At 67.4% G+C, this 54,450-nt stretch carries 58 protein-coding genes and 14 pseudogenes (2 of these 72 cut by a window edge); 51 read left to right on the top strand and 21 right to left on the bottom strand.

Annotated features, from left to right (window positions below):
* The 11 genes from ACHMWU_RS22810 to ACHMWU_RS22760 form a co-directional block, all read left to right on the top strand.
* Positions 1-110 carry the final stretch of a metallopeptidase family protein gene (locus ACHMWU_RS22810; RefSeq protein ID WP_396047449.1) on the top strand. 241 nt of this gene lie to the left of the window's left edge, so the window shows 110 of its 351 coding nt (coding positions 242-351); its start codon lies beyond the left edge, outside the window; it ends in the stop codon at positions 108-110.
* Positions 103-783, top strand: a complete 681-nt coding sequence (locus ACHMWU_RS22805; RefSeq protein WP_396047447.1) for a pirin family protein — start codon at positions 103-105, stop codon at positions 781-783. The genes ACHMWU_RS22810 and ACHMWU_RS22805 overlap by 8 nt, the downstream gene beginning before the upstream one ends.
* On the top strand, positions 780-1,205 hold the full coding sequence (aroQ, locus tag ACHMWU_RS22800; RefSeq protein ID WP_396047445.1) for a type II 3-dehydroquinate dehydratase: 426 nt from the start codon (positions 780-782) through the stop codon (positions 1,203-1,205). The genes ACHMWU_RS22805 and aroQ overlap by 4 nt, the downstream gene beginning before the upstream one ends.
* A 123-nt stretch (positions 1,206-1,328) precedes the next feature.
* Positions 1,329-1,916, top strand: a complete 588-nt coding sequence (locus ACHMWU_RS22795; RefSeq protein WP_396047443.1) for a Uma2 family endonuclease — start codon at positions 1,329-1,331, stop codon at positions 1,914-1,916.
* A gap of 82 nt (positions 1,917-1,998) precedes the next feature.
* Positions 1,999-2,406 (top strand): hypothetical protein, encoded by a 408-nt coding sequence (locus tag ACHMWU_RS22790; RefSeq protein ID WP_396047441.1) that lies wholly within the window; start codon positions 1,999-2,001, stop codon positions 2,404-2,406.
* Positions 2,381-2,668 (top strand): hypothetical protein, encoded by a 288-nt coding sequence (locus ACHMWU_RS22785; protein ID WP_396047439.1) that lies wholly within the window; start codon positions 2,381-2,383, stop codon positions 2,666-2,668. The genes ACHMWU_RS22790 and ACHMWU_RS22785 overlap by 26 nt, the downstream gene beginning before the upstream one ends.
* A gap of 101 nt (positions 2,669-2,769) precedes the next feature.
* Positions 2,770-3,312: a hypothetical protein gene (locus tag ACHMWU_RS22780; protein WP_396047437.1), complete on the top strand. Its 543-nt coding sequence runs from the start codon at positions 2,770-2,772 to the stop codon at positions 3,310-3,312.
* Positions 3,313-3,360: 48 nt separating this feature from the next.
* On the top strand, positions 3,361-4,650 hold the full coding sequence (locus tag ACHMWU_RS22775) for a class I SAM-dependent methyltransferase (RefSeq protein ID WP_396047435.1): 1,290 nt from the start codon (positions 3,361-3,363) through the stop codon (positions 4,648-4,650).
* Positions 4,651-5,578: 928 nt separating this feature from the next.
* Entirely contained in the window at positions 5,579-6,040 is a 462-nt protein-coding gene (locus ACHMWU_RS22770) for a hypothetical protein (RefSeq protein ID WP_396047433.1), read from the top strand.
* A gap of 17 nt (positions 6,041-6,057) precedes the next feature.
* A complete protein-coding gene (locus ACHMWU_RS22765; protein ID WP_396047431.1) occupies positions 6,058-6,375 on the top strand; it encodes a hypothetical protein in 318 nt (105 codons plus the stop codon).
* Between the two features lie 270 nt (positions 6,376-6,645).
* Positions 6,646-6,933, top strand: coding sequence for a hypothetical protein (locus ACHMWU_RS22760; RefSeq protein WP_396047429.1), 288 nt, complete (start codon positions 6,646-6,648; stop codon positions 6,931-6,933).
* Between the two features lie 98 nt (positions 6,934-7,031).
* Here the strand turns inward: ACHMWU_RS22760 and ACHMWU_RS22755 are convergent, their stop codons facing one another.
* Positions 7,032-7,682, bottom strand: a complete 651-nt coding sequence (locus tag ACHMWU_RS22755) for a hypothetical protein (protein ID WP_396047427.1) — start codon at positions 7,680-7,682, stop codon at positions 7,032-7,034.
* 330 nt (positions 7,683-8,012) lie between these two features.
* On the bottom strand, positions 8,013-9,272 hold the full coding sequence (locus tag ACHMWU_RS22750; RefSeq protein ID WP_396047425.1) for a nucleotide sugar dehydrogenase: 1,260 nt from the start codon (positions 9,270-9,272) through the stop codon (positions 8,013-8,015).
* Positions 9,273-9,530: 258 nt separating this feature from the next.
* On the opposite strand from ACHMWU_RS22750, the gene ACHMWU_RS22745 reads away from it, so the two are divergent.
* The 3 genes from ACHMWU_RS22745 (at position 9,531) to ACHMWU_RS22735 (ending at position 13,083) form a co-directional block, all read left to right on the top strand.
* Positions 9,531-10,241, top strand: a complete 711-nt coding sequence (locus ACHMWU_RS22745; RefSeq protein ID WP_396047423.1) for an acyltransferase family protein — start codon at positions 9,531-9,533, stop codon at positions 10,239-10,241.
* Positions 10,174-11,550 carry an acyltransferase family protein gene (locus ACHMWU_RS22740; RefSeq protein WP_396047421.1) on the top strand — a complete coding sequence of 459 codons (1,377 nt, stop codon included), beginning with the start codon at positions 10,174-10,176 and terminating at the stop codon, positions 11,548-11,550. The genes ACHMWU_RS22745 and ACHMWU_RS22740 overlap by 68 nt, the downstream gene beginning before the upstream one ends.
* Positions 11,551-11,856: 306 nt before the next feature.
* Positions 11,857-13,083 carry a DUF222 domain-containing protein gene (locus tag ACHMWU_RS22735; protein WP_396047419.1) on the top strand — a complete coding sequence of 409 codons (1,227 nt, stop codon included), beginning with the start codon at positions 11,857-11,859 and terminating at the stop codon, positions 13,081-13,083.
* A 31-nt stretch (positions 13,084-13,114) separates the two neighbouring features.
* On the opposite strand, the gene ACHMWU_RS22730 is transcribed toward ACHMWU_RS22735, so the two are convergent.
* The 5 genes from ACHMWU_RS22730 to ACHMWU_RS22710 form a co-directional block, all read right to left on the bottom strand.
* A complete protein-coding gene (locus ACHMWU_RS22730) occupies positions 13,115-15,199 on the bottom strand; it encodes a CDP-glycerol glycerophosphotransferase family protein (protein ID WP_396047417.1) in 2,085 nt (694 codons plus the stop codon).
* Positions 15,199-15,426, bottom strand: coding sequence for a hypothetical protein (locus ACHMWU_RS22725; RefSeq protein WP_396047415.1), 228 nt, complete (start codon positions 15,424-15,426; stop codon positions 15,199-15,201). The genes ACHMWU_RS22730 and ACHMWU_RS22725 overlap by 1 nt, the downstream gene beginning before the upstream one ends.
* A gap of 86 nt (positions 15,427-15,512) precedes the next feature.
* Positions 15,513-17,945 carry a glycosyltransferase gene (locus ACHMWU_RS22720; protein ID WP_396047413.1) on the bottom strand — a complete coding sequence of 811 codons (2,433 nt, stop codon included), beginning with the start codon at positions 17,943-17,945 and terminating at the stop codon, positions 15,513-15,515.
* A gap of 3 nt (positions 17,946-17,948) precedes the next feature.
* Positions 17,949-18,593, bottom strand: a complete 645-nt coding sequence (locus ACHMWU_RS22715) for an exodeoxyribonuclease III (protein ID WP_396047411.1) — start codon at positions 18,591-18,593, stop codon at positions 17,949-17,951.
* The gene (locus ACHMWU_RS22710) at positions 18,475-18,741 is read right to left on the bottom strand and encodes an endonuclease/exonuclease/phosphatase family protein (protein WP_396047409.1); all 267 of its coding nucleotides are present in this window, start codon (positions 18,739-18,741) and stop codon (positions 18,475-18,477) included. Before ACHMWU_RS22710 ends, ACHMWU_RS22715 begins: the two co-directional genes overlap by 119 nt.
* 110 nt (positions 18,742-18,851) lie before the next feature.
* Between ACHMWU_RS22710 and ACHMWU_RS22705 the strand changes: the two genes are divergently transcribed.
* Together ACHMWU_RS22705 and ACHMWU_RS22700 are read left to right on the top strand one after the other, a co-directional pair.
* On the top strand, positions 18,852-19,979 hold the full coding sequence (locus tag ACHMWU_RS22705; RefSeq protein ID WP_396047406.1) for a peptidoglycan-binding protein: 1,128 nt from the start codon (positions 18,852-18,854) through the stop codon (positions 19,977-19,979).
* A 37-nt stretch (positions 19,980-20,016) separates the two neighbouring features.
* Positions 20,017-20,631: a hypothetical protein gene (locus ACHMWU_RS22700; protein WP_396047404.1), complete on the top strand. Its 615-nt coding sequence runs from the start codon at positions 20,017-20,019 to the stop codon at positions 20,629-20,631.
* On the opposite strand, the gene ACHMWU_RS22695 is transcribed toward ACHMWU_RS22700, so the two are convergent.
* The gene (locus ACHMWU_RS22695) at positions 20,623-20,931 is read right to left on the bottom strand and encodes an antibiotic biosynthesis monooxygenase family protein (protein ID WP_396047402.1); all 309 of its coding nucleotides are present in this window, start codon (positions 20,929-20,931) and stop codon (positions 20,623-20,625) included. The genes ACHMWU_RS22700 and ACHMWU_RS22695 overlap by 9 nt on opposite strands.
* A gap of 83 nt (positions 20,932-21,014) precedes the next feature.
* Here ACHMWU_RS22695 and ACHMWU_RS22690 point away from each other — a divergent pair, with 83 nt between their 5' ends.
* From ACHMWU_RS22690 to ACHMWU_RS22645, 10 genes and pseudogenes are all read left to right on the top strand, one after another.
* Entirely contained in the window at positions 21,015-22,241 is a 1,227-nt protein-coding gene (locus tag ACHMWU_RS22690; protein WP_396047400.1) for an efflux RND transporter periplasmic adaptor subunit, read from the top strand.
* A pseudogene (locus tag ACHMWU_RS22685) lies at positions 22,238-22,922 on the top strand (ABC transporter ATP-binding protein). The gene ACHMWU_RS22690 and the pseudogene ACHMWU_RS22685 overlap by 4 nt, the downstream one beginning before the upstream one ends.
* Complete coding sequence (locus ACHMWU_RS22680; RefSeq protein WP_396047398.1) at positions 22,919-24,142, top strand: ABC transporter permease; 1,224 nt, start codon at positions 22,919-22,921, stop codon at positions 24,140-24,142. Before ACHMWU_RS22685 ends, ACHMWU_RS22680 begins: the two are co-directional and overlap by 4 nt.
* Positions 24,143-24,358: 216 nt before the next feature.
* Entirely contained in the window at positions 24,359-25,021 is a 663-nt protein-coding gene (locus tag ACHMWU_RS22675) for a hypothetical protein (protein ID WP_396047396.1), read from the top strand.
* On the top strand, positions 25,018-26,721 hold the full coding sequence (locus ACHMWU_RS22670) for an HlyD family efflux transporter periplasmic adaptor subunit (protein ID WP_396047394.1): 1,704 nt from the start codon (positions 25,018-25,020) through the stop codon (positions 26,719-26,721). The genes ACHMWU_RS22675 and ACHMWU_RS22670 overlap by 4 nt, the downstream gene beginning before the upstream one ends.
* A gap of 92 nt (positions 26,722-26,813) precedes the next feature.
* Positions 26,814-27,566, top strand: a complete 753-nt coding sequence (locus tag ACHMWU_RS22665; protein WP_396047392.1) for a hypothetical protein — start codon at positions 26,814-26,816, stop codon at positions 27,564-27,566.
* The gene (locus ACHMWU_RS22660; protein WP_396047390.1) at positions 27,563-28,246 is read left to right on the top strand and encodes a GGDEF domain-containing protein; all 684 of its coding nucleotides are present in this window, start codon (positions 27,563-27,565) and stop codon (positions 28,244-28,246) included. Before ACHMWU_RS22665 ends, ACHMWU_RS22660 begins: the two co-directional genes overlap by 4 nt.
* A 115-nt stretch (positions 28,247-28,361) precedes the next feature.
* Positions 28,362-29,150, top strand: coding sequence for a hypothetical protein (locus ACHMWU_RS22655; RefSeq protein WP_396047388.1), 789 nt, complete (start codon positions 28,362-28,364; stop codon positions 29,148-29,150).
* A 47-nt stretch (positions 29,151-29,197) separates the two neighbouring features.
* Complete coding sequence (locus tag ACHMWU_RS22650; RefSeq protein ID WP_396047386.1) at positions 29,198-29,602, top strand: MerR family transcriptional regulator; 405 nt, start codon at positions 29,198-29,200, stop codon at positions 29,600-29,602.
* Positions 29,599-30,585 (top strand): aldo/keto reductase, encoded by a 987-nt coding sequence (locus ACHMWU_RS22645; RefSeq protein WP_396047384.1) that lies wholly within the window; start codon positions 29,599-29,601, stop codon positions 30,583-30,585. The genes ACHMWU_RS22650 and ACHMWU_RS22645 overlap by 4 nt, the downstream gene beginning before the upstream one ends.
* Here the strand turns inward: ACHMWU_RS22645 and ACHMWU_RS22640 are convergent.
* Together ACHMWU_RS22640 and ACHMWU_RS22635 are read right to left on the bottom strand one after the other, a co-directional pair.
* Positions 30,549-31,232 (bottom strand): DUF2461 domain-containing protein, encoded by a 684-nt coding sequence (locus ACHMWU_RS22640; protein WP_396047382.1) that lies wholly within the window; start codon positions 31,230-31,232, stop codon positions 30,549-30,551. The genes ACHMWU_RS22645 and ACHMWU_RS22640 overlap by 37 nt on opposite strands.
* A gap of 32 nt (positions 31,233-31,264) precedes the next feature.
* Entirely contained in the window at positions 31,265-32,224 is a 960-nt protein-coding gene (locus ACHMWU_RS22635; RefSeq protein ID WP_396047380.1) for an NADPH:quinone oxidoreductase family protein, read from the bottom strand.
* Between the two features lie 143 nt (positions 32,225-32,367).
* On the opposite strand from ACHMWU_RS22635, the gene ACHMWU_RS22630 reads away from it, so the two are divergent.
* The 8 genes and pseudogenes from ACHMWU_RS22630 (at position 32,368) to ACHMWU_RS22595 (ending at position 36,957) form a co-directional block, all read left to right on the top strand.
* Complete coding sequence (locus ACHMWU_RS22630; RefSeq protein ID WP_396047377.1) at positions 32,368-32,682, top strand: universal stress protein; 315 nt, start codon at positions 32,368-32,370, stop codon at positions 32,680-32,682.
* The gene (locus ACHMWU_RS22625; RefSeq protein ID WP_396047375.1) at positions 32,615-32,812 is read left to right on the top strand and encodes a universal stress protein; all 198 of its coding nucleotides are present in this window, start codon (positions 32,615-32,617) and stop codon (positions 32,810-32,812) included. The genes ACHMWU_RS22630 and ACHMWU_RS22625 overlap by 68 nt, the downstream gene beginning before the upstream one ends.
* 53 nt (positions 32,813-32,865) lie before the next feature.
* Complete coding sequence (locus ACHMWU_RS22620) at positions 32,866-33,618, top strand: DEAD/DEAH box helicase (protein WP_396047372.1); 753 nt, start codon at positions 32,866-32,868, stop codon at positions 33,616-33,618.
* Positions 33,564-34,754 (top strand): DUF3516 domain-containing protein, encoded by a 1,191-nt coding sequence (locus ACHMWU_RS22615; protein ID WP_396047370.1) that lies wholly within the window; start codon positions 33,564-33,566, stop codon positions 34,752-34,754. The genes ACHMWU_RS22620 and ACHMWU_RS22615 overlap by 55 nt, the downstream gene beginning before the upstream one ends.
* Positions 34,736-34,972 (top strand): annotated as a pseudogene (locus ACHMWU_RS22610) (DUF3516 domain-containing protein); the annotation flags it as partial. The gene ACHMWU_RS22615 and the pseudogene ACHMWU_RS22610, both read left to right, overlap by 19 nt.
* Before the next feature lie 58 nt (positions 34,973-35,030).
* The gene (locus ACHMWU_RS22605; RefSeq protein ID WP_396047368.1) at positions 35,031-35,390 is read left to right on the top strand and encodes a DUF3516 domain-containing protein; all 360 of its coding nucleotides are present in this window, start codon (positions 35,031-35,033) and stop codon (positions 35,388-35,390) included.
* A gap of 92 nt (positions 35,391-35,482) precedes the next feature.
* Complete coding sequence (locus tag ACHMWU_RS22600; RefSeq protein WP_396047366.1) at positions 35,483-35,734, top strand: helix-turn-helix transcriptional regulator; 252 nt, start codon at positions 35,483-35,485, stop codon at positions 35,732-35,734.
* Complete coding sequence (locus ACHMWU_RS22595) at positions 35,731-36,957, top strand: HipA domain-containing protein (RefSeq protein ID WP_396047364.1); 1,227 nt, start codon at positions 35,731-35,733, stop codon at positions 36,955-36,957. The genes ACHMWU_RS22600 and ACHMWU_RS22595 overlap by 4 nt, the downstream gene beginning before the upstream one ends.
* 2 nt (positions 36,958-36,959) lie before the next feature.
* On the opposite strand, the gene ACHMWU_RS22590 is transcribed toward ACHMWU_RS22595, so the two are convergent.
* The 4 genes and pseudogenes from ACHMWU_RS22590 to ACHMWU_RS22575 form a co-directional block, all read right to left on the bottom strand.
* Complete coding sequence (locus ACHMWU_RS22590; RefSeq protein WP_396049182.1) at positions 36,960-37,349, bottom strand: cytochrome P450; 390 nt, start codon at positions 37,347-37,349, stop codon at positions 36,960-36,962.
* Complete coding sequence (locus ACHMWU_RS22585) at positions 37,256-38,287, bottom strand: cytochrome P450 (protein ID WP_396049181.1); 1,032 nt, start codon at positions 38,285-38,287, stop codon at positions 37,256-37,258. Before ACHMWU_RS22585 ends, ACHMWU_RS22590 begins: the two co-directional genes overlap by 94 nt.
* Positions 38,287-39,504: a flavin-containing monooxygenase gene (locus ACHMWU_RS22580; protein ID WP_396047362.1), complete on the bottom strand. Its 1,218-nt coding sequence runs from the start codon at positions 39,502-39,504 to the stop codon at positions 38,287-38,289. Before ACHMWU_RS22580 ends, ACHMWU_RS22585 begins: the two co-directional genes overlap by 1 nt.
* Before the next feature lie 85 nt (positions 39,505-39,589).
* Positions 39,590-39,694 (bottom strand): annotated as a pseudogene (locus ACHMWU_RS22575) (hypothetical protein); the annotation flags it as partial.
* Between the two features lie 214 nt (positions 39,695-39,908).
* On the opposite strand from ACHMWU_RS22575, the pseudogene ACHMWU_RS22570 reads away from it, so the two are divergent.
* Positions 39,909-39,959 (top strand): annotated as a pseudogene (locus ACHMWU_RS22570) (hypothetical protein); the annotation flags it as partial.
* A 56-nt stretch (positions 39,960-40,015) separates the two neighbouring features.
* On the top strand, positions 40,016-40,435 hold the full coding sequence (locus ACHMWU_RS22565) for a TetR family transcriptional regulator C-terminal domain-containing protein (RefSeq protein ID WP_396049180.1): 420 nt from the start codon (positions 40,016-40,018) through the stop codon (positions 40,433-40,435).
* A gap of 280 nt (positions 40,436-40,715) precedes the next feature.
* On the opposite strand, the gene ACHMWU_RS22560 is transcribed toward ACHMWU_RS22565, so the two are convergent.
* From ACHMWU_RS22560 to ACHMWU_RS22550, 3 genes and pseudogenes are all read right to left on the bottom strand, one after another.
* Positions 40,716-41,153, bottom strand: coding sequence for a hypothetical protein (locus ACHMWU_RS22560; protein WP_396047360.1), 438 nt, complete (start codon positions 41,151-41,153; stop codon positions 40,716-40,718).
* A complete protein-coding gene (locus ACHMWU_RS22555; protein WP_396047358.1) occupies positions 41,147-41,914 on the bottom strand; it encodes a glycosyltransferase family 2 protein in 768 nt (255 codons plus the stop codon). Before ACHMWU_RS22555 ends, ACHMWU_RS22560 begins: the two co-directional genes overlap by 7 nt.
* Before the next feature lie 77 nt (positions 41,915-41,991).
* A pseudogene (locus ACHMWU_RS22550) lies at positions 41,992-42,484 on the bottom strand (inorganic diphosphatase).
* Positions 42,485-42,587: 103 nt separating this feature from the next.
* Between ACHMWU_RS22550 and ACHMWU_RS22545 the strand changes: the two are divergent.
* The 15 genes and pseudogenes from ACHMWU_RS22545 to ACHMWU_RS22475 all read left to right on the top strand — a co-directional run bounded on the left by ACHMWU_RS22545 (position 42,588) and on the right by ACHMWU_RS22475 (position 52,124).
* Positions 42,588-42,833, top strand: coding sequence for a hypothetical protein (locus tag ACHMWU_RS22545; protein WP_396047356.1), 246 nt, complete (start codon positions 42,588-42,590; stop codon positions 42,831-42,833).
* 46 nt (positions 42,834-42,879) lie between these two features.
* On the top strand, positions 42,880-43,971 hold the full coding sequence (gene dacB, locus ACHMWU_RS22540; protein ID WP_396049179.1) for a D-alanyl-D-alanine carboxypeptidase/D-alanyl-D-alanine-endopeptidase: 1,092 nt from the start codon (positions 42,880-42,882) through the stop codon (positions 43,969-43,971).
* 198 nt (positions 43,972-44,169) lie between these two features.
* Positions 44,170-44,450, top strand: a pseudogene (locus ACHMWU_RS22535) (zinc-dependent metalloprotease); the annotation flags it as partial.
* Between the two features lie 109 nt (positions 44,451-44,559).
* A pseudogene (locus tag ACHMWU_RS22530) lies at positions 44,560-44,808 on the top strand (zinc-dependent metalloprotease); the annotation flags it as partial.
* Between the two features lie 104 nt (positions 44,809-44,912).
* Positions 44,913-44,969 (top strand): annotated as a pseudogene (locus ACHMWU_RS22525) (hypothetical protein); the annotation flags it as partial.
* Entirely contained in the window at positions 44,947-46,029 is a 1,083-nt protein-coding gene (gene tilS, locus ACHMWU_RS22520; RefSeq protein WP_396049178.1) for a tRNA lysidine(34) synthetase TilS, read from the top strand. The pseudogene ACHMWU_RS22525 and the gene tilS, both read left to right, overlap by 23 nt.
* 4 nt (positions 46,030-46,033) lie before the next feature.
* The gene (gene hpt / locus ACHMWU_RS22515; RefSeq protein ID WP_396047354.1) at positions 46,034-46,591 is read left to right on the top strand and encodes a hypoxanthine phosphoribosyltransferase; all 558 of its coding nucleotides are present in this window, start codon (positions 46,034-46,036) and stop codon (positions 46,589-46,591) included.
* Between the two features lie 258 nt (positions 46,592-46,849).
* A pseudogene (gene ftsH, locus ACHMWU_RS22510) lies at positions 46,850-48,865 on the top strand (ATP-dependent zinc metalloprotease FtsH).
* Positions 48,862-49,116, top strand: a pseudogene (locus ACHMWU_RS22505) (GTP cyclohydrolase I); the annotation flags it as partial. The pseudogenes ftsH and ACHMWU_RS22505, both read left to right, overlap by 4 nt.
* A 100-nt stretch (positions 49,117-49,216) precedes the next feature.
* The gene (locus ACHMWU_RS22500; protein ID WP_396047352.1) at positions 49,217-49,429 is read left to right on the top strand and encodes a GTP cyclohydrolase I; all 213 of its coding nucleotides are present in this window, start codon (positions 49,217-49,219) and stop codon (positions 49,427-49,429) included.
* A 39-nt stretch (positions 49,430-49,468) separates the two neighbouring features.
* Positions 49,469-50,247: pseudogene (gene folP, locus ACHMWU_RS22495) on the top strand (dihydropteroate synthase); the annotation flags it as partial.
* Between the two features lie 12 nt (positions 50,248-50,259).
* Positions 50,260-50,703 (top strand): nuclear transport factor 2 family protein, encoded by a 444-nt coding sequence (locus tag ACHMWU_RS22490; protein ID WP_396049177.1) that lies wholly within the window; start codon positions 50,260-50,262, stop codon positions 50,701-50,703.
* A 1-nt stretch (position 50,704) separates the two neighbouring features.
* On the top strand, positions 50,705-51,082 hold the full coding sequence (gene folB, locus ACHMWU_RS22485; RefSeq protein WP_396047350.1) for a dihydroneopterin aldolase: 378 nt from the start codon (positions 50,705-50,707) through the stop codon (positions 51,080-51,082).
* Entirely contained in the window at positions 51,079-51,642 is a 564-nt protein-coding gene (folK, locus tag ACHMWU_RS22480; RefSeq protein ID WP_396047348.1) for a 2-amino-4-hydroxy-6-hydroxymethyldihydropteridine diphosphokinase, read from the top strand. The genes folB and folK overlap by 4 nt, the downstream gene beginning before the upstream one ends.
* On the top strand, positions 51,639-52,124 hold the full coding sequence (locus tag ACHMWU_RS22475) for a DUF3180 domain-containing protein (RefSeq protein WP_396047346.1): 486 nt from the start codon (positions 51,639-51,641) through the stop codon (positions 52,122-52,124). The genes folK and ACHMWU_RS22475 overlap by 4 nt, the downstream gene beginning before the upstream one ends.
* Positions 52,125-52,350: 226 nt before the next feature.
* Here ACHMWU_RS22475 and ACHMWU_RS22470 read toward each other — a convergent pair.
* The 4 genes and pseudogenes from ACHMWU_RS22470 to ACHMWU_RS22455 all read right to left on the bottom strand — a co-directional run.
* Positions 52,351-52,878 (bottom strand): annotated as a pseudogene (locus ACHMWU_RS22470) (DUF885 domain-containing protein); the annotation flags it as partial.
* Positions 52,859-53,161, bottom strand: a complete 303-nt coding sequence (locus ACHMWU_RS22465; protein ID WP_396047344.1) for a DUF885 family protein — start codon at positions 53,159-53,161, stop codon at positions 52,859-52,861. The gene ACHMWU_RS22465 and the pseudogene ACHMWU_RS22470, both read right to left, overlap by 20 nt.
* 70 nt (positions 53,162-53,231) lie before the next feature.
* Positions 53,232-53,912 (bottom strand): annotated as a pseudogene (locus ACHMWU_RS22460) (DUF885 family protein); the annotation flags it as partial.
* Positions 53,913-54,072: 160 nt separating this feature from the next.
* Positions 54,073-54,450, bottom strand: a pseudogene (locus ACHMWU_RS22455) (hypothetical protein); it runs 314 nt beyond the window's last position.

Raw genomic sequence — 54,450 nt, 5'->3', positions numbered from 1 at the left:
GTGACACCGAGGCCGATGTCATCGAGGAGGTCGGCATCACCGTCGTGCACGAGATCGCCCATCACTTCGGCATCGAGGACGACCGTCTGCACGAGCTGGGCTATGCCTGACGTCCGCCGCGCCGCCGACCGGTTCCACACGGTCGGTGACGGCGTCGAGACGTGGCACAGCTTCTCGTACGGCGTGCACTACGACCCCGATCGGATCGGCTTCGGACCGATCATGGCGATCAACGCCGAGCACGTCGCACCAGGCGGGGGCTATGACGTCCACGACCATGCCGATGTCGAGATCGTGACCTGGGTCCTCGACGGCGTGCTGCGTCATGAGGACTCCACGGGACAGGCTGGTGAGATCCGGCCCGGCACGGCACAGCGACTGAGCGCCGGCACAGGAGTCCGGCACTCCGAGCGCAACGCGTCGCCCGACGAGCCGCTGGTGTTCGTGCAGATGATGCTGCGCACCGACTACGACGAGGCTCCCGAGTATCGCCAGGTCGACGTGGACCACGTGCCCGGTGTGCTCACCCCGACGGTGGCCGTGCACGCTCCGGCCGAGCTGCTGGCGGTGACGTTCGATGCGGGGCAGGTCGTGACGGTCCCCGCAGCGCCGCGCAGCCTGGTGATCGTCACGTCAGGTGAGGTGGACGTCGCCGGTACGCGGCTCGCGGCGGGCGACGAGATCAGGTTCACCGGCGAGGGTGAGTACGATCTGAGTGCGTCCAGCGCCGCTTCCGCGCTGATCTGGCAACTTGGTCTGGCAACTGCAGAGGTGACCCGATGACCGTCCTCGTCCTCAACGGCCCCAACCTGGGCCGTCTCGGCGTGCGCGAGCCCGATGTCTACGGCACCGCGACGTACGCCGATCTGGTGGGGCGCTGCGAGCAGGTCGCGACCGACGTCGGCGTCGAGATCGAGGTCCGCCAGACCGACGCGGAGGCCGAGATGATCGGCTGGCTGCACGCCGCAGCCGACGCGGGGTCAGCGGTGATCCTCAACGCCGGAGCGTGGACGCACACGTCGATCGCCGTGCGTGACGCCGCGAGCCAGCTCAACGGTCCGCTCGTCGAGGTCCACCTGAGCAACGTGCACGCACGCGAGGCCTTCCGTCATACGTCCTACCTCAGCGACATCGCTTCGGCGGTCGTCGTGGGCATGGGCATCGAGGGCTACGCCGCAGCGATCCGGTACGTCGCACAGGGCTGAGCTTGCAGGGACGAGTGCACAGGCCGAGCTCTGGACGAGGTTTTCCACAGATGTCCTGGACGGGGTAGCAAGTGGTGGAGCAGCAGATTTGACTGGTGGTCATGCCAGAAGGAGCCGCCTACCATGACTGCTATGACCGATGCGTCGACCACGGTGCCCGCCGGGCTTCCTCATCGCCCGCTAAATCGCGCAGATCTCGACGCGATGCCCGATGACGGCCACTGCTACGAGCTCATCGACGGGGTGCTCGTCGTGAGCCCGGCACCGCGCATCCGACACCAAGACGCAGTGGCGGGCATGTATCGGTTGCTGTTCGCGGCATGCCCGGCCGATCTCAAGGTGTTGTTCGCGCCGGTCGACGTCGCGCTGTCCGATGACACGGTGATGCAACCCGATCTCGTGGTCGCCCGTCGTGAAGACTTCACCGAACATGATCTGCCGACGACACCGGTGCTGGCCGTCGAGGTGCTCTCGCGCAGCACGCGGGCGTTCGACCTGCTGCTCAAGAGAGATCGCCTGCAACGACCGGGCTGTGCCCACTACTGGGTCGTCGATCCGGATGTCCCGACCATCTGGGCGTGGAAGCTCGTCGACGATGTCTACGTCGAGGTAGGACATGCTGACGGCGACGATCTGCTCACCGTCTCCGAGCCGTTCCCCCTCGAGGTCGCGCCGTCGTCGCTCGCGGACGGACCACAGCGATCGCAGTAATTCGTTTCCTCGCGCAACCTTCTTAGGTTGCCCTGCACTTCCCAGTTCACGCTCGCGGGAATAACCTGACGTTCGTGAATGGTTGGCACAGTTCGTGAGGGGTCTGCACGAGCACGCACGAGCAGTTGACCGGTTGCTGGAGTCCTATCGAGGTATCCCGCCGGGGGCTCGGGTGCGTCTGGCGAAGAAGACGTCCAACCTCTTCCGGCCTCGTGCCACGAACGACACCCCAGGTCTCGACGTCAGCGGCCTCGACGGCGTCATCTCGATCGACACAGACGCCTGGACCGCAGATGTCCAGGGCATCTGCACCTACGAAGATCTCGTCGCGGCCACGCTGCCGCACGGCTTCATCCCCTACGTCATCCCGCAGCCGGACCATCACCCTGGGTGGCGCGGTCACGGGCCTCGGCATCGAGTCGACATCGTTCCGCAACGGACTTCCGCACGAGTCGGTGCTCGAGATGGACATCCTCACCGGATCCGGTGAGATCGTCACGGCCAGCCCCGACGGCGATCACGCTGACCTGTTCGAGGCATTCCCCAACTCCTACGGCAGCCTCGGCTACGCGACCCGGCTGAAGATCAAGCTCGAGAAGGTCCCGCCGTTCGTGGCCCTTCGGCACCTGCACTTCAGCGACGCCAGCTCGCGATCGAGGCGATCGAGACCATCGCCGAGTCAGGGCAGTGGCACGGCGAACGGGTCGACGGGCTCGACGGCACCGCCTTCACGCCGACCGAGATCTACCTGACCCTCGCGACGTTCACCGACACGCCGCAGCGGGTCAGCGACTACACCGGCCAGCAGATCTACTACAAGTCGATCCAGGCCCGTGAGACCGACGCCCTGACGATGAACGACTACATCTGGCGCTGGGACACCGACTGGTTCTGGTGCTCAGGGGCCTTCGGGGCCCAGAACAAGTGGATCCGGCGCATCTGGCCGGCCAGGTACCGCCGCAGCGATGTCTTCCACAAGATCGTCGGCCTCGACGAACGGTTCGGCATCATCCGCACGCTCGACAAGATCAAGAAGATCCCCGGACGAGAGCGGGTCATCCAAGACATCGAGGTGCCGCTCGACAAGGTGCCCGAGTTCCTCGACTGGTTCGACGCCGAGGTCGGCATGCGTCCCGTGTGGCTGTGCCCCCTGCGGACGACCCGCAGCTGGCCCGCCTACCCCTTGGAGCCCGCGAAGACCTACGTCAACGCCGGCTTCTGGGGCACGGTCGAGGTGCCGGCCGGTTCACCCGAAGGCATGGTGAACCGCAAGATCGAGCAGGCCGTGCACGAGATGGGCGGCCACAAGTCGCTGTACTCCGAGGCGTTCTACGACCAAGACATTCGACCAGATGTACGGCGGCGAGGTGCTCGCCGCAGCGCGCCGGAGATATGACCCCGACGGCAGATTGAGCACCCTGTACGAGAAAGCAGTGAGGAACTCATGACCACAGACGTATCGGTGAAGCTGACGATCGCAGACGCCCTCGGCAAGCTCATGAAGGACGGCATCCCGTTCCGGTTCGAGGCCTTCGACGGCAGCTCGGCTGGGCCCGTCGACGCGTCGTTCACGCTGCGGCTGCTCAACGAACGAGGACTGTCGTACCTGATGACAGCACCCGGCGACCTGGGCTTCGCGCGAGCGTACGTGGCCGGCGACCTTGCGCTCGAAGGAATCCACCCGGGCAACCCGTACGACGCCATGGTGCTGCTGATGAGCCAGCTGAAGTTCAAGGTGCCGACGGCTCCCGAGATGGTGCAGATCGTGCGCAGCCTCGGCTTCGGCAACCTCAAGCCGCCGACCCCGCCGGCCGAGGAGCACCTGCCCAAGTGGCGTCGTGCGCTCGAAGGGCTTCGGCACAGCCGCAAGCGGGACGCCGAGGTCATCCACCACCACTACGACGTGTCGAACCGGTTCTACGAGCTGGTGCTGGGCGAGTCGATGACCTACACCTGCGCGGTCTACCCGACGCTGGAGTCGACCCTCGAAGAGGCTCAGTTCGCCAAGTACGACCTCATCGCGCGCAAGCTCGACCTGCAGCCCGGCCAGCGTCTGCTCGACATCGGCTGCGGCTGGGGCGGCATGGTCAGGCACGCGGCCAAGCACTACGGCGTCAAGGCGCTGGGTGTCACGCTCTCGCGTGAGCAAGCCGCATGGGCTCAAGAAGAGATCAAGCGACAGGGGCTCGACCACCTGGCCGAAGTGCGATTCCTCGACTACCGCGACGTCACCGAGACAGACTTCGACGCGGTCAGCTCGATCGGACTGACCGAGCACATCGGCGTCAAGCAGTACGACGAGTACTTCGGCTTCCTGCACGACAAGCTCAAGGTCGGCGGGCGTCTGCTGAACCACTGCATCACCCGTCCGAGCAACAAGACGACGACGACCGGTGCCTTCATCGACCGTTACGTGTTCCCCGACGGCGAGCTCACCGGTGTCGGCCGCATCCAGGTCGCGGTGCAGGACGCAGGCCTGGAGGTACGCCATGTCGAGAACCTGCGCGAGCACTACGCCATGACGCTCAAGGGCTGGTGCGACAACCTCGTCGAGAACTGGGACGAGTGCCTCGAAGAAGTCACCCTCGGCCGCGCCAAGGTGTGGGGCATCTACATGGCCCGGATCGCGGCTCGCCTTCGAGCGCAACGAGATGAGCTGCACCACGTCCTGGCCGTCAAGGCCGACGAGCACGGCGATGCCAGCTGGCCGCTGCGTCCCACCTGGGGCAGCTGAGCGCCAGGCTGGCTGTCAGGTTGGCCCGGGTCGAGGCCCGACCCGCTAGATTGGGGCGGTGCGCACAGAGACCTGGGACGCCAGCTGATGGCTGATTTCGTGAAGGGTCTGCGTCGGCGGAGAACATCGACCGGCGCCGAGCTGGTCAGCTCAGGGTTGCTCGTGCCTGCCTACTATCAGGCGCAGGCTCGCGAGGACTTGAGACCGAGGTCGCTGCGGCGGACCACTACCTCGACGAAGGGTGGAGCCGGGGGCTGCTTCCCAACCCAGTGCACGACTTCACTGGGCGTGATCTCCCGGGACGGGACTCGATCGAGTCCTCCGACGGCTTGAGCATGTTGGCGGATCTACCCGTGCGGACGTATGTCGACCTGGCTGCCTACGAGCGCATCGTGCCGGGCGCTTCCAGCCACGTCGGCGGGCCAGCCTTACATCTTCTCGAAACGATTGCCGGCTCCGAGATCGACTTCCTGATGACCGAGCGCGATGGTAGATCGTTCAGCTGGTCCGAGCTGATGGATGTCTCGAAAGCTCGCAGCAAGTCCCTTGCCAGGATCATTGCCAGCGGGGTGTTCGATCAGGAGCTGTGCAGAAGCCCAAGCCGGCCCGGACGTTTGCCAGCGATGGTGCGGCGGTCTGGCACTACCTGGAAGTGGGCGAGGCTGCGGGCTGGTCACCCCATGTGGCGTTCAGCCCGCGGCTCGACCCAGCGAGGTCGGACAATCCACGCTCCAGCCCCTTCGCGCGAGCCATCGCGAAGGGGCGCTTGGAAGCGGGCCTACCGCAGACGCAGGATCGGCGGACGACCGTCCTCGAGCTGGCCAGGCGTGGCCGGGAGGCAATTGATCTTGGTCGGTCTGCGGACGCTGCGATTCCGCGAGGCTTCGGCGAGATAGCTTCCGGTCCCACCCGTCACTCGGATCAGACCGTGACGATTGTCGTGGATGCCTCAGCCCTCGAGGGGATGAGCGACCGGCACGTGCTGACTGTCGTCGCGCAGACCCACACTGCGTGGGAGATGCTGGTGGCGGTCGAACCGGGGATCCGCGGTCGTCGAAGTGGGTATGTGAAGAGACTGATCGCTGTCGACGCCCGCATACGCACCATCGAGACGAGTGAACTGCCGATTCAGGTCGACACTCTGATCAGGGCGGCGGACGGCGACGTCGTGGCTTTCTGGGACGGCCGTGAGCACTGGGCTCCGCGGTTCCTCGAGCTGGGGCTGCCCGCTCTGGACGACCATGGTGTCGTGGCCGCTGCCGTCGCCGAGGGTGCCTCGTTCGATCAGCTGATCAGCACGGGCATGTCGACCTGGACGTCGGCACGCTGGAGCGCCTCACGTGGTCGGGTCCGCGCAGCCTGCGAGGTGTCCTGGCGCAGCGGGGCGTGATGGGGCCGGGGCTCGCCGTGCCCCACGGCCTCCTGGAGCAGTGGGAGTGGCTGCTGCACCTGCGACAGCAGGGCGAGATCGGCTTTCTTCCCATGCTCGGGGTGGTGGGCCCGCCGCCCGTGGATGTTGATCCCGGCGACGTGGCGCAGGTCCGTGCCCGCTGGCTGCCGTTGGAGCGCCGCACCAGGTCTGCCGGGTCGACGGCGGCGCTGATGCCGGTTGTCGACGATGTAGACGGTGCGATCACGACCATGGAGCTGGTCATGGAGGCGGGTCTCGACGTGGTGGCCGTCGTCAGCGACCGCGGGATGCGGTGGAGATCGGGTCGGTGCTGACCGACGTCTCTCGCCTCACGGTTGTCTTCCTCCCCGACCGCACCACGTGGGGCCACGCCGCCTCGATCGCGGTGGCAGCAACGACGGCCGAGACCTCGGTGTTGGTGTCAGCTGGGACGAAATTTCGTCCCGAGCAGATCGTGCTCCTGACGGAGTCCCTGAGCGCTGGCGTGGTCGCCGTCTGCCCGCTCGTCATCTCGACGGATTCCACGATTCGATCGGCAGGCCTGGTGTTTCCAGGTCGCCGGCACCTGCCGTACCGCCTGATCCATGGTCATCCGGCAGAGGACGCGCGCGGCTGCCTGGTGGACCGAGTTCTTCGCAGCCGAAGGCGAGGGCCTCACGATGCGGACTGCCATGCTCGACGAGCTGGGATTCAGCCCTCGACTCGACGAGGCCTGGGCCGCGCCGGAGCTGACCAGTCGTGCGGCGGACACCGGCCCGACGATCCGTACGGTCACCGACGTCCGGTTCGAAGCTGGGACGGGCAGATCCTGTCCTGCTGACCCCGGGGACGGCGCGGAGGACATCCGACGGACAGCCGCTGCCCGGACGTGAACCGCGTGCTGGCCTCGGTCGGGATGGAGCTGCGAGGCGTGCGTACGGACGCGGACCGTCGGACCATGCCGACCCTCATCCGTCCGGTACGACTGGTGTCAGGTGGGCCGGCGGACGGCCTCCCGGCGCTGCGCTGGGCGTTCAAGGTTCCGATGAAGTCGAACGCCCGCGGCGACTCGGCTGGAGATGTGTTCTTCGCCAACGACTTGGCGGCGGCCTTGAGGCGCCTGGGTCAAGAGGTTGTGCAGGATCGACGCGATTCTCATCATCGGTTGACTTCGTCGCATCTCGATGACGTCGTTCTCGGACTTCGGGGCCTGATCCCGTACCAGGCCCAGCCAGAGGTCACCAGCGCCCTCTGGATCATCAGCCACCCAGATGAGATCGGTCCCGGGGAGGTCGACGCCGGCTCTGTCGACCTGGTCTATGCTGCCAGCCATGTCTGGGCCGAGATGGCGAGTCGTCGGTTCGGTCGCGAGGTCCGGCCCCTGCTGCAGGCCACCGACCCGACACGCTTCCATCCGGGAGTGCCATCGGTGCCTCACAGCATCCTGTTCGTCGGACGGCCTCGCGGAGAAACCGGCCGGCCCATCGTGCGCGACGCGCTGCTGGCCGGCCAGCAGGCAGATGTCTACGGTCCGCGATGGAGTACCTTCATCGATGCCGAGCACATCAGAGCAGACTTTCTCCCCAACGACGATCTGCCTGCCGCCTACGCGGGTGCCCGCATCGTCCTCAACGACCACCATGAAGACATGGCTGCCAACGGCTTCTGGTCGAACCGGGTCTTCGACGCCATCAGCAGTGGAGCTTGGTCGTCAGCGACGAAGTCGCAGGCGGCCCGGACATGTTCGGTGGGCTTGTCCGGACCTACAGTTGCGTCGACGAGCTCAGACTGCTGCTTGATTCAGACGCAGAAGGATGGCCTGACCACGAGTCGAGGCTCCTGCTGGCCGATCGGGTTCGTCGTCAGCACAGTTTCGACGTCCGGGCGCGGACCTTGCTTGGTGACGTACTTGCCGTTCGAAACGTCGACCATGACCTGGCGAGCGGCGAGTACTGACGTTTCGTCTCGATGCCTACAGTCGACTGACGTAGGGATCGTCAGTCGCACCCTTGGTGTCGAACAGTTTTCGCGCCGTCGAGGCGATGGCCTCGAGGTCGTACTGTCGGTGGTTCTGGAGCAAGACCGAGATGTCTGCCGTGCGTAGTGCCTCGTCGAGGTCGTCGGCTCGTCTGACCGGCACGCCGTCGGGTGTCCACGTCTCGACGTGGGGATCGTGGAAGATCAGGTCGACGCCTTTGCTGATCAGCAGCTGGGCCAGTGGTGTGGCTGGTGACTCGCGCTGGTCGGCGATGTTGGGCTTGTACGTCACGCCGAGCAGCAGGACCGTCGATCCGCGCAATGCCTTCCCCTCGTCGTTGAGCAGGTCCGCGACCCGTTCGACGACGTACGCGGGCATCTGCAGGTTGATCGACTGGGCCAGCTCGACGAACTGGAACGCCCGTCCGAGCGTCGCGCGCACTTTGTAGGAGAGGTAGTTGGGGTCGATCGGGATGCAGTGGCCGCCGACACCAGGCCCAGGGTAGAACGCCTGGAAGCCAAATGGCTTGGTCGCTGCATTGCGGATGACCTCCCACAGGTCGATGTCCATCTCGTGGCAGAACTGGGCCATCTCGTTGACCAAAGCGATATTGATGTGCCGGTAGGTGTTCTCCAGCAGCTTGGTCATCTCAGCTTCGCGGGTGCCCTTTGACGGCACGACGGTCTCGATGAACCGGCCGTAGAATGCCGTCGCGACCTTCGTGCACTCGGGGGTGTGGCCGCCGACGACCTTCGGGGTGTTGGCAATGCCGTACGTCGGGTTGCCCGGATCGACGCGTTCGGGGCTGAACGCGAGGTGGAAGTCGCGACCAGCAACGAGCCCGCCCTGCTCGAGAAGCGGGCGCACGACCTCGTCAGTCGTCCCGGGATAGGTCGTCGACTCCAAGACCACGAGCTGCCCGGGACGCAGGTGGCGGGCGATCGTCGTCGTCGCGCCGGTGACCGCTCCCAGATCGGGTTCGCCATCGATCGACAGCGGCGTCGGGACGCAGATCACGATCGTGTCAGCAGCCGCGAGGACGTTCTCGTCGGTCGAGGCAGTGAAGTTGTGCGAAAGCATCTCGACAATGTCATCGTCGGACAGGTCGTCGATATGGCTGCGGCCCCCGTTGAGCGAGGAGACCATCGCCTCGTTGACATCGAAACCGACTACCGAGACGCCCGACTGTGCGGCCTGCTGTGCCAGGGGTAGTCCGACGTAACCGAGACCGATGATGGCCAGGTCGACTGACAAGGCGGGCTCCTCGTGTGGTGGCCTTATGTGGTGAACCTGCTGCCCGGGAAGACTACCTCAGGGGCCAGCACTCCTCTGGTGACAGGACAGTTCTGGTGCATCGGCTAACCTGTGCGAGGCGTCTTTCCGGGTGGGGCAGACCGTTACACGAGCTTGAGGACACGTTTTCGCATGTCGACTGCAGCGCATCGTTTGGATCGTCGTGAGACGACGACGAAGTCGGATCATGGGCGTTCGATCAGGCTTGACATCGAGGGCATGCGGACGATCGCGGTGGGTTCGGTGCTGGCGGGGCATGCGGGGATCCCGTTCATGGCCGGTGGGTTTGTTGGCGTCGACGTGTTCTTCGTGCTGTCAGGGTTCTTGATCACGGGTCTGCTGGCGCGTGAGGTGTCGCGGTCGGGTCGGGTCAATCTGGCCAACTTCTGGGGCCGCCGGTTGAAGCGTCTGCTCCCGGCATCGGCGACGGTGCTGCTGTTCAGCGCACTGGTGACGTACGTGTACCTGCCGATCACGCAGCGTGAGGCGTTCGGCGGCGACATCGTGTCGGCCGCGTTGTACGTCGTGAACTGGCGCCTGGCTGACCGCGGGGTCGACTACCTGGCCGAGGACATCGGTCAGTCGCCGGTGCAGCACTACTGGTCACTGGCCGTTGAAGAGCAGTTCTACCTGATCTGGCCGATCCTGATGCTGCTGATCGGTGTGTTGGCGGTCAAGCGGTGGAAGCCCAGTGCGTTTGCGGTGCTGGGTGCGGTGACCGCCGCATCGTTCGTCTATTCGGTGCAGCAGACTGCTGACAGTCCCGCGACGGCGTACTTCGTGTCGACGACCCGGATCTGGGAGGCTGGGAATCGGTGCGCTGCTGGCGCTGGCTGCGACGCGGGTCGCGCAGATCCCGTCGGTGCTGCGAGCAGTAGGCGGCTGGGTCGGTATCGGTCTGATCGCGTACGCCGTCTTCTTCTTCGATGAGTCCACGACGTGGCCCGGGGCTCATGCCCTGGTGCCGACCGTCGGTGCGGCTCTGATGATCGCCAGCGGCTTGACGCTGACGCCCGGATCGCCGCAGCGCTTGCTGAGCATCGCGCCCATGGTGTGGATCGGTGGGTTGTCGTACTCGATCTATCTGTGGCACTGGCCGATCTTGGTCGCGGCGCAGGGTGACAACCCAGACCTGCGCATCCGGTGGGCGGTGTTGCTGATGGTCGCCTCGATCATTCCGGCATGGTTGTGCCACAAGTTCATCGAGAACCCGATCCGGTTCGGGACGGGCTTCAAGCCCACGGGTCGGGCGTTGGGTCTGGGCGCGGCGTTGACCGCACTAGGCGTGGCCGTGGGCATGGGGTTGAGCGCTTCTGCCACCATCGGGTCGGTCAAGGAAGGCACCTCGACTGGCAGCGTGGGCGCAGCGGCCTTGTTGGATCCGGCGAACAAGGACGTGGTCTGGTCCGACATCAAGAAGGTCGACTCGATTCGTCCACTGCCCGTCAACGCCCCCGACGATCGTCCGCCGTTCTACGACGACAAGCCCGAGTGCCAGGTACGCAACGGCGACTCCGAGCCGTTCGTCTGCGAGTTCGGCGACACGTCCGCCGACCGGTCGGTGCTGATCGTCGGCGACTCCAAGATGGGCCAGTGGGAGACCACCTTCTCGACGATCGGCAAGCGCGAAGGCTTCAAGCCGATCCAGATCACCAAGTCCGCCTGCCCGTTCACCGATGCGCTGATCGCTCGAGGCAACGAGGACGACTGCCGTGCCTTCGGCATCAAGGCGGTCCAGAAGATCCTCGAGCTCAAGCCTGACCTGGTCATCACCTCGCACCGTCGCAACGACGCGCTGCCCGAAGGCAAGACCGGGCGCGAGAACGTCACGCAAGACGCCATGGTCGACGGCATGGTCAAGCACTGGAAGAAGATCACGGGTGCGGGCATCCCGATGGTCGCGCTGCTCGACAACCCCGATCCGGGAGAAGATCCGGTCTACGAGTGCGTCGCGCAGAACCCGGACGACCTGACCAAGTGCGCCTTCGACAAGGCCGATGCCATCAAGCGTTCCGGTGCGCCGGCCGCGCTGGCCGCCGTCAAGCGCATGCCCGAGGTCAAGGTCATGGGCCTGACACAGACGCTCTGCCCCGACGACAAGCTGTGCGCCGCAGTCGTCGGCAACGTGCTGATCAACCGTCAGGGCAGCCATGTCACGAGGGCGTACGTCGACAGCGCAATCACTCGGCTCGAAGAGGCGTTGTTCGAGGCGACCGACGGGAAGTTCGGCAAGAAGTAGCGCGCTGTCGAACCTTGAACAACGCGAAGTCGCCGTCGTTCAGGGTTCGGCGAGCAACGTTGTGGACAACTTTGCTCGCTGGAGATGGAGTGTCTGACCCGTGGTGCAGAGTGGTTTGTGAGCCGGAATCGCAGTGATTCGGTCCCGAATTCCACTCGTTGGGGGTGTGCGTGTGTCGGCTGTTCTTGTGTCGTTTCCTGATCCGTTGTCGGGTGGGGTCACGGCGATCGAGAACGCCCTGGACACGATGCCGGTTGGTGGGTGGGCTGGTCTTGAAGCCAGTCTGGTGCGTGGCTCGCAACTCGGATGATGCGTGCTGAGGCCCGGTTGAAGGCCCACCAGCTGGCTGCGGCCAGGGTGTTGGAGGCTTCTGGTCTGGCGAAGGAGGCTGGTGCGACGTCGACTGCGGCGTTGTTGGCGGGTTCGTTTGGTGGTGACCGGCGTGAAGCTGAGTCGATGGTCCACCGCGGCAAAGCCCTGGAGACCACACCCACGACTGAGGAAGCTCTTGCGGGTGGTCAGATCGGTGCCAAGCAGGCCGGGATCATCGCCGACGCGGTCAACGACCTACCCGATGATGTGACCCCGGCGCAGAAGCAGGCCTGCGAGAAGGCACTGCTGGACGACGCACCGAAATACAACCTGAAGGACCTACGTTCACGGTCGCGTCGGATCACCGACCAGTTCAAACCCACACCCGAGGTCGACCAAGACGAAAACACGAATTTGGAGGATGAAGAGAGGAAGGCGTGGCGGCGGTCGGAGTTCTGGATGAACGCCAACGGCGACGGCACCACCTCGGGTGGGTTCAGGCTCCCTGATGCCCAAGCCGAGATGCTGGACGCGGCGATCAAGGCGATCTGCGCCCCCAAACGCGACCACCTCAGAGACCACCCCGGCGCCAAGACCAACACCCAGACTGCCGAAGGCGCCGACAAGGACACTGACACGTCGGGGCATGCGTTCTACGACCGTGAGCTCGACTGGCGCACCCGGATGGGTGTCGGCTTCGCCGAGCTCTGCTCCAGGCTTCCTGGGCACCTGCTGCCAGGTCGCAGCGGCCTCGGAGCCACCCTGATGGTCCGCCTCGACTACGACACCCTGGTACATGGTGTGAAGGCAGCGACCTTGTCGACCGGCACCCGCATCTCAGCCTCCCAAGCACGGCTCATGGCCTGCCAGCTCGGTCTGATCCCACAGGTCTTCGGCGGCAAATCGTTGCCACTGGATCATGGGCACGAACAACGGCTGTTCACCAAAGCCCAAAAGCAGGCTCTCGCGGCCCGCGACCACGGCTGCACCTTCCCCGGATGCGACCGGCCACCCGAACAATCAGAAGCCCACCACTACCGAACACCCTGGGCCAAAGGATCGACCACGAAGCTCGATGATGGGGTGCTGATCTGTCCCCACCACCACCGACTCATCCACACCGACAACTGGTCAATCAGGCTCAACGCGGCTACCGACCGCATCGAGTACCGCGCACCAGGCTCACTCATCTGGCAGACCAACCACCGATGGCGACCCTGAACCCCAACCGGAACTGGAGCTCAACCGGCAGTCAGTGCAGGCCCTCGATGTGCTCGACGGTGCGCTTGCAGTTGTCGGTGTCACGGTAGGCGAAGGCCTGAGCGGCGCGATCCTCGTAGACCTGCTCCCGGGTGCAGCCACTCTCGAGGTACTTCTCGATGTGGTCGAGAGTGCCTTCGAGGTCGTAGGCCACCGGGCCGAAGCCGTCGCGCTCGTGCACGAACCACGAGTGCTTGCCGTGCCCGGCCTGGAAGTCGTCCCGGTCGAAGTGGGTGTAGACCAACGGGGTGCCGAGGTACGCCAGGTCGAAGTGCACCGACGAGTAGTCGGTCACGAACAGGTCGCAGGCACGCATGATGTCTTGGATGTTGGCATCGGCGGCACCGATCCGGTCGATCCGGTCGCTCGCCACCGGTGCGTCGGACATCCGGTCGGCCAAGTTGTAGTGCGGCATGAACTGCAGTCGCACGTCATGCTTGTCGAGCAGGTCGCGCAGGCGGTCACTCGCCAGGAACGCCAGCATGAACTGTTCGTAGTCAGAACCCTCGAACGGACGCTCTGACTCCTTGTCGGAGCTGAACAGCTTGGGCATCAGGTACGAGCGCCAGGTCGGCATGAACAAGATCGTGCGGCTCGCAGGCGTCGGGACCAAGGCATCGAACCTGGCGAGACCGGCCTGCACGATCTGCTCGTAGTAGCCGGACCCTTCGAGAGCGGCCTTCGTCTCGGCCTCGACCCCGGTGAAGTACAAGTCGTAGCCGTTGGTCCGCCGCTTGACTGCCATCTTGTCGTTGATGCCGTGCTTCAGGTACACCCGGAATGCGCCGAAACGCCAGGCGAGCTGGCGAGCGTACTTGCCCGGATCCCACGACTTCGGCAACAGGTACTTGATCGAGTAGGCGCCGATCAAGGCACTGGCATGCATCGCGAGCATCCGGTGCCGCAGCGACGAGTGGGGGACGACCCGGCCAAGCGCCGCCATCATGTCGTACTGGTCGCTGCCCCGATCGATGACGTAGTAGGCGCGGATGTCGGGCCGCTCGCGCCGTAGGTAGGCGAACAAGTGGTAGCCGTTGTCGCGGGCCGTGTCGGAGCGCTCGCCCACGAGCCAGATCGGCTTGCGGGAGTAGAACGGTCTGGTCAGCAGGCGGGCCATCCGGACGCCGCCGAAGGGGCGCCGACGGAGGAAGGCCTTGACGTCGAGCCACGCCATCGCGGCACTCCAGCGCAACCCGTCAAGCGGAACGTCAGTCGACTGCGACAGCAGGTCGAGACGGTAGGTATCGCCGACCTGCAAGATCTGGAAACGTCGGCCGCCGGCCTTGATCGGGCGCGACGATGCGAGCTGGCCGATCGTGGCCTGGAGGCGGGTGCGCGTCGGCGCATGTCCGGGCGGACTCTGGATCTCGACGGAGAGCCTGAACCGGCCGGTCGGCAGGCTGTTGGTCGGGATCTCGGTCGTGAAGCCGATCCACGACGGCGAGGTGCGGTCGTCGGTCAAGAACGCCGTGGTCTCGGCGCGCAGCAGGACGTTGTCGTCATCGTCGATGACGATCACGACGGGCTGGTGGTCGGTCGGCGGTGTGGGGCCGTCGGTGCCACCGCGCCGGCACCGACCCACGAGCCGGATCGTGGAGCCCCCGTCGATGACGTCGAGCCCGTGCAGGCTCGTGGTGACGGCCCGGAAACGCAGCAGGTACAAGAAGTCGTCGAGCTGGCGCGCGTAGTCGGCGGCGAGCGCCGGATGACGAGCCTGCAACCAGCTGCGGTACGCGTCGACGACACGGACGTCGCGCCAGGCGGTCAGCAACGGCAGCGGGGCACCGAAGTCGGCGAGCCCGCAGGTCTCGGCGAGAGCGTGGCCATGCTTGAGCATGTGCGCGAGGCTGCCGCCGCCGATGTGGTCGGGACCGGTCAGCAGGACGAATCGGGTCGAGACGGAGTCGAATCCGTCGTGCAGCCGTTCATCGGAACCCGGCGCGGCGTCGGAGACGATGACCTGGCATCGCACACCGACATCGTCAGCCTGCGATCCGGGCCAGACCTCGCCGCCAGCAGGTGGCAGCTCGACCAGGAGGGTCGCGTCGAGGGGAGTCAGGTCGGGGGCAGCAGTCATCACACGTCCTTGTGATCGGTCAATGCGTTGCGCAGTCGGGCGAGGTCGCCGATCATGCGCGTGTCCGACCGGTCGAGCCGGTCATGCAGCGCTCGCAGGTCGCGGGCGTCGCCCCGGCGGTTGAGCACCAGGGCAGCAAGGATGATGCCCTGCACCAGCAGGACGGCCGCGAGGGCGAGGCCGAGATGGTCGGTCGCGGTGGCGACGAGGCCGACGGCGATCAGCACCCCGGCTGCGACGATCAGAGCAAGGGGTCGGTTGCCGAGGGTGCGCGCCAGGTCCTGGGCACGCTGCGGGAGGGTGCGAGGTGGGGTCATGGTGCTGGGTCCGTGCTCCGTAGTGACGAGATGGTCGTGGCGGCGGCCTCGGCCGAGAGCCGGTCGGTGCAGAACCTTCGGGCGAGCTCCTGGCGGTCGTGCAGGGTGTCGCGGTCGTTCCAGCAGTCGTCGACGATCTCGGTGACCGTCCGTTCACCGTAGTACAGCGCGGCGTCGCCGAGGATCGGACGGTAGGACTCCGGCACGACGGGGACACATCCGCGGGCCATGGCCGCGAACACCGAGTGAATCAGGGTGGTGTCGCCAGTGACTGCAGGCAGCCCGACCACGAAGTCGCACTGGTCGAACAGCTCGGCCGAGGTGACGTCGGTGGCCGCGAAGGTCAGCCAGTGCGGGTCGACGCTGCGCCGGGAGGGCTGGCGGAGCCGCACGTCGTGCGCGTCCCCACGGGGCAGGTGCGCGAGCAAGGTGGTCCGACCAATGCGCTCTGCCGCGTACGACGAGGCGTCGTCGACGCCGAGCGTCGGACGTCCGATGGCGGCGTGCCTGGCCTGACCGCCCGGCGCGACGATGTCGACGAGCTGCGGTGGATGCACGAGGCCGGTAGCCCCAGCGTCGGTCAGGGCCACGCCGAGCTCGTGGCTGGACGGGAGCCACTGCGCCCGGATCCCGAACAGGTGCAGCGTCGTGCGTTCGATCGCGGCCGGGTCGTACGAGACCGGGCGTATCGTCTGGGGCCGCGGGTGGCGGTCGGCGATGACGACGACACGATCAGGGCGGACTCGCACCACGTCGGCCGCGCGAGCTTCGGCCAGCAGGTCGGGATCGCGGACGAGCAGCAGGTCGGTCGCGACGTCAGCGGTCAACGACGTCCACTGCGCGTGCCCGGCAGCGACAGCGTCGGCGACGACGTCGGCCGGGTAGATCCGGTTGGCGGTGCTCAGACGCAATGGTTCGGCGCGTGCGACGCCGACCGTGAGGCCTGAGGCATTCAGCGCTGCAAGCTGGTCGACGAGGCCGGTCAGCGCGACGGATCCGTCGCGAGTGTCGGACAGCACGATGACGTCGAAGCGTGCCGGCCCGGCCACGCCCTCGAGCCTCGGGGGAGCCGGAAAGGCGCGCACGGCGCCCGGACCCAGGTGGGGGTCGGCGGTGCCGAGCGCGATCCGGCGGTGCCACTGCCGGTAGGCCGAGCGGTACGAGACTCGGGTGTGTCGGTGCCAGCCGATGCGAAAGTCGTCACGCGACAGCGAGTCGTCGGTCAGCTGGTACAGCGCGAGCGGCTCGTCGAGGGTGCGGATCGCCGGGCGACCGAAGGCCGCGATCAAGCGTTCGACGAACTCGCCGTCGGCTGCCTTGCGCACCGGGTCGAACTGGCCGAGTCGTTGCAGCACCTCGTTGCGGCGGAAGAGCAAGGACGGCAGATGACGACCCAGCGGTGCGGTGCCGACCGTGGTGATCCGCAGGTCTCGGTGCAGGTAGACGGCCTTCGACAGGGTCGCCATGAGTGAGGGGTCTGCCTCCAGCGCCGCCATCTGACGTTCGATGCGCTCGGGGTGCGACCAGTCGTCGGCGTCCTGGACGCCGATGAAGTCGCCCCGTGCATGGGCGATGCCGGCATTGCGTGCGACGTACGCACCACCGTTGACGGGTTTGCGCAGCACCTCGACACGGTCGTCGAGCGCGGCGACCCGGTCGAAGATCTCACGGTGCTCGGTCGGGCTGGCGTCGTCGACCACGATGATCTGCAGGTTCGCCCAAGTCTGCTGGAGGACCGATCTGACTGAGAGGAGCAGGTCGTCGCCGCCGGTCGCGTAGACGGGGACGACGATCGTCACGAGCGGTCCGTGCACCGAACCGGCACGGGCACCGTGGGAGGCCGTGGTCAGACGGGCGAATGGATCGTCGGTCTCGTCGATCCGGACTGGGTCGAGTCCACATGTCGTGAACGGTTCGTCGAACACCTCGTACCACGCTGCCAGCCCCTCGGGGGTGGGCGATGCGAACGGGTTCGCGAGATCGGCGCGCACGGCCCACCGCACCCAGGGATCGGCACCGATCGAGCTGATGAGCTTGTCGTCGGGCGCCGTGACCTGTCCGGCCGTCAGAGCGACCTGGAGGGCGACGTCGGGATGTGGCGCGGTGGCGCGATCGCGTCTGGCCAGGCGACGCCCCAGCGCGAACAGGACCGCGGCCCGCTGGGCTGCGGCTGGGTCGCGCGAACGGCCGATCGTCCAGTAGGCGAGCGCCGAGACACCTGCAGCGGTGAGCGGCGCGAGCTCGCGGCGGGACAGCCTGCCCGCGGTGTGCCGGTCGGCGATCGCCACGACCTCGTCGGCCGACAGCTGGCCGGACGACGCCATCTGCGCCAACGTCTCCTCGACCCCGACGTAGTCGTGGCGCAGCGACGTCTTCGCCACCGCGAAGGGAGACGTCACGGCAGCGTTCGCGAGGTCAGAGGCCGTCATGCGTCACGAGATCTCGATGACGACCGGGGCGTGGTCGCTGGCGCCCTTGCCCTTGCGCTCCTCGCGGTCGATCCAGGCCGAGTCGACCCGCGCGGCAAGCGCCTGCGAGGCCAGGATGAAGTCGATCCGCAGTCCGCGCTTCTTGGGAAAGGCCAGCTGCTGGTAGTCCCAGAACGTGTACACACCGGGGCCCGGAGCGTGCGGGCGCACGACATCGGCGTAGCCGGCGTCGACGACGCCCTGGAAGGCGTCACGCTCGGCCTGCGAGACATGAGTCTTGCCTGCGAACACCGCCATGTCCCACACGTCGTCGTCCTGTGGTGCGACGTTCCAGTCACCCGTCAGGGCGATCTGGGCGTCGGGGTTCTCCTCGAGCCAGCCGCCGGCGACCTGGCGCAGACGCTCCAGCCAGGCGAGCTTGTAGGTGTAGTGGGCATGATCGAGCTCGCGGCCGTTCGGCACGTAGAAGCTCCAGACCCGGACACCGCCGCAGGTCGCGCCGATCGCCCGCGGCTCCAGCACCTCGGGGTCACCGAACAGTGGCTGGTCGTCGGCGAAGGACGTTGCGACGTCGTCGAGGCCGACCCGTGAGATCAGGGCGACCCCGTTCCACTGGTTGAGGCCGAAGTGGGCGACCTCGTAGCCCATCGCGGAGAAGCTCGAGGCCGGGGAACTGGTCCTCCCGGCACTTGGTCTCCTGGATCGCCAGGACGTCGACGTCATTGCGTTCGAGCCAGCCCGTCACCCGGTCGATTCGAGTTCGGATGGAGTTGACGTTCCAGGTCGCAATACGCACCCGACGAATCTACCGCGTCGAGCCCCATCTCCCGATTCGTGGGACACATGGGTCCAGTGGGGCGCAGGATAGAGTCCGTCGTCGTGGGAAGGGACGTTGTGCGCAGGATCGTGATCGCCGTCTGCACGCTGGTGCTGGCCACCGGAGCGCTCGCCGCACCGGCCACGGCTGGCGAGGCGCCGATCAGCCTGCCCGCGTCGCCGACGGGGCTCGTGGCACCCGTGCTGCTGCCGGACGGGCTCGACCCCAAGTCGCCGTACCTGCCGCAGTCGTCGTGCAACCCGGTCGACATGGCGGGCACCGTCAAGCTGCGCGACCATGTGCTGGCGACGTACGGCCAGGGCGGACGGGGCAACATCTCGCGTGGTTGCACCGAAGGAGTCTCCGAGCACTCCGAGGGACGGGCCTGGGACTGGATGATCGACCCTGACGATCCTGCCCAGACAGCGGCTGCCGCAGACTTCCTGTCGTGGGTGACCCGCGACGACGGCCGCAACGCCCGTCGGCTCGGGATCATGTACGTCATCTACAACAAGAAGATCTGGTCGATCTATCGCTCGGGCGAAGGCTGGCGTCGCAGCTCGGGCCACCAGGACCACATCCACGTGTCGCTGAGCTGGAACGGTGCCCGCGGCAACGTGTCGTTCTGGACCGGCAAGGTCGGCTCCATCGACTACGGCCCGTGCGTGCGGTTCAAGGGGACGTATGCCGCGCTGAGCAGCGCCGTGCGTTCCGGCTCGTGCGCCGCGTCGTCGAAGCTGCTGGCCAAGACCAAGGTCGGCAACCGCCAGTACGGTCGCACCGGCAGCACGGTCAAGAAGGCGCAACGCCTCCTGGGCGTCAAGGCCACCGGGCGGTTCGACAGCATGACGTGGAGTGCCGTCAAGCGTTTCCAACGGGCGCACGACGTCCCGGTCACCGGCGTGCTGGACCAGCCGACGTGGGTTGCGTTGAGCCCGTCGAGCGTCACCTACCGCGCCGTGAAGGGCTACTCGCGGGCCCGTGCCATCAGATATGGCCTCAAGAACTACTCCCGCACGACGTTGCGGAAGGGACGCGCAGACCGCGCGGTCGTCTTCCTGCAGACCGCGCTCGGTCTGCCGCGAGTCGACCGCAACGGATACTTCGGGTCCGTCACGGTGAACGCGGTCAAGGCGCGTCAGGCCCAGCTGGGTCTGAAAGCTGATGGAGTCGTGCAGGGCGAGGAGTGGAAGGCCATGGCCGACGCGCTCAAGTAGGCGGGCCGTTTCGTCCGACTGGTGTCATGATGTCGACATGAGTGACCAGGATTCGGCTGCGCACAATCCGCCCCACGAGGACGACCACCTCGACCGGCGGATCGCCCAGAAGCCCGAGGTGACCCCTCAGCACTGGGTGCGCCGGATCGTGCTGGCGATCGTGATCGTGGGCGTCGCCTACATCGCGTACCTGATGTCGGCGGCGTTCTTTCCCCGCTGGTGGGCGCAGCGCGTCGCCGATCAGGTCAACGGCGGCGTCACTCGCGGGACGATGTGGGGGCTGTTCTACGGCTTCGTCTTCACCGCGATCCCGCTGCTGCTGCTGTTCCAGGTGCGCCGCAAGTTCTTCAGCTGGACCTGGCGCGGCGTCGTCGCCCTCGTCGCGATCGTCCTGGCAGCGCCCAACTGGCTGACCTTGTCGGTCGTGGCCGGCAACAGCAACGCCGCCCATGCGGGCGAGCGGATCTTCGACGTGGATGCGCCAGGCTTCCGGGCCGCGACCCTGATCGGTGTCATCACCGGTGCCGTGGTGGTCGTGATCTTCACGGGCCTGAGCATGCGCCTGCGGCGTCGCAAGGCCGAGGTGGAGCGGTTGCGGGGTGAACGCGACGAGCTGCGTCGGTCGCGCGACGACACCGACGAATCAGTCTGAGGGGACGACTGACACCACGGGGCTGAAGTGCTCGATGACCGGGAACGGATCGTAGAAGTGGTGCAGCAGCTGCCGCCACTGCTGGTACGGCGCTGATCCTCGGAAGCCTTCGGTGTGGTGCTCGAGGGTGTCCCACTCGACGAGCAGCAGGTAGGTGGCGGGGTTCTCGATGCCGCGAGAGACCTGGAGTCGCTGGAACCCTGGCATCGACGCGATGATCGCCGACGCCTCCTGCATCGCCGCTTCGAACTCGTCCTCGCGGCCGGGGACGACGTTCAAGATGCCCTGCTCGACGATCATCCCCCGATCCTAGGCGGTGGATTCACAGGTTCCGCACATGTGAGCGCCAGCGGAGGCACGGTCCACGCCGTGACGATGACGACGTGTCTTTCTCCCACAGAGCCCAGCACCTGGCCATCCGGCTCCGGCCACGATCTCGGCGTCAAGGCGTCGTCGCCGCAGTCGTCATCGCACTCGTGATCGGAGGTGTCGGCTACTGGTTCACCGGCCGTTCCGACAGCGCCGAGGCCCAGGCGACCGTCTCGACCGCCACCGTCGGGACGTTTCAGAGCTCGGTGACCGGCACCGGCACCCTCGCCTCGGCCAAGCAGGCCGACCTCGACTTCACGGTGTCCGGTCGGGTCACGGGAGTCGAGGTCGAAGCAGGCGACGTGGTCAAGAAGGGCGACGTCCTCGCGACCCTCGACACGGTGTCGCTGAAGGCGGCACTGGCATCGGCGAGGGCCCAGCAGGATGCTGCCGAGACGACGGTCGCCGATGACGGCAGCGAGTCGAGCGTCCAGCAGGCCTCCAACGAGGCGAGCCTGGCGAGCGCGCAGGCCGATGTGGCCCAGGCCGAGGACGACCTGGCCGCCGCCGAGCTGGTCGCGCCGTTCTCCGGCACGGTTGCCAGCGTGACGGTCGAGGTCGGTGACCAGGCAGGCAGCTCGAGCTCGTCCGGCGGGCAAGGTGCCGCCGCGGCCGGGGGCTCCACCACGTCGAGCACCGCGTCCACCACGTCAACTGCTGCGATCACGGTGATCCAGCCGACCAAGTTCGTCGTCGACGTCGACATCGCCGCGGCCGACATCGCGAACGTCAAGAAAGGTCTGCAGGCCGAGATCACGCCCAGCGGTGCGACCGAGGCGATCTTCGGGACGGTCAAGGACGTCGGACGGGTCGCCGAGACCGGCACCTCGGGCGCAGCGACGTTCCCGGTCACGATCGGCGTCACCGGCAGCCAGAAGGACCTGTACGTCGGGACGAGCGCGGAGGTTGCGATCATCGTCAAGCAGGTCGAGGACGTCCTCACGGTGCCGACGCAGGCGTTGACCACGACCGACGGCAAGACCTACGTCACCCTCGTCAACGGGTCCACGACCAAGAAGGTGGCCGTGACGGTCGGTGAGACGTACGGCATGTCGACCGAGATCACGAAGGGAGTCGTCGAAGGCGACCAGGTGCAGGTCGCCGCGATCGGGCGGGCGCGAACCACCGGATCGGGCTCGGGCGGCGGCCAGGGCCTCCCCTCGGGCGGATTCCCCGGCGGCGGCATGCCACCCGGAGGCGCGGGCGGAACCGGCGGATTCCCCGGAGGTGCGCCCCGATGACCGCGATCCTCGACCTCGCAGACGTCTGGAAGTCCTATGACACGGGTGCCGTGCGGGTCGATGCGCTGCGCGGTGTCGACGCCACGATCGACGAGGGCGAGTACGTCGCCGTGGTGGGTCCTTCGGGCTCGGGCAAGTCGACGCTCATGAACATCCTCGGCTGCCTCGACGTGCCGACCAGCGGTTCGTACCACCTGGCCGGCCAGGACGTGTCGACCATGACCGAGTCCGAGCTGGCCGAGGTGCGCAACCGGCGGATCGGTTTCGTGTTCCAGCAGTTCAACCTGCTCGCGAGCATGTCGGCATGGCGCAACGTCGAGCTGCCGTTGGTGTACGCCGGAGTGCCCCGCCACGAGCGACGTGAGCGCGCCGTCGCCGCGCTCGAACGGGTGGGCCTGGGTGACCGGGCCGATCACAGGCCGGGCGAGCTCGGGCGGACAGCAGCAGCGGGTCGCGGTGGCTCGCGCGCTCGTGACCGAGCCGGCCCTCATCTTGGCGGACGAGCCGACCGGCAACCTCGACTCGGACTCGACCACGGACGTCCTGGGGCTGTTCGACGAGCTGTCGGCACTGGGACGCACGATCGTGCTCATCACCCACGAGCTCGACGTCGCGGCGCGAGCCGGACGTCAGCTGACGGTGCGCGACGGCGAGATCGTGACGGCGGTGACGGTCGCATGAACTGGCCAGAGACATTTCGGACGGGCGCCGAGGCCGTCCGGGCCCACCGGCTGCGATCGATCCTGACGATGCTCGGCATCATCATCGGCGTCTCGTCGGTGATCCTCACCGTCGGGCTCGGCCAAGGCGCGCAGGACGAGGTCAAGTCGCAGATCGACTCGCTGGGCAGCAACCTGCTGGTCGTGTCGCCGGGCAGCACGACGTCGTCGTCCGGCGTGCGCGGCGGCTTCGGATCGGCGTCGACGCTGACCCTGGCCGATGCCCAGGCGATCGGCGACGAGACCGTCGTCCCGGACGTCGAACGGGTCGCTCCGGTGACCTCGTCATCGGTCTCGCTGGTCAACGGGACGACCAACTGGACGTCGACGCTCGTCGGCACGACCGTCGACTGGCTCGACGTGCGTTCGCGCGAGCTGTCGTCCGGACGGTTCTTCACCGCGGCCGAGGTGGAGACGAGCGCGCCGGTCGTGGTGCTCGGTTCCGACACCGCCGGTGCGCTGTTCACCGGAGCCGCAGTGGGCCAGACCGTCACGGTCAGCGGGACATCGCTCACGGTGATCGGGGTGCTGTCGGCATCGGGCTCGACCTCGACCGGGTCGAGCGAGGACGACACCGCGGTGGCACCGATCGGCACCGTCACCGACCTCACCGGCGCGGCAGGCACGTCGGTGTCGTCGATCTACGTCGAAGGTGCCTCGAAGGACACGCTCGGCGCGGCCTACCAGGAGATCAACGCCCTGCTGCTGAACGTGCACGGGGTGGAAGCCTCTGACGCCGACTTCACGATCACGAGCCAAGAAGCCCTGATCGAGACCGCCAACTCCACGAACCGCACCTTGACGGTGCTGCTCGGCGGCGTCGCGGCGATCTCCCTGCTGGTCGGAGGCATCGGCGTCATGAACATCATGCTCGTCTCGGTCACCGAGCGGATCCGCGAGATCGGGCTGCGCAAGGCGCTCGGCGCTACGCCGGCGTCGATCCGGCGCCAGTTTCTCGTGGAGGCCTCGATGCTGGGCTTCGCCGGCGGGCTGATCGGCGTCGTCCTCAGCCTGGTCGGCGCCTCGGTCCTGCCTCCGCTGATCGACCAACCGGTCTCGATCTCGCTGCTCGCGACTCTCGCGGCGTTGCTCACCTCACTCGCGCTCGGCATCGGCTTCGGGGTCTATCCCGCGAGTCGCGCCGCGCGTCTCACCCCCATCCAGGCTCTCCGCAGCCCATGACCATCCCCGCACACAGAATCCAGGAGTCACCCATGAAGCGTGCACTTGTCACGTCCACCCTGTTCCTCGCCGTCGGTCTCACCCTTGCTGCCTGCGGCGGCTCGGACGGCCAGGCCGCCGCCTCGGCGGAGGGACAGCAGCAGAACGGCCAGGCCCAAGGCCAGGGCACCCCGGGGTCAGGGCCGCGGGCCCGGCGGATCCGGCCAGGTCACGGAGGTGTCGGGCTCGACCGCCCAGGTGCAGGGACAGAGCTCGCAGGTCGCGGTCACCTGGACCGACGGCACGACATTCACCCGCCAGGTCGACGGCGAGGCCAAGGACGTCAAGGTCGGCTCGTGCGTCATGGTCTCGTCGGCCGACCAGACCAGCACCGACACGTCGAAGGTGACGGCCGCGACCGTCCGAGTCACCGAGGCAGTCGACGGCTCCTGCACGTCGGGCATGGGCGGGGGACCCGGTGGCGGAGGGCAACCGCCGAGTGGCGGCGAGGCGCCGAGCGGTGAACGTCCGACCGACCTGCCCACCGACATGCCGACTGACGCGCCGGGCGGTGCAGAGGGGGGCCGGGGCCAGCGTGGCGGCTTCGCGGTCGGGGAGGTGACTGCCGTGAGCGACACCGGCTTCACTGTCTCGTCCGAGCTGCCCGGGGGCACCGAGGATGCTGCGACGGCCATCACCGTCGTGACGTCGTCAGCGACGACCTACACGACGACCGAGTCGGCTGCGGCATCTGACGTCAAGGTGGGGGTCTGCGTCACGAGCAGGGGTGAGGCCGACGACACCGGTGCGATCACCGCGACGACGATCGCGGTGTCGGCAGCGGTCGACGGCGAGTGCGCCACAGGATTCGGCGGCGGACGTCCAGGGGCCGGGGCATGAGACGTCGTCCCTTCATGGTGGCCGTGGCCGCCGGCGCGGTGCTGGTGGCCGGCTGCGGAGTCGCCTACGCGCAGACGCAGGGGGCGTCGGGGTCGTACCGGACGGCCGCGGTGGCGCTCGGGGACGTCGACGAGACCGTTGCGTTGGCGGGCACCATCACGGCGTCGGCACGGCGCGACCTGTCGTTCGGTGTCAGCGGCACCGTAGCCACGGTCGACGTGGCCGCCGGTGACGTCGTTCGGTCGGGCGCGACGCTCGCGACCCTCGACGCGACCGCCCTGCGGGCCGACGTCACCCAGGCTCGCGCCGCCCTCGCCAAGGCCAAGGCCCAGCTGGAGTCCGACCAGACGAGCCAGGCCGCGACGGTCACGGCAGCGACGTCGAGCAGCGAGCCGGCAACGACTGCCAAGAAGCCTTCCGCGTCCAGTGGCACGTCGAAGGACTCGTCGTCTGACGCCCCGTCGAAGGGCGCCACGACCTCTCCCGCGCTGACCAAGGCCTTGGCGAGGTTGAAGGATCAGCAAGCAGTGGTGACGACGGCGCAGACGGCAGCCACCGAGGCCATCGCGGCAGCGAAGAGCGCGCTGGCGGCGCAGGTCGAGGCCTGCACCGATGCCGCCGAGGTCACCGATCCTGAGCCCGCGGACGATGAAGAGCCAGCACCGGTCGACGGCACGAGCCTGTCGACCGAGTGCACCGACGCCCTGGCCTCGGCCCAGGACGCGCAGGACGTCGTCGCTGCCAAGCAGGACGTGCTTCAGAGCGCTCTTGAGAAGCTGACCGCCACGCTGACCGATGCGGTCAAGACGGTCGGAGCCTCCGACACCTCGACGGGTGACGAGCAGCAGTCGTCCGACACCCCGGCCGCGGCTCCGGAGACGACCTCGCCGACTACGGGCTCGTCCGGTGGAGCCTCGGAGGACAGCGGTGCAGGTGGAGGCGCAGGTACAGGTGGAGGTGGAGGGGCGACCGTGACGGCCGCGACGCTCGCGAAGGACCAGGCGGCGATCGACACCGCACGTGCCCAGCTGGCTGAGGCCCGACAGCAGCGAGCGGCAGCCGACCTGACGGCGCCCTTCGCCGGCGAGATCCTCTCGGTGACCGTGACTCCGGGAGACACGGTCGGGGCATCTGACGCCGTGATCGTCATGGTCGGCGACGGCAGCACCACCGCCACCACGACCGTGACCCTCGACCAGGTCTCCGACATCGCGAAGGGGCAGAAGGCGCAGGTGACGCCAGCTGGTGCGAGCGCCCCGGTCACCGGGACGGTGACCGAGATCGGGCTGCTGCCCGACACAGGGTCGGAGACGTCGACGTTCCCGGTCACGATCGACCTCGACGGCGACGTCGCGGCCCCCGAGGGCTCCACGGCTGCGATCTCGCTCGTGGTCGGGACGGCGTCGAACGTCCTGACCGTGCCGTCGTCAGCCGTGACCACGACCGGCCGCACGATGGTCACGGTCCTGCAGGACGGCACCCCCACGATGACTCCAGTGACCGTCGGTGTCGTCGGCCAGCGCAGGACCGAGATCACCGACGGGCTCGACGAGGGGCAGGTCGTCGTCCTGGCTTCGCTCGATGCCTCCCTGCCGAGCGGGGACGGCTCCACGACCCGGCTCCCGGGTTCCGGTTCCGGATTCGGTGGTGGCGGTGGAGTGCCGGGCGGCGCAAGGATGCAGGGTGGGGGTCGAGGCTGAACGAGACGTCCGATCTCTCTGACAGGCAGTCTCGATCAGCGTAGGCTGGGAGATCGGGACAACGGGGGTGAGGCGTGGAGCAGGAATCGGCTGTGGAGCACTTCTTGTCCCGTCGTACCGTCGAGGGTCTGGTCGACCTGACGCGTGACCTGGCCACGACCACCGACCTGCAGGTCATCCTCGACTCGATCTGTCAGGCCATCGTCGACGTCGCCCAGTTCGAGGCCGTCGCGATCAACTTGGTCGGCGAGTCAGGCCAGTTCCAGGTCGTCGCCGTGGCCGGGCCGCCCAGCGTGCAGGAGCTGTTGGGCAATCTCAGCTCGGCCGAGGAGTGGGACGTCGAGATCGCCGCCTCGCAGCCGCACTACGGCCTGCTGCTGACGACCGGCTCCGACCAGACCCAGACCGCCGTGGAATGGGTCAACGAGGACGACAGCTGGTTCGAGCCGCACCGCGAGGATCCGCGCGCCTGGACCAAGCTCCACATGCTGTTCAGCGTGCTGTCCGACGCCGCCGGCGACAAGATCGGCGCGGTCAGCGTCGACATGCCGAAGTCTGGTCTGGTGCCCGACGCCGCGCAGTGCGCGACGCTCGAGATCCTGGTCCGCCAGGCCGAGACGGCGCTCGTCGCCTCCCGGATGCTGGCGCGTTCAGAGCTCAACGAGCAGGTCTACCGCCTGGCCTTCGACTCCGCGCCCACCTTGACGGCGATCGCGCGTTCCTCCGGACAGTTCGTCGACGTCAACCGGGCGTTCAGCGATGTCTTCGGCAGATCGCCGATGCGGCCGCGTTCGACCAGGCGATCGATGTCATCGAGGGCGAAAGGGGCCTGCAGGAGTCGTTGACCCAGGTCTTCGACGGAGCTGCAGGTGTGGCGACCTTCGTGGCCGTGCTCGATCACCCGTCCGGGTCCCGGTGGTTCCACGTCACGGCCCGAGGCATCGCGCACACGACGATCACCCCGGAGCGGGCCGTCTGCACGATCGTCGACATCACGGACGAGCGGCGCGAGCAGCAGCGGCATCGCCACGACGCCGAGCACGATCCGTTGACCGGGCTGCTCAACCGCCGCGGCGCCCGAGCCGTCATGGACCGGGTCACCGACACCGCGGAGGGCGGCCTGCTGGTGCTCGTCATGGCAGGTGATCTCGACGGGTTCAAGACGGCGAACGACCGGTTCGGCCACCAGGTCGGAGACCAGGTGCTGACCGAGACCGCGGCCCGGCTTCGCCAGGTCATGCCGCCCGACGCTTCGGTCATCCGGCTGGGCGGTGACGAGTTCCTGATGCTCGCCCGATGCGCTGAGCAGAGCGATGCGGAGCGTCTGGCAGATGCCGTCGTGGCCGACATGCAGCGGCCGTTCCAGATCGGCGACCGGCGCATAGCAGTGTCGATGAGCCTGGGACTGATCACCGCCGAGGCCAGCGGGATCGAGAGCATCGGCACGCTGGTGGACGCTGCCGACAGGGCGCTGTACGAGGCGAAGTCGGCGGGCCGCGCGTGCTGGGTGTCGGCCGGTCAGTGAACGAGCTGCTCGTGGGGGACCCACCGATCTGCACCGAAACTTGCTGGATTTCCAGGACGGGTGAGGGTTCGCGGTCGTAGCATCGTCGACGGAACCCGACCGTCTGGAGAACAAGATGCGCAAGCTCGTCGTCGCCATGCTGACCGTCCTGCTGGTGGGCAGCGGCATCTCCGCCGCCCAGGCCAAGTCGAAGTACTCGGTCACGTTGGCGGTCAGCGCGACGAAGATCGAGCTGGGCGCGTCGGTCAAGCTGACCGGAAAGGTCTCGCCGAAGGCCAAGGGATCTTCGGTCAAGATCCAGCGCCAGTACGTGGGCGGGGCGTGGAAGACGATCGCGACCCGGAAGCTTACGAAGGCCGGCACCTACGCTGTGTCGATCAAGCCGACGGCCGGCGGTCCGACGAAGTTCCGGGTGCTGAAGTCGAAGTCGTCCAAGCGCAACGCAGGAGTCAGCACCGTGCGCAGCCTGGACGTCTGGCGGTGGGTCGACCTCGTGACGACACCGACCGACTTCGTGATCGGCGACGGCGTCAACAGTGCGACCGGTTCGATCAACGGCACGAGCTTCGGGCACAGCCTCGAGGTGGACTCGCCGGGAGCCTTCCTCGGCTGGGACCTGACGAACCGCCGCTGTGACGCGTTCCGCACCTATGCCGGGCTCATGACGAGCTCGATCTCCAACGGTGGCGACCTCAACATCGCGCTGTTCTCCAACTCGAGCTACTTCACGGTCGACGGTGAGAAGATCGCCACCCGCAACGGCTTTCAGGCCGCTGACGATCCGACGTACATCTGGCGCTCGCTGGTCGGCGAGACCAAGAAGCACCTCGGCATCTCGTTCAGCGGCATCGGCTCTCTGGCCCGCGGCATCGTCGCCGAGCCGGCGGTGCACTGCAACAGCTGAGAGTCACAACTTGACCTGGAGTGCGCTCCAGGGGTCATGCTGATTCCATGACCGTGACGGATGTGCCCCCGGAGGGGCTGACGATCAGCGCTGCCGCCGAGCGGAGTGGTCTGAGCGTCGACACCCTGCGCTACTACGAGAAGGAAGGGCTGACGCTGCACCGTCCCGGACGGTCGGCGTCGGGCCAACGTCGGTACACCGAGCAGAACCTGAGGTGGCTCCGAACGCTCGTGATGCTTCGCCGGACGGGCATGCCGATCCGCGAGATCAAGCAGTTCGTCGCGCTCTACCGGATCGAGGGAACCGAGGGCGAGCGCCTGGAGATCCTCCAGGCGCACCGGATCAACGTCCTCGCGCAGCTCGACGAGGTGCAGCGCCATCTGGCGGCCATCGACAGCAAGATCGACTTTTACGCAGCCCACGCTGCAGGCAGGCAGGAACAGAACACATGAAGACCACGACATGGGGCAGCCAAGGTCTCGAGGCCAGCATCGAAGGACTCGGTGCGATGGGGATGTCGGCGTTCTACGGCGACCGTGACGACACCGAGTCGGCCGCCACGCTGCACCGCGCCCTCGACCTCGGCGTCACGATGATCGACACCGCCGAGATCTACGGGCCCTTCCTCAACGAGCAGCTCATCGGCCGCACGATCGGGAGCCGGCGCGACGAGTTCGCGGTGGCTACGAAGTTCGCCCGCAACGTGAGCGACGACGGCGTGATCGGGCAGCCCGACGGCAGCGCCGCGTACGCCCGCAAGGCCCTGGAGCGTTCGTTGCGCAACCTCGGCATGGATCACGTCGACCTGTACTACCTGCACCGGGTCGACCCGCAGGTCCCGATCGAGGAGACGGTCGGCGCGATGGCCGAGTTCGTCACCGAGGGCAAGGTCAAGTACCTCGGTCTGTCGGAGGCGGCGGCCGACACGATCCGTCGTGCTCATGCGGTGCACCCCATCACCGCGGTGCAGACCGAGTACTCGTTGTTCGAGCGCGCGCCCGAGGTCAACGGGGTGCTCGACACGACCCGTGAGCTGGGCATCGAGTTCGTCGCCTACTCGCCCTTGGGTCGTGGTGTCCTGACCGGCGCGATCGTCTCGACCGACGACCTCGACGAGGGTGACTTCCGGCGGTCGAGCCCCCGGTTCTCCGCCGACAACATGGCGCAGAACCTCACGGTCGTCGACCGGGTGCGCGCGCTTGCCGAAGGACGCGGCGTGACCCCGGGTCAGCTCGCACTCGCGTGGGTCCTGGCACAGGAGCGGGTCGTGGCGATTCCGGGCACGAAGCGCCGGACCTACCTGGAGGAGAACGTGGCAGCCGCCGACATCGAGCTCAGCGCCGCTGATCTCGCGGCTCTGGATGCCGCCGCACCGGTCGGCATCGCAGCAGGAGAGCGCTACGGCGCAGACGGGATGCGCCAGGTCCACCTGTGAGCTGAGGGCCTCAGCCTTTCGCGTAGCGCAGCACCCAGTCGATCAGGGGCGTCGTCTCGCGCCAGTCGGCGCGCACCTGGTCGACGAGGTCGGCGGAGTGGATGACCGGCTCGAAGCCGTAGGACTTCCCCAGCGTCATCGACTTGTGTCGCAGCAAGCTCGATGCGCGGATGGTCGATGTCGTAGCCGCGGGGAGCCGTCTTGAGCCGGTTGCCGCCGACCTCCCAGCCGGCGGCAGCCAGGACGCTCAAGATCTCTTCGAGCTCACCGCCGCGGCGCTTGTCGACGATGGCTTCGCGCACGCTCGCGAGCCGTGCCGGCGAGGCTTCGTAGAACCCGGCGCCGACTCGGACGCCCGCCGCGCCGAGCTGCAGGTAGTAGCCGCACGACGGCCCCTTGGCGATGAAGACGCCTTGATGCGTCTTGTAGGGCGTCTTGTCCTTGGCGAACCTGACGTCGCGGTAGGGCCGGAAGATCTTGGCCTCGCCGAACTCGTCGGCGAGCTCGGCGGTCAGGGCCTTCATCGGCGCGGCCACGGCCGAGGCATAGACGTCCTTGTGGGCCTCCCAGAACGTCTTGGTGTTGTCCATCTCGAGATCGTCGTAGAAGTCGAGTGCCGCCTCGGAGAAGCCGTTGAAGTCGCCCACCCGTCGACCCTAGCCCCTGCTCCAGGGCGCGGTCAGGGGAGCAGGAGCACCTTGCCGGTGGCCCGGCGCTCGTCGAGGGTCAACAGTGCCTGTGCGGTCTCCTCGAGCGGGAAGGCGGGGCCGACCACCGGTTGCAAGGTGCCGCTCTCGAGGTGGGGGACCAGAGCCGCCCACTCGGTGGCGATATGACCCGGACGCTTGAGCACGTACGCACCCCAGCCGACTCCGACGACCGAGATGTTGTTGAGCAGCAGGCGGTTGACCTTGACCTCGGGGATGGCGCCGGCCGTGAAGCCGATGACGAGCAGTCGGCCGTCGTCCTTCAGAGATCGCAGGGAATCGGTGAACCGGTCGCCGCCGACGGGATCGACCACGATGTCGACGCCGCCGCTGGCCTTGACCTGGTCCTTGAACCCGTCGGCCAGGACGAACTCGTCCGCCCCTGCCTCGAGGGCGACTGCGCCCTTCTCGGGGGTCGAGGTCACGGCGATGACTCGCCCGGCTCCGAAAGCCTTGGCGACCTGGATCGACGCGGTCCCGATGCCACCGGCGGCACCGTGGACGAGCACCGACTCGCCGTCCTGCAGGTGGCCACGTTCGACCAGTGCGAAGTAGGCGGTCCCGTAGTTGAAGATGATCGACGCGCCCTGCTCGAACGACACGTTGTCCGGCAGTGCGAACGTCGTGTCGACGGGAGCGAGCGCCTCTTCGGCGAACCCGCCCAGCATGCACAGGGCAGCGACGCGGTCGCCGGGCGAGAAGCCGGAGCCCTCGGGTGCGCTGATGACCTCGCCGGCGATCTCGGCACCCGGCGTGAAGGGGAGATCGGGCTTCATCTGGTAGAGCCCCCGCGACTGCAGGACCTCCGGGAAGGCGACGCCCGATGCGCGTACGCGGATCAGGACCTGGTCGGGTCCGGGCTCCGGGGTCGGGATTTCGACGACCTGGACTGCCGAAGGCCCGTCCAGCGTGGTGATCTGCACAGCTCTCATGCGCCGACGATAGCGCAGAACTAAGCAGTTGCTTAGGTGGACGGCGGCGCGAGGCGGCACTGCCTGCGATGTCGGATCCACCGCTTCGACGAGACGACCCACTACAGTGGCGCCGTACCGTTCCTGGCGTCGAAGGAGTATCCATGAGCTCGATCGTGATCGTCGGAGTCGACGGCAGCCCGACAGCTGAGGCCGCCGCGAGTCGTGCGGGTGTGCTGGCCCAGGCCTTGGGCGCAGAGCTGCAGCTGGCGTGTGCCTTCGAGAAGCTCGAGATCGAACGGATCGACGTCGGCACCGAGGAGTTCTTCTTCTCCTCGGTCGAAGATGCCAAGACCACGGCTGAGACGGTCGCCCGTTCGCTGAAGGCGGAGCTTCCCCGACCTCAGGATCGTGGTCAAGGCGGTGCAGGGCAAACCTGCCGCCGCGCTCGTCGAGCTCGCCGAGGAGACGGGGGCTGATGTGATCGTCGTCGGCAACAAGCGCGTGCAGGGCATGTCGCGCGTGCTGGGCAGCATCGCGGCCGACGTCACGCGCCGAGCCCCGTGCGATGTCTACATCGCGCACACCCACGATCGGCGTCGGGCCTGATATTTGGCCGACCGCTGCGCCGATAGGGGCAGCAGCAGGGGAGAATGGCTCGCATGCGCCTCATCGATCTGCTCCCACCGACCGGCGCTGCCTATGACGAGGACGCCGTCTACGGCGCGATCAGCGAATGGGTCGAGAGCCGCGGCCTGAGCCTGTACCCGGCGCAGGACGAGGCGATCCTCGAATGCGTCGCAGGATCTAACGTCGTCCTCGCGACCCCGACCGGTTCCGGCAAGAGCCTCGTGGCGACCGGGGCGATGGCGGCCGCCTTGGCTCGCGGCGAGTGCAGCGTCTACACCGCACCGATCAAGGCGCTCGTCAGCGAGAAGTTCTTCGACCTGTGCGAGATCTTCGGCGCCGAGAACGTCGGCATGGTCACCGGTGACGCAGCGGTCAACGCCGATGCCCCGATCATCGCTGCGACGGCCGAGATCCTGGCCAACATGGCGCTGCGCGAAGGTTCCGAGGCAGACATCGGGCTGGTCGTCATGGACGAGTTCCACTTCTACGCCGATCCCGACCGCGGCTGGGCCTGGCAGGTGCCGTTGATCGAGCTGCCGCACGCCCAGTTCCTGCTCATGTCTGCCACGCTGGGTGACACCACGAAGCTCGAGGCCGACCTGACCCGTCGCACGGGCCGCGAGACCGCCGTCGTCACGTCGACCGAGCGTCCTGTGCCGCTCGTCAGCGAGTACGTCACCTCGCCGGTGCACGAGACCCTCGAACAGCCATCGAGACGGGGCAGACGCCCGTGTACGTCGTGCACTTCACGCAGGTCAGCGCCTTGGAGCGCGCGCAGGCGCTGACCAGCATCAAGGTCGCGACCCGTGAGGAACGCGACGCGATCGCCGACGCGCTGGGCGACTTCAGATTCTCGTCGGCCTTCGGCAAGACCCTGTCGCGGCTCATCCGGATGGGCGTCGGCGTGCACCACGCGGGCATGCTTCCGCGCTATCGCCGCCTCGTCGAGACCCTGACGCAGCAAGGGCTGCTCAAGGTCGTGTGCGGGACCGACACGCTCGGCGTCGGCATCAACGTGCCGATCCGCACGGTGCTGTTCAGCGGTCTGTCGAAGTACGACGGCACACGACAGCGGCAGCTGCAGGTGCGCGAGTTCCAGCAGATCGCCGGCCGCGCTGGCCGGGCCGGCTACGACACGATCGGTCACGTCGTGGTCGAGGCGCCCGAGCACGAGGTCGAGAATGCGCGGCTCGTCCGCAAGGCCGGCGACGACCCCGAGAAGCTCAAGCGGGTCCAGCGCAAGAAGGCTCCCGAAGGCTTCGTGTCGTGGGGGCAGGGCACGTTCGAGAAGCTGTCGACCGGCACGCCGGAGTCGCTCGTCTCGCGGATGAAGGTCAGTCACGCGATGGTGCTCGACGTCATCTCGCGGCCCGGCGACGCGCGGGCGTCGTTGGAGCGGCTGATCCGCGAGAGCGGGGAGACCGAGGCCTCCCAGGACAGGCTGCTGGCGCAGGTCGACGAGATCATCGAGGCGCTGCTCGCCGGTGAGGTCGTCGAGACGATCGATCCACCCGACGACGAGGGACGGACGCTGCGGCTCACGATCGACCTGCAGGCCAACTTCGCGCTCAACCAGCCGCTGTCGCCCTTTGCCGTCGCGGCGCTCGAGCTGCTCGACCGTGAGTCGCCGACCTATGCGCTCGACGTCGTCTCGGTCATCGAGGCGACGCTCGACGATCCACGTCCGATCGTCAACGCGCAGCGCCATCGCGCTCGTGGTGAGGCGATCAACGAGATGAAGATGGACGGGATCGAGTACGACGAGCGCATGGAGCTGCTCGAGGAGATCACCTGGCCCAAGCCGTTGGAGGATCTGCTGACCGCGGCGTACGAGACCTATCGTGGCGGGCACCCCTGGGTGGCTGACCACGAGCGTTACGGCCCAAGTCGGTCGTGCGCGAGATGTGGGAGCGTGCGATGACGTTCTCCGAGCTCGTCGGCGACTACCAGCTCGCCCGTTCTGAAGGCCTCGTGCTGCGGTACCTGTCCGACGTCTACAAGACGCTGGGCCGCACCGTGCCCGAGAAGGCACGCAACACCGAGCTGGAGGACCTGACCGAGTGGCTCGGCGAGCTGGTGCGACAGACCGACTCCAGCCTGCTCGACGAGTGGGAGGGCTGCATCAATCCCGGCGACGACCCGGTCGCCGTGCGGCCGCAGGCGATGGCGTCGGCGCCGCCGCGGCCGGTCACCGGAAATGTCCCGGGCGTTCCGGGTGCTGGTGCGCAACGCGATGTTCCGCCGTGTCGAGCTCGCGGCATTCGGCCGCTGGACCGAGCTGGCAGCCGTGGAACCCGACAGCGAGTGGGATGCCGTGGCCTGGATGGACGCCATGGCGGCCTACCGCGAGGAGTACGACGAGATCGGCACCGGGCCTGGCTCGCGTGGACCTGAGCTGTTCATGGTCACCGAGGGTCCCGACACCTGGACCGTGCGCCAGACCTTCGACGATCCCGAAGGCGATCGTGACTGGGGCATCAGTGCGACCGTCGACCTGGCGGCGTCCGACGAAGCCGGCGAGGCCGTTGTGACCGTCACGGCGGTCGGCCCACTCTGACCTCTGAGATACATATATGTCACATTCTGATCATTGGGCTCAACTGTGCCATATATGTATCTTTTCTGATTGCTCGCCGGTAAGATACATATATGGCACAATTTCAGTGGAGCTGGTTGTATGAGGCAGCCGACATGGGCCAAGTCATCCGAGAGGCCCGGACGGCGGCACGTCTGACGCAGGCAGAGCTGGCGGACCGGTTGGGCGTGTCGCGACGGACGATAGTGCGTCTGGAATCTGGTGATCAGGGTGCCGCGATCGAGACGGCGATCCAAGCCTTGGGCGAGTGCGGTGTCGCGCTCGCAGCCATACCGCGCGGCTCAACTGTCAGAGTGCAGAGGTGAACCTCAATGTGTGGCTCTACGGACGTCACTTGGCAACTCTGACTGAACCGGGGCGACTGGAATATCGCCTGGAGTTCACTGAGGAGGCCCTCGACACGTTCGGTCAGCGCAGAGGGTTGCTCTCGCTGTCTCTCCCCACGACCGCCAAACCGTTGGAGACCAGACAGGTAAGGAACTTCCTCGATGGTCTGTTGCCGGAGGGCCAGATTCGGTCGGAGGTCGCACGCCGCGCCGGGGTCGCCGACTACGACGTCATGGGCCTTCTCGCGCAGGTCGGTCGAGAGTGCGCCGGTGCGGTCCAGGTGCTCGAGCCAGGTCTGACGCCTGAGGAGGGGCACCTCGAGCCGCTGTCGGATGACGAGGTCGTGAAGCTGGTCACCGAGCTTGCCTGTGCGCGACTGGGGAAAAGTCTCGCGCAACACGCTTCGCTAGCGGGGATGCAGGACAAGATCCTGCTGACGAGGACTGTCGAGGGGTGGGCCTGGCCGGTAGAAGGAGCGATGTCGACTCACATCGTCAAGCCTCAGCCGCTCGGCATGCCGCTTGACACCTTGGTGCTGTCGGAACACTGGGCGATGGGCATTGCCGCCGCCGCAGGCCTCGACGTTGCGGAGACCGTGTTTCAGATGTTCGAGGATCGCGACGCGATCGTCGTGACGAGGTATGACCGCCGTGACGGTCAGCGGGTCCATCAGGAGGACTTCTGCCAAGCGCTGGGATATGCGCCGAATGACAAGTACGAGACAGATCGCAAAGGACCTTCCAGGTTCTCGCAGATCGCGCGCATCGTCAGGAACAGCGTCGTCGATCGACATGCGTTCCGGGTGGACATGCTCACGGCCGCCACATTCAACGTAGTGATCGGTAACGGAGACTCTCACTCCAAGAACTACTCGCTGCTCATATCGGAGTCTGGTGAGGCTAGGTTGGCGCCCCTCTACGACGTTGCCCCGACTCTGCACCTCAATGAGAACTACCGAAACTCCGGACAGCGCATCGGCTCGAAGGTCCGGCTGGACGCCATCACGTGTCAAGACTTGGTCGATGAAGCAGCGAGCTGGGGGATGGGGGTAGAAGATGCGGCCGCTACGGTCGCGCGGACCGTCGAGGCGACGGCGGCGGCGATCCATGGCGCCGACGTGCCGGCGCGGCTACAGAAGACCGTTGACTCGCTGAGGTCGTTCGTCGACCGGCGTTGCGTGCCAGGTGTGCTGCTTCCCTAGCGCTAACCAGCGCGGCGGATCAGCGTCAGAGGCGCTTTGTCGGCCGGGACGTTGGTGATGTTGCGCAGCCGGTTGGGTGCCGGCTCGGCAGCGTGCACCTCGAAGCGTTGCAGCACCTCGCGCAGCACGACGGTGCCCTCCATCAGCGAGAAGGCCGCACCGATGCAGCGGCGCACACCCCCGCCGAACGGTATCCACGTGTTGGCGGCGACCTTCTCGACCAAGAACCGGTCGGGCTTGAACGTGTGTGCGTCGGCGAAGCTCGCCTCACGGCTGTGCGACAGCATGATCGACGGCGTCACGGTCGTGCCCTTGGGCAGGAGGCGACCCGCGACGACCTGATCGCTCTGCAAGGTGCGTGCCACGAAGTCGATGATGGGGTGCAGCCGCATCCCTTCCTTGAGGCACGCCTCCAAGAAGGCGTCGTCTCCAGCATCGGCTGCGGCGGTGGCCCGTGCCAGCAGCGCGGGGAGCGGCCGATCTCGTGCAGCGTCCACGACAATGCCGAGGCCGTGGTCTCGTGGCCGGCGAGCAGCAGGGTCACGAGCTGGTCGCGCATCTCGGCATCGGTCAGCGGGGTCTCCCCTTCTGAATCACCGGTTCGCAGCAATCTCGACAGGACGTCGTCGCGGCCTGCCAACCCGTCGGGACCAGTCTCGTGCGCCTGGCGGCGTTCGCGGATCTCGGCGTACAGCAGCTCGTCGACGGCCTGCTGGTTCTTGAAGTAGCCGCGCCACGGCGGCAGCGCGAAGAGCTTCGGATACGACCAGGCCAGGAGCATCTTGGCATCGATGTCGACCATGCGGTTGACCTTCGGCCGCAGCACGGCGAGACGCTTCTCGTCGGTCACGCCGAACACGACCTGCAGGATGACGTCGAGGGTGACGGCATTCATGCGGTCGAGCGTCACGAGGGTGTCGCCGCTGTGCCACGAGTCGACCTCCGCCTTGGCGATCGCCTCGACGAGCGGGTGGTACGCCCGCATCGACGGCCCGGTGAACGCCGGCATCAGCAGCTTGCGGGCCCGTTGGTGCTGGGCGTCGTCGGTCAGCAGGACGGAGTGCTCGCCCATGACCGGCTTGAGGATCTCGTTGCCCTTGCCGGCGTGGAACTGCGACGGATCGGCGGCGAAGATCTCCTTGACGTCGGCCGGGTCGCTGAACACCACGAACGTGCGGGGTCCAGGCAGGATGCGCAGGCTGAACGTGTCGCCGTACTGCTCGTGGTACTTCGGGACGAGGGTGTAACGGTTGCGCAGGAAGTCCCAGGTCATCTTGAGCGGTGGGGCCTTCGGCCCGTCGGGGAGATCGTAGGAGTCCTGCCGGGCCATCAGGCTGCCCGCTCCCAGGCGAAGTCCGGCGCGTTGACCTTGCGGGTCTCCCACCAGTACTGGAACGTGAACTTGGGCCAGATGGTCCGGTTCTTTCCGTGGCTGTCGAGGTACCAGCTGGTGCAGCCGCCCTGGGTCCAGATGCCCTTCTCGACGAGACGTTGGATCTCGGTGTTGAAGTCGTCCTGGGCCTGCTTGGTCGGTTCGGCGGCGGCCGCGCCGCGGCGGTCCATCTCGTCGAGCAGCCGGATGATGAACTTGGTCTGCTGCTCGATCATGAAGACGACGGAGTTGTGCCCCAGCGCGGTGTTGGGGCCCAGCATGAAGGCGAGGTTGGGGAACTGGTTGACCATGATCCCCATGTACGTCTCGACGCCGTTCTCCCGGAACTGCGCGGCCAGGTCGATACCGTCCTTGCCCTTGATGTCGAGGTAGTCGAAGGCGTCGACGACATGGAATCCGGTGCCGTAGATGATGACGTCGGCCTCGTGGAAGACGCCGTTGCCGTCGACGACCCCGCTGGGGGTGATCTCGGCGACGCCGTCGGTGCTGAGCCGACGTTGGAGCGCAGGAAGGTCGGGGTAGTAGGTGTTGGACTGCAGCACCCGCTTGCAGCCGAGGCGGTAGTCGGGGGTCAGCTTGGCCCGGAGCTCGGGGTCGGGGATCTTCTTCTCGAGGTACTTGGTGACGATCTTCTCGGCGAACGGCAGCACGTTGAGGTGGCCGTTGAAGGCGATCGCACGCGCTTCGAGTCCCCAGTAGAGCGCGTTGCGGTAGGCCCGCTGTGCGCCGGGGACCTTGGTGAACACGGTCTTGCGCCACTCGGCGGTCGGCTTGTCCTTCTTGGGCAGCACCCACGGGGGCGTGCGCTGGAAGACCGTCAGCTGCGCGACCTGCTGCGCGATGATCGGGATGAACTGGATCGCGCTGGCTCCGGTTCCGATCACGACGACCTTCTTGCCGGTCAGGTCGACCGAGTGGTCCCACTGGGCCGAGTGGAACCGGGGCCCGTCGAACGTCTCGGCTCCGCTGATCTCGGGGATGTTGGGGATGTGCAGTCCACCGACGCCGGCAACGACGACACGCGCCTGGTAGTCCTCGCCGGAGGCCGTGCGGACGGTCCAGACCTTGCGGTCTTCGTCCCAGGCGGCGCCGGTGACCTCGACACCGAAGTCGATGTAGGGGCGGATGCCCTTCTCGTCGGCGACCTTGCGCATGTACGACCAGATCTCGGACTGTCCGGAGAAGCTTGGTCCAGTCGGTGTTCAGCTGGTACGAGAACGAGTACATGTGGCTGGGGATGTCGCACTCGCAGCCGGGGTAGGTGTTGTCGCGCCAGGTGCCACCGACGTCCTGGGCCTTCTCGAGGACGACGAAGTCGCTGCGCCCGGAGTCGAGCAGCTTCATGGCCATGCCCATGCCGGAGAAGCCGGTGCCGATGATGACGATGTCCTTGGTGATCACATTTCAGATACTAGCGGTATCTGAGTATGATGCAAGGGTGTATTCGGGCATTCGGCCCGGCAGATGAGGAGCAAGCGTGACAGTCGAGGGCGGACGTACGACACGGGCCGAGCGCCAGGCGCAGACCCGGCAGAGCCTGATTGCCGTGGCCCGTGACATGTTCCTGACCGACGGCTACGCCGCGACCTCGCTCGACAAGGTCGCGGTCAAGGCCGGCTTCTCCAAGGGGGCGGTCTACTCCAACTTCTCCGGCAAGGAAGAGCTCTGCATGGCGGTGCTCGACAGCATCCATGCCGAGCAGATCGACGGTGTTGTCTCGGCGTTCTCGCAGGACACCGATCTCGACGGCCAGATCGAGGCCTTCGTCGGCTGGGCCGAGAGGGGCTCGGTCAGCCGCGGTGGACCGCGCTCGAGGTCGAGTTCGGTGCCATCGCCCGGCACAGCCCCTACGTCGCGACCGAGCTGGTCAAGAGGCACCGAGAGATCCGCGAGGCGATCGCCCAGCTCGTCCGCCAGGTCACTACCCAGGCCGGCCTGGGCGACGCGGTCGATGCCGACAAGGCGGCCACGACGTTGTTGAGTCTTGGCATCGGTCTGGGAACTCTTCGATCGCTGGACCACACGATCGACGTCGGCATCTTCGCCGACACCATGCGGGCGCTGCTCAGAGGTTCTGCGGTCTGATCAGACCGGTGGTCTGATGGTCAGGTTGGTGCGCTGCCTCGACCGGCTCTGGCGGATGCGTACACGCGGTGCCGGGGCGAACGGGCCTGGTGACACGATCGGATAAGCTCCGTCGCGGCGACCAGGGATCAGCCGTGTACGACAGACGATGCCGACCGGTCGCCACCTGCTCTGGATCAGCTGCGCCGACCAGTCCACGGCTCGCTGGGGGCCGAGCGGCTCAGGGTGATCGGGGCGCTCAGCCCGGTGTCGCCGATCTTCAGGCTCAGACCGAAACCAGTCAGTGGGACATGCACGGCTGCGGGGCCGCGATGCGTGATCTGCCCGCGCAGCTCGACCAGACCGGCGTCGGTGGTCTGTGCCGACGCGAGAGTGGCTGACGGAGTGCCGATGCCGTAGCGAACCGGATCGTCGACCCGGACCCGGAGCAGTCGTCGCAGCCCGGCACGGTGGGGCGGTCGAGGCGGAGATGAGGAACCCCGTCGACGAGCTCGAAGCCGATCAGGTGACGTTGCGGCTCGCAGAACAGCTCGAAGTCGTCGGCGAGCACCGAGTAGAACGCCAGGGCCAGGGGGATGTCGGGCGCGTACTCGGCGATCTGTTCAAGGGGGTAGTGGCGATACAGGTCACGGGCACGCTCGACGAACGAACGGAGCTGCTCGTCGTCGAGGTTCGCCGGCGCCTTGAGCAGGTACAGCTGGATGGTCCGGATCAGCATGTGACCGACGGCTTCCGTGGCGATGGGTCGTGACGGTGCCGGTCGTGCACCAGGGCATTGATCGTCAAGTGGTCGCGGTAGTTGCCCGGGCGGCTGTGGGCCGTCGACATGATCGTCGCCGCGGCAGGATCTTTGCGGTACCGGTAACCGACGTACGACGAGACCGCGATGCGCCGGGCCAGCACCAGCGCCGCCGTCGTGACCGACACGTCCTCGAACGGCATGTCCTCGAGGAACTGGTTGGCCGGATCGTCGAAGAAGTCGCGCCGGAACAGGATCGCTGAGACGTTGGCGGTGTGGACCAGCCTGCGGTCCTCGGCCACGCCCTCGACGACCCGGTCGTGGGCATACAGATCGACCGGGGTGTACGGGCGCACTACCGGGAAGGTCTCCATCGCACCCAGCACGACGTCGGAACCCGTCGACGTGGCGAGGGCGAGGCGCTGCTCGACGCTCTCGGGCAACAGCAGGTCGTCGGCGTCGAGGAACGTGACATAGGGCTCGACCGCCAGTGGCAGACCTGCGTTGCGGGCGCCGCCACAGCCGCCGCCTACTCGGTGCGTGACCTCGATGTTGGGGTGCGCAGCCGCATAGGCCGCAGCGATCGCCGGGCTGCCGTCGGTCGAGCTGTTGTCGACCAGGATCACGTGCATGCGCTCGAACGCGGTCTGCCCGACGAGGGAGTCGACCGCCTCAGCGAGAGTGGCCTCGGCGTTGAGGAACGGGACGATGACGGCGACGTCCCAAGGGGTGTGCGTCATGTGAAGAGTCCCGTCGTCTCGATCCAGACATCATTCTGGCCACGAGACAGGAGTCCCGTGGCCAGAATGAGAAGGAATCAGTAGCCGCCGTTGGCCTTGAACCGGTCGTAGCTGGCCTGGATCTCGGCCTCGGCCTCGACACGACCGGTCCACGTGGAGCCCTCGACGGACTTGCCGGGCTCGAGGTCCTTGTAGACCGTGAAGAAGTGCTCGATCTCGAGACGGTCGAACTCAGGCACGTGGTGGATGTCGCGCAGGTGCTCCTGGCGCGGATCCTTGGCCGGGACGCACAAGCAGCTTGTCGTCGCCGCCGGCCTCGTCGGTCATCCGGAACATGCCGATCGTGCGGCACGAGATGACACAGCCGGGGAAGGTCGGCTCGGACAGCAGGACGAGGGCATCGAGCGGATCGCCGTCCTGGCCGAGCGTGTCGTCGATGAATCCATAGTCCGCGGGGTACTGGGTCGCGGTGAACAGCGTGCGGTCGAGGCGGATGCGATGCGACGCATGGTCGACCTCGTACTTGTTGCGGCTGCCCTTGGGGATCTCCACGGTGACGTCGAAAATCACTGGTGCCTCCGGCGGTTGAGAATGAGATGCGGGCGTCGACCGACACCGCACATGGGGTCTCTATAGTCTGGCCTACGTGACCGGGCTTCGAGACATCAGGGTCGTGGGACGCCTGGTTGCTCTCGCGGTGCCGTTGCTGATCATCGCCGTGATCGCGCTGGGCGGCAACGCCTCGTGGCAGCGCGGGGATCTCAACCGGTTCATCTGCGACGGCGACTGCGGTCCCGCCTACGTCGTGGCCCCGGACGGCTGTCGATCGACACGACGCCGGCGAAAGCCCCGGGGGCCAAGGCGTCACTCGGCCAGATCGATCCCACCAAGCTGTCAGCGGCCGTCGCGCCCGGCCTGAAGGCTGCTGTGCTCGGACCTCACGTGGGGTTCGCAGCGGTGTCCTCCTGCTGACGGCCACGAGCTGGCCTCGTCGGGCTCGGGCACCGTACGCGCCGGCATCGACGACCAAGGTGCTGACGTCGTTCGCCGCGCTGACGACGATCGATCCGCAGACCCGGTTCACGACCCGCACGGTGCTGGAGGGCGACAAGCTCGTCCTGGTCGGTGGAGGTGACCCCTATCTGTCGACCAAGCGGGCCGGGAGCCGTGACGACCGGGTGTTCCAGGCTGATCTGACGACGCTGGCCCGCCGCACTGCCGCGGCGCTGAAGAAGTCGGGAACCGCCCGGGTCACGCTCGGCTACGACGCATCGCTGTTCGACGGCCCAGCCGTCAGCCCGGCCTGGTCGGACAGCTATCTGAGCGAGAACATCGTGACCCCGGTCAGCGCGTTGTGGGCCGACGAGGGCGTCGTCGACGGGCTGCGAAGCCGCGATCCGGCCGCTGCAGCGGCGTCGGGTTTCGCCCGCCTCCTGGCACAGCGCGGGATCACGGTCTCCGGTGAGGCCTCGGCGGTACCGGCTCCGGCCGCTGCCTCGACGATCGCCGAGGTCCGCAGCGCGACGGTCGCCCAGATTGTCGAGACCCTCATGCGCGTCAGCGACAACCAGGCAGCCGAGGTGATGCTGCGTCACGTCGCCCTGGCCGGCGGCGGCCCGGCGACCTTCGACGGCGGTGCCAAGGCGGTGCGGGCCGCGTTGTCGGCCGCGGACGTCGACGTCGAGGGACTGCGTCTGAACGACGGCAGCGGACTGGCGCGCAGCAACCGGATCAGCCCCGAGACCCTCGTCGAGACCCTGTACGCCTCCTCGACGTCGCCCCGTACCTCAGGTCTGGCCGCAGATCTTCCGGTCAGCGGCTTCACCGGAACCCTGGTCGAACGGTTCATGGGCCTCGACGCGGCGCTAGGCACCGTGCGCGCCAAGACCGGCACGTTGCGCGGCATCCACTCCTTGGCCGGCTACGCGCTCGACCGGGACGGACGGCCTGTGTGGTTCGCCGTCATGGCCGATCGCGCCGACGAGGACGCACCGCTGGAGGCACGCGCCGCGCTCGACCGGGTCGCCGCCGCCATCGCGTCCTGCTCGTGCGGCTGAGCGTCGCAAGCTCACAAAGCATGGGGTGCCAGACCGTAGTGTGGAGCCCGATGGATCGGATGCTGGAGCTGCTCGCGCAACGGCGACGAAGCTGACCAAGCCCGGCCCGGAGGCCTCGACGGCCGAGGTCGCCGAAGCCGTCGCCGGCTGCCGTGAGGAGCTGCCCGGTCAGAGCAGCCCGTCCGCGACTTCAGCGACCTGCACGCGAGATCGGCGACAGCTCCGGTGCTCGTCGTCGACCGGCCGCGGTGGGTCGAGGCCAACCTGGCGACCTTCGAGGTGCTGATGCAGCCCATCCTCGCCAAGGTCGAGGCCTCCAGCCGGCTCCGTCAGGACTGACCCGCACGATCAGCCACAAGGTCGGCGGCGTCGAGGTCGGCGGACTGATGTCGTTCATGTCGTCCAAGGTGCTCGGCCAGTTCGACCCGTTCTGGGACGGACCGAACGGCGAAGCCGGACGACTTCTGCTCGTCGCACCCAACATCGTGCACGCAGAACGCCAGCTCGGCGTCGACCCGCACGACTTCCGGCTCTGGGTCTTGCCTGCACGAAGAGACGCACCGGGTGCAGTTCACCGCCGTCGACTGGATGCGCGGGCATCTGAGGTCGCTGATGGAGGAGTTCGTCGACGCGACCGACCTCGACGCCGGCGAGCTGTCCGCACTCGTCAACGACGGCTTCAGCGAAGCGGTCCGTATCGCCAAGGGCGACCCCGAGGCGTCCCTGTCGGGGCTGTTCCACAACGACAAGCAGCGCGAGATCGTCGACCGGCTGACCGGCATCATGTCGCTGCTCGAGGGGCACGCCGACGTCGTCATGGACGGCGTCGGCCCCGAGGTCATCCCGACGGTCACCGAGATCCGCCGCAAGTTCACCCAACGTCGTCAGGGTGCCGCGGCTTCGACCGGCTGCTGCGCGAGCTGCTGGGCATCGACGCCAAGATGCGCCAGTACCGCGACGGGGCGGCGTTCGTCCGTGAGGTCAACGAGACCGTCGGGCTCAGCGGCTTCAACGCCGTCTGGTCCGAGCCGGCCAACCTGCCCGACAAGTCCGAGATCCTCGCCACCCCGCGTCGTGGGTCAAGCGCGTCCACGGCTGACTGTCGTGGGAGGCGCGCTCGACCCGACCGTGGCCCGCGGCCGCAACGAGGTGCGTCGGGTCCTGGCCGATCTCGGGCCGGGCGCCCGCGTCGTCGTCGGGGTGTCCGGTGGCGCCGACTCGCTCGCCCTCGCCGCCGTCACGGCCTTCGTGGCTGCGAAGGCGTCGTTCGCGTTGCAGGCCGTGGTGGTCGACCACGGCCTCCAGGACGGCTCCGGCCAGGTCGCGGCGAACGCGGTCGAGCAGCTCGAACGCCTCGGCGTATCGGCCACCGCGGTGCGGGTCGAGGTCGGCGCCGACGGAGGGCCCGAGGCCGCCGCACGCAACGCCCGCCTGGCGGCCCTGGCAGCGTCCGACGCCGACGCGGTGCTGCTTGCCCACACCCTCGACGACCAGGCCGAGACCGTCCTGCTCGGGCTCGGGCGCGGATCCGGCCCCCGCTCGATCGCCGGAATGGCCGAGATCGACGGAAGGTGGCGGCGCCCCTTCCTGGCCCTGCGGCGCAGCGATGCCGAGCAGATCTGCCGGGCCAGCGGGCTCGACTGGTGGGTCGACCCGCACAACAGCGATCCACGGTTCCGCCGCTCCCGGCTCCGGCGCGACGTCATGCCGCTGCTCGAAGACGTCCTCGGCGGTGGTGTCGCGCCAGCCCTCGCTCGTACGGCCCATCAGCTGCAGAGCGACTCGTCCGCGCTCGACGAGCTCGCGGCCGACGTCGCCGCGCCCGACGACGTGGCCACCCTGCAGTCATTGCACCCGGCCGTCCGGTCACGCGTCCTGCGTCGACTCGCCTTGTCCGCAGGAGCCGATGCCTCCGCGCTCAGCTCTGCGCACCTGGCCGAGCTCGACCGTCTCGTCACCGACTGGCGTGGACAGCAACGAGTCGAGCTGCCCGGCGGTATCTGCGTCAAGCGAGCAGGCCCTTCCCTGTTGTGCTCAGCCACCCCTGTGACACAGTGATCCTGTGGATCAGACGCATGTCGCAGGTGACCTTGAACTCGATCAGACCCTCTTCACCGAGGAGCAGATCACGAGCCGTCTCAAAGAGATGGCGACCCAGATCCAGGCCGACTACGAAGGTGAAGACCTCCTCCTCGTCGGCGTGCTGAAAGGCGCGGTCATGGTCATGGCCGACCTCGCCCGCAGCCTGGACCGACACGTCGAGATGGACTGGATGGCCGTCTCGTCCTACGGGTCCGGAACCCAGTCGTCCGGCGTCGTGCGCATCCTGAAAGACCTCGACACCGACCTCAGCGGCCGCCACGTGCTGATCGTCGAAGACATCATCGACACCGGTCTGACCCTCTCGTGGCTCATCACCAACCTGCGCTCGCGCGGACCCGCCTCCGTCGAGATCGCGACCCTCCTGCGCAAGCCCGACGCCCTGCAGATGGAGGTCGAGGTCAAGTACGTCGGCTTCGACATCCCCAACGCGTTCGTCGTCGGCTACGGGCTCGACTACAACGAGCAGTACCGCAACCTGCGCTGCATTGGCACCCTTTCCCCCCACGTCTACTCCTGACGCGCCCCGCATCCTGCCTGGCCGCGTTATCGTCGGTCGGCGCACAAGAACGGTGCGCCTTCCCTCCTCTGCCTTGCCAGCCAGGCCCGGGACACGCCAGGCGTGATGAGGTCGGCGGGCGCGGGAGTTCGCTACGGGCGAACCGCTGGGGGGAACGTTGCGGGTGTGTCGAGTACGTTCTCCCTATGAACGGCGCCCCGTGTACCGTTCGACTACCGACCAGCACTCGAGGAGGAGTGGACCAGTTCCACGCCGTACATGAATTTCAAACGCCTCTTCAAGGGCCCGTGGCTCTGGATCGTCCTGATCACGATGGTCGTCTTGATCGTCGTCACGATGTCGTCGTCGGCCGACGGCTACAAGAAGATCACGACCGGCACGATGGTGACCTACCTCGACACGGGCAAGATCGACTCGGTCAAGTTCGTCGAGGGCGACCAGGTCATCCAGGCGACGCTGGTCGACGGCAAGAAGGTCAAGGCCAAGTTCCTCGGTGACCAGGGCTCCCGTCTGGTCGAGCAGTCCGAGCAGCTGCAAGGCCGACAAGAAGCTGAAGACGCTCGACGTCGAGGTCCCCAAGACCAACCCGTTCTTGTCGCTGCTGTTCACCCTGATCCCGTTCATCCTGATCTTCGGCCTGATCATCTTCATGATGAACAACGCGGCCGGCGGTGGCGGCCGCGTCATGCAGTTCGCCAAGTCCAAGGCCAAGCTCATGAGCAAGGACACCCCCAAGACGACGTTCGCCGACGTCGCGGGCTGCGACGAGGCGATCGAAGAGCTCGGCGAGATCAAGGAGTTCCTCCAAGAACCCGCCAAGTTCCAGGCCGTCGGTGCCAAGATCCCCAAGGGCGTCCTGCTGTACGGCCCGCCCGGAACCGGCAAGACGCTGCTCGCCCGCGCTGTCGCCGGCGAGGCCGGCGTCCCGTTCTACTCGATCTCCGGATCCGACTTCGTCGAGATGTTCGTCGGCGTCGGCGCCTCGCGCGTCCGTGACCTGTTCGAGCAGGCCAAGGAGAATGCGCCTGCCATCGTCTTCATCGACGAGATCGACGCCGTCGGACGCCACCGCGGCACCGGCATGGGCGGCGGCCACGACGAGCGCGAGCAGACCCTCAACCAGCTGCTCGTCGAGATGGACGGCTTCGACGTCCGCGGCGGCGTCATCCTGATCGCCGCGACCAACCGGCCCGACGTCCTCGACCCGGCGCTGCTGCGCCCCGGGTCGCTTCGACCGACAGATCGGCGTCGAGGCGCCCGACCTGGCCGGACGCACCCAGATCCTGAAGGTCCACGCGCGTGGCAAGCCCATCGCCCCGGGCGTCGACCTCGAAGCCATCGGCCGCCGCACCCCGGGCTTCTCGGGTGCCGACCTCGCCAACGTCCTCAACGAGGCTGCGCTGCTCACGGCCCGCAACGGCGCCAAGCTGATCGACAGCGCTGCCCTGGACGAGGCGATCGACCGGGTCATCTCGGGTCCGCAGAAGCGCAGCCGTCTGATGAACGAGGACGAGCGTCGCATCACGGCGTACCACGAGGGCGGACACGCACTGGTCGCCGCAGCGTTGCCGCAGAGCGACCCGGTGCACAAGATCACGATCTTGCCGCGTGGCCGTGCGCTGGGCTACACGATGGTGCTGCCCGACGAGGACAAGTACTCCCAGACCCGTGCCGAGCTGCTCGACAAGCTCGCCTACATGCTGGGCGGTCGCGCCGCCGGAAGGCTCGTGTTCCACGATCCGACGACCGGCGCCGGCAACGACATCGAGAAGGCGACCAACCTCGCCCGCGCGATGGTCACCCAGTACGGCATGACCGAGCGCCTGGGTGCCGTCCGCCTCGGCGAGAACGAAGGCCAGCCGTTCCTGGGCCGCGACATCGGCCACTCCCGCAACTACTCCGAAGCCGTGGCCGCAGCCGTCGACGAAGAGATCAACAAGCTCATCACGTTCGCGCACCAAGAGGCCTTCGACATCCTGCACGAGAACCGCGACGTGCTCGACGCGCTCGTCGTCGAGCTGCTCGAGAAGGAGACGCTCGACAAGGCGCAGGTTGCGGCGATCTTCGAGCCGTTGCGCCGCCCGCGCGATCCGTCCCGCGTGGACCGGATCAGACACCCGCGTGCCCGACACCCGCCCGCCGGTCGACCACATCCCCGGCCGTTCGTACAGCGGAGAGAACAACAACACCCCGATCGTCGTCGGTCCCGACGCGGGAGTTGACGCTCCGCCGCCGGCCGGTCCGCCGATCCACGACGACCAGGCACCCACATGAGCGTCGACCTTCCTCGCGCTGAAGCTGCGATCCGCGAGCTGCTGTTCGCGGTCGGCGAGGACCCCGACCGCGAAGGTCTGCGCGACACCCCCAAACGGGTCGCCAAGTCGTACGACGAGCTGCTCGCCGGGCTCGACCAGAGTCCCGAGGACGTCCTGACGGCGGTCTTCGAGGTCGGCCACGACGGCTCGTGCTGGTCAAGGACATCGAGCTGCTGGTCGATGTGCGAGCACCACCTCGTGCCGTTCTTCGGCAAGGCGCACGTCGGCTACATCCCCACCGAAGGCGGCCGCGTGACCGGGCTGTCGAAGCCTCGCCCGTCTCGTCGACGTCTTCGCGCGACGTCCCCAGGTGCAGGAACGACTCACCACCGAGATCGCCGACGCCCTCGTCAAGCACCTGCAGCCCCGCGGGGTCATCGTCGTGCTGGAGGCCGAGCACCTGTGCATGGCGATGCGCGGAGTGCGCAAGGGCGGCGCCAAGACCGTCACGAGCGCCGTGCGTGGTCAGCTGCGCGATCCGGCCACGCGGGCCGAGGCCATGGGCCTCATCGTGGGGCGCTAGCCGTTGCTCGCCGGAACTGCGCACGATCGCTGCCTCGTGATGGGCGTCGTGAACGTCACGCCCGATTCATTCTCCGACGGCGGCAGGTGGATCGACGCCGACACCGCGATCCAGCACGGTCTCGACTCGTCGCTGACGGCGCCGACCTCGTCGACGTCGGCGGAGAGTCGACCCGACCAGGGGCGCTGCGCATCGACGCCGCCGAAGAGCTCCGCCGGGTCGAACCGGTCATCCGGGGGCTCGTCGCCGAAGGCGTGACCGTGTCGGTCGACACGATGCGCGCCTCGACCGCCCGCATCGCCCTCGAGCTCGGTGCCGCCCTCATCAACGACGTCTCCGGTGGCCGGGCCGACCCCGAGATGATGCCGCTCGTGGCAGGCAGCGAGGCCCCCGTCGTCCTGATGCACTGGCGCGAGCACTCCGACCAGATGCAGCAGCACACCCGCTACGACGACCTGATCGCCGACATCCGCAGCGGGCTGCTCGTCCAGGTCGACGCAGCCGTGACAGCAGGAGTCGACCCGGCCCGGATCATCCTCGACCCGGGCCTCGGCTTCTCCAAGACCGGTGACCAGAACTGGACTGTGCTCGCCCACCTCGACGAGTTCGTCGCGATGGGCTATCCGCTGCTCGTCGCCGGAAGCCGTAAACGCTTCCTGGGCGAGCTGCTCAGCGACGACCAAGTACTACGGCCGGTCGGAGACCGCGACGACGCCACAGCCGCTGTCACGGCCGTCTCAGCGGCAGCGGGGGCCTGGTGCGTCAGGGTGCACGAGCCTGCCGCGTCGGCCGACGCCGTGCGCGTCGTGGCCCGCGTCCGCCAGGCTGGCATGAGCGAGCGCGCCCTCACCGTGCACCGGGCGTTCTACGACGCGGTCGAGAGCGGCGACGTCGACCTGATGGCGACGTTGTGGGTAGACGACCCGCACACGTCCTGCGTCCACCCTGGAGCTCAGCCGCTGCGTGGCACGAGCCAGGTGCTGCGGTCGTGGACCGTGCTGATGGCCAACGTCGGCTACATCCAGTTCTTCCTGACCGACGTCGACGTGCAGACGTTCCCGCCCGGAGCCGACGAGCCCTCCGTCGCCGTCATCGTCTGCACCGAGAACATCCTGTCGGGTGAAGGCATGTCGTCGCCCGAGGCCTTCAGCGGCGGCAAGGCGGTCTGCACCAGTATCTTGGTGCGCGACCCGTCAGGCGGGCGCACGGCGGGAGACTGGAAGTTCTGGTCACGCCACGCCTCGCCCATCGCCGACCTCTCGGTAGGAGACTGAAGTGCCCATCCCACACGGCCTCGACCGCATCGACCTGCGCGGTATCACCGCTCACGGGTACCACGGCGTGTTCGAGGACGAGAAGCGCGACGGCCAGACCTTCATCGCCGACGTGAGTCTTGGCCTCGACCTGGGGCCTGCGGCGCGCGAGCACGACCTGACCAAGACCGTCCACTACGGCATCCTGGCGCAACAGATACACGATGCCATCGTGAGCGATCCAGTCGACCTGATCGAAACGCTCGCGCTTCGTATGGTGGACTTGTGTCTGGTAGAAGAGTCGGTTCAATGGGTTAGCGTGACGGTGCACAAGCCGGAAGCGCCCATCGCGGTGACGTTTCAAGACGTCGCCGTCACGATAGAGCGGAGCAAACTGTGACCGAAGCACCCACCCCGTACGTCCTTGACGCCGACACGATGACGGGCGGCATGCGCCCCATCCGTCAGGCGGTCCTGGCGCTCGGCTCCAACCTGGGTGACCGGCATGGCAAGTTGCAAGGAGCCGTCTCTGCCCTCGAGGACACCCCCGAGGTCACGGTCGTTGCGATTTCGTCGGTGTACGAGACCGAGCCGGTCAACACGCCTGACGACGCAGGCAAGTTCCTCAACGCGGTCGTCCTGATCGACACGACGCTGACGGTCCACACGCTGCTCGACCGGGCGCTGGCGATCGAGGACGCGTTCGGACGCGTTCGTTCCGAGCCTGGTGCCTCGCGCACCCTCGACGTCGACGTCATCGTCGTGGGCAACCGCATCGCCGACGACGAGGCGCTGATTCTGCCGCACCCCCGTGCACATGAGCGTGGATTCGTGCTGGTGCCGTGGCTCGAGATCGACCCAGAAGGCGAGATCCCGGGCAAGGGATTCGTCGCCGACCTGATCGGTGGGGTCGACACCAGCGGCGTCGTCAAGCGCGAGGACCTCGAGATCATCCTGTGACCGCCAGGCCGACGCCGGTGCTGCTGCTTGCAGCGCTCATCGGCGTCGGGCTCGTGGGAGGACGGCTCACGCCGCCTCTGATCGTGCGGTTCGACGGCACAGTGCCGCGACTCGGCTGGGCGGCGCCCATCATGCTGCTCGCCGCAGCTGTCGTGGTCGGGATGTTCGCCTGGAAGACGTGGCAGAGCCTGCACAAGAAACATGAGCGGATGACCGCCGACTACGGCATCAAGATGCTGTCGTTGGCCAAGTCGTGTGCGATCGTCGGGGCGATCGTGGCGGGCTTCTACGGCGGCTTCGCCTTCGCGTATCTCGATGCCCTCGACTCGACCTTGGGGCATGAGCGGTTCGTCCGGGGTCTCGTCGCGGCGGTCGCGAGCCTGCTCCTGCTGATCGCGGCGCTGCTGCTCGAACGTGCCTGCCGCCTCCCCGAGGACGACGACCCCGACCCCGACGCCTCCCGCCCCGCACCCCAACGCTGAAGAGGCCCTTACCGCCCCGCGACGAGGTGGTTATGGCCCTCTGACGAGGCCCTTGTGGCCCCTCGACGAGGCGGTGCCTCGCAGGGCGGCAAGTACCTCGTCGCGGGGCGATAAGTACCTCGTCAGGGGGCAACAAGTACCTCGTCAGGGGGTGGGGGAGGAGGGTGTGGCGGAGGGTCTCCAGGCCGATGCTGCCCACGGCCAGGGCTTGGCGGTGGAAGTCCTTGAGCGACGGTTCCGCGCCGCTGGATGGTTGTGCAGCCTGCCAGTCGTCGCGCAGCTGCTCCCACATGCGCTGGCCAACCTTGTACGAGGGTGCCTGCCCCGCCCAGCCGAGATAGCGGTTGACCTCGAACCGGACGAACGCCGGGTCCATGTTGACGTGCTGGGCCATGAACGCGAACGCGTCCTCGCCGGTCCAGGTGCCGCTGCCGTCAGGCTTGGGCTTCTCGAGGTGGACGCCGATGTCGACGACGACCCGGGCCGCGCGCATTCGCTGGCCGTCGAGCATCCCCAGGCGGTCGGCCGGATCGTCCAGGTAGCCGAGATCGGCCATGAGACGCTCGGCGTACAGTGCCCAGCCCTCGCCGTGCCCGGAGTTCCAGTTGAGCCGGCGCCAGCTGTTGAGCTCGGCGCTGTTGTGCACTGCCAGCCCGCACTGGAGGTGATGGCCCGGCACGCCCTCGTGGTACACCGTCGTGAGCTCGCGCCACGTGTCGAACTCGGTCACGCCGTCAGGCACGCTCCACCACATCCGGCCGGCACGGGGAGAAGTCCTCGCTCGGCGGCGTGTAGTAGATGCCACCCTCGTCGGTCGGCGCGATCATGCACTCGAGTCGGCGCATCTGCTCAGGGATGTCGAAATGGGTCCGTCCGAGCTCGGCGACGGCGCGGTCGCTCGTCTCCTGCATCCAGGCCTGCAGTGCTTCGGTTCCGCCCAGCTTGCGGGCTGGATCGGCTTCCAGGTGTGCGATGGCCTCGGCGACCGTGGCGCCAGGCAGGATCTCGTCCGCGATGCGTTCCTGCTCCTCGACCATGCGACGACAGCTCGTCGACACCCCACTCGTAGGTCTCGTCGAGGTCGATCTTCGCCCCGACGAAGTCCCGCGACGCGAGTGCATAGTGCTCGCGGCCGACCGCGTCGTGCTCGGCGGCGCGGGGGGCGAGATCGTTCTCGAGGAAGTCGATCAGCGAGGCGTACGCCTGCGCGGCAGCCTGCGCACCTGATGTGAGGTCGGCGCGCAACGAGTCCGGGACGTCGCCCTGTGCCGCGAGCTTGGCGAAGAAGGTGTCGTTGCCGGTCTGCTTGCGGGCCTGGTCGATGACCTCGCGGACCTGACGGATCGCCGGCACGTTGCCGGTCGCGATGCCGATGCGCAGCGAGTTGAGGTAGCCGTCCATCGCGGCGGGGATGTTGTGCATGCGTCCGGCGACGTGTGACCAGTCGTCCTCGGTCTCGGTGGACATCAGGTCGAAGATGTCGCGCAGCTCCCTGTGCCGGAGAGGCGATGACGTTGAGATCGCGCTGCCAGAACCCGGCCTCGATCTTCTCGACGTCCAGCTGAGGGTGCGGATCAGCTCGGCCTGGGTGATCTGGTCGACGGCGTCGTGGACCTCGGTGCGGCGGGCACGCGCAAGCGTCGACCGAGCTGCATCGGCGTACGTGGCGACACCGTCGGGCGAACGGTCGGTGTACTCGGACTCACGGCCGGGGCGTCCGAGGTGGATGTGAAGCTCTGGCGACAGGTCGAGCAGGGTGTCGAGCCACGCCTCGGCCAGCTCGTCCATCGGGGTGGGGATGCGCTCCTGGGTCATGGTCCGACCCTACGACGTCCCCTCCGGGGCGGTGGATCCTCAACCCATCAAGGGACGTTGTCACGCACCGGGCGCTGTGACGCGAGGTGCGTGGCAAAGAGGCCAGGCCTCGTGGGAAACCGACGGAAGGGGGCTACTTGTCGATGTCGCCGACGACGAAGAACATCGATCCGAGGATCGCCACCAGGTCGGCGACGACGGTGCCGCTGACGATCTCTGGCAGAACCGAGATGTTGTTGAACGACGCCGACCGCAGCTTCAGCCGCCACGGCGTCTTCTCGCCGCGGGACACCAGGTAGTAGCCGTTGAGGCCGAGCGGGTTCTCGGTCCAGACGTACGTGGAACCCTCGGGGGCCTTGAGGATCTTGGGCAGCCGGACGTTGACGGGTCCCGGTGCGAGCTCGGCCAGCCGGGCCAGGCACGCATCAGCGAGGTCGAGCGAGACCTTGGTCTGTTCCAGCAGCACCGCGAAGCGGGCGTGGCAGTCGCCCTCGGACCTGACCGGTACGCG

The organism is Aeromicrobium sp. UC242_57 (assembly GCF_044452305.1).
GTDB lineage: Bacteria > Actinomycetota > Actinomycetes > Propionibacteriales > Nocardioidaceae > Aeromicrobium.
This window is presented reverse-complemented; position numbering and strand designations above follow the sequence as displayed.

What these genes read in the sequence shown, in the direction of transcription:
- ACHMWU_RS22805 (WP_396047447.1), top strand. Translation starts at nt 103, where the DNA reads ATGCCTGACGTCCGCCGCGCCGCCGACCGGTTCCACACGGTCGGTGAC.
- aroQ (WP_396047445.1), top strand. Translation starts at nt 780, where the DNA reads ATGACCGTCCTCGTCCTCAACGGCCCCAACCTGGGCCGTCTCGGCGTG.
- ACHMWU_RS22795 (WP_396047443.1), top strand. Translation starts at nt 1,329, where the DNA reads ATGACTGCTATGACCGATGCGTCGACCACGGTGCCCGCCGGGCTTCCT.
- ACHMWU_RS22785 (WP_396047439.1), top strand. Translation starts at nt 2,381, where the DNA reads ATGGACATCCTCACCGGATCCGGTGAGATCGTCACGGCCAGCCCCGAC.
- ACHMWU_RS22780 (WP_396047437.1), top strand. Translation starts at nt 2,770, where the DNA reads ATGAACGACTACATCTGGCGCTGGGACACCGACTGGTTCTGGTGCTCA.
- ACHMWU_RS22775 (WP_396047435.1), top strand. Translation starts at nt 3,361, where the DNA reads ATGACCACAGACGTATCGGTGAAGCTGACGATCGCAGACGCCCTCGGC.
- ACHMWU_RS22760 (WP_396047429.1), top strand. Translation starts at nt 6,646, where the DNA reads ATGGTCATCCGGCAGAGGACGCGCGCGGCTGCCTGGTGGACCGAGTTC.
- ACHMWU_RS22755 (WP_396047427.1), bottom strand. Translation starts at nt 7,682, where the DNA reads ATGGTGGTCGTTGAGGACGATGCGGGCACCCGCGTAGGCGGCAGGCAG.
- ACHMWU_RS22745 (WP_396047423.1), top strand. Translation starts at nt 9,531, where the DNA reads ATGCGGACGATCGCGGTGGGTTCGGTGCTGGCGGGGCATGCGGGGATC.
- ACHMWU_RS22735 (WP_396047419.1), top strand. Translation starts at nt 11,857, where the DNA reads ATGATGCGTGCTGAGGCCCGGTTGAAGGCCCACCAGCTGGCTGCGGCC.
- ACHMWU_RS22730 (WP_396047417.1), bottom strand. Translation starts at nt 15,199, where the DNA reads ATGACTGCTGCCCCCGACCTGACTCCCCTCGACGCGACCCTCCTGGTC.
- ACHMWU_RS22720 (WP_396047413.1), bottom strand. Translation starts at nt 17,945, where the DNA reads ATGACGGCCTCTGACCTCGCGAACGCTGCCGTGACGTCTCCCTTCGCG.
- ACHMWU_RS22715 (WP_396047411.1), bottom strand. Translation starts at nt 18,593, where the DNA reads ATGGGCTACGAGGTCGCCCACTTCGGCCTCAACCAGTGGAACGGGGTC.
- ACHMWU_RS22700 (WP_396047404.1), top strand. Translation starts at nt 20,017, where the DNA reads ATGAGTGACCAGGATTCGGCTGCGCACAATCCGCCCCACGAGGACGAC.
- ACHMWU_RS22695 (WP_396047402.1), bottom strand. Translation starts at nt 20,931, where the DNA reads ATGATCGTCGAGCAGGGCATCTTGAACGTCGTCCCCGGCCGCGAGGAC.
- ACHMWU_RS22680 (WP_396047398.1), top strand. Translation starts at nt 22,919, where the DNA reads ATGAACTGGCCAGAGACATTTCGGACGGGCGCCGAGGCCGTCCGGGCC.
- ACHMWU_RS22670 (WP_396047394.1), top strand. Translation starts at nt 25,018, where the DNA reads ATGAGACGTCGTCCCTTCATGGTGGCCGTGGCCGCCGGCGCGGTGCTG.
- ACHMWU_RS22655 (WP_396047388.1), top strand. Translation starts at nt 28,362, where the DNA reads ATGCGCAAGCTCGTCGTCGCCATGCTGACCGTCCTGCTGGTGGGCAGC.
- ACHMWU_RS22650 (WP_396047386.1), top strand. Translation starts at nt 29,198, where the DNA reads ATGACCGTGACGGATGTGCCCCCGGAGGGGCTGACGATCAGCGCTGCC.
- ACHMWU_RS22645 (WP_396047384.1), top strand. Translation starts at nt 29,599, where the DNA reads ATGAAGACCACGACATGGGGCAGCCAAGGTCTCGAGGCCAGCATCGAA.
- ACHMWU_RS22635 (WP_396047380.1), bottom strand. Translation starts at nt 32,224, where the DNA reads ATGAGAGCTGTGCAGATCACCACGCTGGACGGGCCTTCGGCAGTCCAG.
- ACHMWU_RS22630 (WP_396047377.1), top strand. Translation starts at nt 32,368, where the DNA reads ATGAGCTCGATCGTGATCGTCGGAGTCGACGGCAGCCCGACAGCTGAG.
- ACHMWU_RS22620 (WP_396047372.1), top strand. Translation starts at nt 32,866, where the DNA reads ATGCGCCTCATCGATCTGCTCCCACCGACCGGCGCTGCCTATGACGAG.
- ACHMWU_RS22605 (WP_396047368.1), top strand. Translation starts at nt 35,031, where the DNA reads ATGTCCCGGGCGTTCCGGGTGCTGGTGCGCAACGCGATGTTCCGCCGT.
- ACHMWU_RS22600 (WP_396047366.1), top strand. Translation starts at nt 35,483, where the DNA reads ATGGCACAATTTCAGTGGAGCTGGTTGTATGAGGCAGCCGACATGGGC.
- ACHMWU_RS22590 (WP_396049182.1), bottom strand. Translation starts at nt 37,349, where the DNA reads ATGCGGCTGCACCCCATCATCGACTTCGTGGCACGCACCTTGCAGAGC.
- ACHMWU_RS22585 (WP_396049181.1), bottom strand. Translation starts at nt 38,287, where the DNA reads ATGGCCCGGCAGGACTCCTACGATCTCCCCGACGGGCCGAAGGCCCCA.
- ACHMWU_RS22580 (WP_396047362.1), bottom strand. Translation starts at nt 39,504, where the DNA reads ATGCGCAAGGTCGCCGACGAGAAGGGCATCCGCCCCTACATCGACTTC.
- ACHMWU_RS22560 (WP_396047360.1), bottom strand. Translation starts at nt 41,153, where the DNA reads ATGCTGATCCGGACCATCCAGCTGTACCTGCTCAAGGCGCCGGCGAAC.
- ACHMWU_RS22555 (WP_396047358.1), bottom strand. Translation starts at nt 41,914, where the DNA reads ATGACGCACACCCCTTGGGACGTCGCCGTCATCGTCCCGTTCCTCAAC.
- ACHMWU_RS22490 (WP_396049177.1), top strand. Translation starts at nt 50,260, where the DNA reads ATGAGCGAGCGCGCCCTCACCGTGCACCGGGCGTTCTACGACGCGGTC.
- ACHMWU_RS22465 (WP_396047344.1), bottom strand. Translation starts at nt 53,161, where the DNA reads ATGGTCGAGGAGCAGGAACGCATCGCGGACGAGATCCTGCCTGGCGCC.